This is a genomic window from Lysinibacillus sp. FSL R7-0073 (genome assembly GCF_038009065.1).
GTDB lineage: Bacteria > Bacillota > Bacilli > Bacillales_A > Planococcaceae > Lysinibacillus > Lysinibacillus fusiformis.
Window position 1 is genome coordinate 2077147 of sequence record NZ_JBBPAS010000001.1, and the last position, 57671, is coordinate 2134817.

General features: G+C 35.7%; 50 protein-coding genes, 5 pseudogenes and 1 other annotated feature (2 of these 56 only partly in view). Of the genes and pseudogenes, 43 read left to right on the top strand and 12 right to left on the bottom strand.

Translation table 11 applies throughout. From position 1 onward, the window contains the following. Positions 1-93, top strand: the 3' end of a protein-coding gene (locus MKY88_RS10145; RefSeq protein WP_340813543.1) for a hypothetical protein. Its footprint begins 192 nt before the window's first position; only the last 93 of its 285 coding nucleotides appear in the window; its start codon lies beyond the left edge, outside the window; the stop codon is at positions 91-93. Between the two features lie 213 nt (positions 94-306). Here MKY88_RS10145 and MKY88_RS10150 read toward each other — a convergent pair whose 3' ends face one another. After that, positions 307-999 (bottom strand): hypothetical protein, encoded by a 693-nt coding sequence (locus tag MKY88_RS10150; protein WP_340813544.1) that lies wholly within the window; start codon positions 997-999, stop codon positions 307-309. A 94-nt stretch (positions 1000-1093) separates the two neighbouring features. Here MKY88_RS10150 and MKY88_RS10155 point away from each other — a divergent pair, with 94 nt between their 5' ends. The 16 genes from MKY88_RS10155 to MKY88_RS10230 all read left to right on the top strand — a co-directional run bounded on the left by MKY88_RS10155 (position 1094) and on the right by MKY88_RS10230 (position 18637). Then, positions 1094-1321 carry a hypothetical protein gene (locus MKY88_RS10155; RefSeq protein ID WP_340813545.1) on the top strand — a complete coding sequence of 76 codons (228 nt, stop codon included), beginning with the start codon at positions 1094-1096 and terminating at the stop codon, positions 1319-1321. A 155-nt stretch (positions 1322-1476) separates the two neighbouring features. Then, positions 1477-1725, top strand: a complete 249-nt coding sequence (locus MKY88_RS10160; RefSeq protein ID WP_340813546.1) for a hypothetical protein — start codon at positions 1477-1479, stop codon at positions 1723-1725. Between the two features lie 377 nt (positions 1726-2102). Next, positions 2103-2534 (top strand): BrxA/BrxB family bacilliredoxin, encoded by a 432-nt coding sequence (locus MKY88_RS10165; RefSeq protein ID WP_193831750.1) that lies wholly within the window; start codon positions 2103-2105, stop codon positions 2532-2534. After that, a complete protein-coding gene (locus tag MKY88_RS10170; protein WP_328203330.1) occupies positions 2522-3310 on the top strand; it encodes a class I SAM-dependent methyltransferase in 789 nt (262 codons plus the stop codon). Before MKY88_RS10165 ends, MKY88_RS10170 begins: the two co-directional genes overlap by 13 nt. A 63-nt stretch (positions 3311-3373) precedes the next feature. Then, positions 3374-3934, top strand: a complete 561-nt coding sequence (locus MKY88_RS10175; protein ID WP_340813547.1) for a hypothetical protein — start codon at positions 3374-3376, stop codon at positions 3932-3934. A gap of 542 nt (positions 3935-4476) precedes the next feature. Next, entirely contained in the window at positions 4477-5268 is a 792-nt protein-coding gene (locus MKY88_RS10180; protein WP_340813548.1) for a nucleotidyl transferase AbiEii/AbiGii toxin family protein, read from the top strand. Between the two features lie 727 nt (positions 5269-5995). Further along, complete coding sequence (locus MKY88_RS10185; RefSeq protein WP_340813549.1) at positions 5996-9493, top strand: immunoglobulin-like domain-containing protein; 3498 nt, start codon at positions 5996-5998, stop codon at positions 9491-9493. 403 nt (positions 9494-9896) lie between these two features. Continuing rightward, positions 9897-10439: a histidine phosphatase family protein gene (locus MKY88_RS10190; protein ID WP_328203566.1), complete on the top strand. Its 543-nt coding sequence runs from the start codon at positions 9897-9899 to the stop codon at positions 10437-10439. 165 nt (positions 10440-10604) lie between these two features. Beyond that, positions 10605-11000: a PfkB family carbohydrate kinase gene (locus MKY88_RS10195; protein ID WP_258268537.1), complete on the top strand. Its 396-nt coding sequence runs from the start codon at positions 10605-10607 to the stop codon at positions 10998-11000. 272 nt (positions 11001-11272) lie between these two features. Next, complete coding sequence (locus MKY88_RS10200; RefSeq protein WP_328203344.1) at positions 11273-11821, top strand: helix-turn-helix domain-containing protein; 549 nt, start codon at positions 11273-11275, stop codon at positions 11819-11821. Between the two features lie 137 nt (positions 11822-11958). Further along, the gene (locus MKY88_RS10205; RefSeq protein ID WP_340813550.1) at positions 11959-13215 is read left to right on the top strand and encodes a hydroxymethylglutaryl-CoA reductase, degradative; all 1257 of its coding nucleotides are present in this window, start codon (positions 11959-11961) and stop codon (positions 13213-13215) included. Beyond that, on the top strand, positions 13208-13657 hold the full coding sequence (locus MKY88_RS10210) for a hypothetical protein (RefSeq protein WP_328203349.1): 450 nt from the start codon (positions 13208-13210) through the stop codon (positions 13655-13657). The genes MKY88_RS10205 and MKY88_RS10210 overlap by 8 nt, the downstream gene beginning before the upstream one ends. Continuing rightward, a complete protein-coding gene (locus MKY88_RS10215) occupies positions 13654-15009 on the top strand; it encodes a tripartite tricarboxylate transporter permease (RefSeq protein WP_069481137.1) in 1356 nt (451 codons plus the stop codon). Before MKY88_RS10210 ends, MKY88_RS10215 begins: the two co-directional genes overlap by 4 nt. 19 nt (positions 15010-15028) lie before the next feature. After that, complete coding sequence (locus MKY88_RS10220; protein ID WP_328203353.1) at positions 15029-15925, top strand: hydroxymethylglutaryl-CoA lyase; 897 nt, start codon at positions 15029-15031, stop codon at positions 15923-15925. Between the two features lie 1040 nt (positions 15926-16965). Then, positions 16966-17928: a helix-turn-helix transcriptional regulator gene (locus MKY88_RS10225; RefSeq protein ID WP_340813551.1), complete on the top strand. Its 963-nt coding sequence runs from the start codon at positions 16966-16968 to the stop codon at positions 17926-17928. A 76-nt stretch (positions 17929-18004) separates the two neighbouring features. Continuing rightward, a complete protein-coding gene (locus MKY88_RS10230) occupies positions 18005-18637 on the top strand; it encodes a type 1 glutamine amidotransferase family protein (protein WP_328203357.1) in 633 nt (210 codons plus the stop codon). Positions 18638-19046: 409 nt separating this feature from the next. Here the strand turns inward: MKY88_RS10230 and MKY88_RS10235 are convergent. Continuing rightward, positions 19047-19246 (bottom strand): annotated as a pseudogene (locus MKY88_RS10235) (hypothetical protein); the annotation flags it as partial. Between the two features lie 79 nt (positions 19247-19325). Further along, on the bottom strand, positions 19326-20348 hold the full coding sequence (locus MKY88_RS10240; RefSeq protein ID WP_340813552.1) for an MBL fold metallo-hydrolase: 1023 nt from the start codon (positions 20346-20348) through the stop codon (positions 19326-19328). Between the two features lie 167 nt (positions 20349-20515). Between MKY88_RS10240 and MKY88_RS10245 the strand changes: the two genes are divergently transcribed. Next, a complete protein-coding gene (locus tag MKY88_RS10245) occupies positions 20516-21574 on the top strand; it encodes a fumarylacetoacetate hydrolase family protein (protein WP_328203360.1) in 1059 nt (352 codons plus the stop codon). Positions 21575-21617: 43 nt separating this feature from the next. Beyond that, positions 21618-22193, top strand: coding sequence for a TetR/AcrR family transcriptional regulator (locus tag MKY88_RS10250; protein WP_328203361.1), 576 nt, complete (start codon positions 21618-21620; stop codon positions 22191-22193). 422 nt (positions 22194-22615) lie between these two features. On the opposite strand, the gene MKY88_RS24555 is transcribed toward MKY88_RS10250, so the two are convergent. From MKY88_RS24555 to aspS, 3 genes are all read right to left on the bottom strand, one after another. Then, positions 22616-22708 (bottom strand): DUF2196 domain-containing protein, encoded by a 93-nt coding sequence (locus MKY88_RS24555; protein ID WP_372427985.1) that lies wholly within the window; start codon positions 22706-22708, stop codon positions 22616-22618. 96 nt (positions 22709-22804) lie between these two features. Beyond that, positions 22805-22999 carry a hypothetical protein gene (locus MKY88_RS10255; RefSeq protein ID WP_291758896.1) on the bottom strand — a complete coding sequence of 65 codons (195 nt, stop codon included), beginning with the start codon at positions 22997-22999 and terminating at the stop codon, positions 22805-22807. A gap of 430 nt (positions 23000-23429) precedes the next feature. Further along, the gene (gene aspS / locus MKY88_RS10260; RefSeq protein WP_340814817.1) at positions 23430-24722 is read right to left on the bottom strand and encodes an aspartate--tRNA(Asn) ligase; all 1293 of its coding nucleotides are present in this window, start codon (positions 24720-24722) and stop codon (positions 23430-23432) included. Positions 24723-24827: 105 nt separating this feature from the next. Then, positions 24828-25041: a binding site (T-box leader), on the bottom strand. Positions 25042-25423: 382 nt separating this feature from the next. Here aspS and MKY88_RS10265 point away from each other — a divergent pair. The 5 genes from MKY88_RS10265 to lpdA all read left to right on the top strand — a co-directional run bounded on the left by MKY88_RS10265 (position 25424) and on the right by lpdA (position 29895). Beyond that, positions 25424-26059, top strand: coding sequence for a histidine phosphatase family protein (locus MKY88_RS10265; protein WP_340813554.1), 636 nt, complete (start codon positions 25424-25426; stop codon positions 26057-26059). Positions 26060-26260: 201 nt separating this feature from the next. Continuing rightward, a complete protein-coding gene (locus tag MKY88_RS10270; protein WP_328203368.1) occupies positions 26261-26416 on the top strand; it encodes a hypothetical protein in 156 nt (51 codons plus the stop codon). A 564-nt stretch (positions 26417-26980) separates the two neighbouring features. Continuing rightward, complete coding sequence (locus MKY88_RS10275; RefSeq protein WP_328203370.1) at positions 26981-27574, top strand: TetR/AcrR family transcriptional regulator; 594 nt, start codon at positions 26981-26983, stop codon at positions 27572-27574. 67 nt (positions 27575-27641) lie between these two features. Continuing rightward, positions 27642-28514: an alpha/beta hydrolase gene (locus tag MKY88_RS10280; RefSeq protein ID WP_328203372.1), complete on the top strand. Its 873-nt coding sequence runs from the start codon at positions 27642-27644 to the stop codon at positions 28512-28514. Next, positions 28501-29895, top strand: a complete 1395-nt coding sequence (gene lpdA / locus MKY88_RS10285; RefSeq protein WP_340813555.1) for a dihydrolipoyl dehydrogenase — start codon at positions 28501-28503, stop codon at positions 29893-29895. Before MKY88_RS10280 ends, lpdA begins: the two co-directional genes overlap by 14 nt. A 292-nt stretch (positions 29896-30187) precedes the next feature. Here lpdA and MKY88_RS10290 read toward each other — a convergent pair whose 3' ends face one another. Beyond that, positions 30188-31177: a ketoacyl-ACP synthase III gene (locus MKY88_RS10290; protein WP_328203375.1), complete on the bottom strand. Its 990-nt coding sequence runs from the start codon at positions 31175-31177 to the stop codon at positions 30188-30190. Positions 31178-31557: 380 nt separating this feature from the next. Here MKY88_RS10290 and MKY88_RS10295 point away from each other — a divergent pair. From MKY88_RS10295 to MKY88_RS10305, 3 genes and pseudogenes are all read left to right on the top strand, one after another. After that, positions 31558-31938: pseudogene (locus tag MKY88_RS10295) on the top strand (AAA family ATPase); the annotation flags it as partial. A 342-nt stretch (positions 31939-32280) separates the two neighbouring features. Continuing rightward, positions 32281-33021, top strand: a complete 741-nt coding sequence (map, locus tag MKY88_RS10300) for a type I methionyl aminopeptidase (RefSeq protein WP_328203377.1) — start codon at positions 32281-32283, stop codon at positions 33019-33021. Positions 33022-33435: 414 nt separating this feature from the next. Next, positions 33436-33885 (top strand): GNAT family N-acetyltransferase, encoded by a 450-nt coding sequence (locus MKY88_RS10305; protein WP_328203380.1) that lies wholly within the window; start codon positions 33436-33438, stop codon positions 33883-33885. 158 nt (positions 33886-34043) lie between these two features. Here MKY88_RS10305 and MKY88_RS10310 read toward each other — a convergent pair. Beyond that, a pseudogene (locus tag MKY88_RS10310) lies at positions 34044-35279 on the bottom strand (IS110 family transposase). Between the two features lie 410 nt (positions 35280-35689). Here MKY88_RS10310 and MKY88_RS10315 point away from each other — a divergent pair. From MKY88_RS10315 to MKY88_RS10355, 10 genes are all read left to right on the top strand, one after another. Then, positions 35690-36127, top strand: coding sequence for a GNAT family N-acetyltransferase (locus MKY88_RS10315; protein WP_340813556.1), 438 nt, complete (start codon positions 35690-35692; stop codon positions 36125-36127). A gap of 845 nt (positions 36128-36972) precedes the next feature. Beyond that, entirely contained in the window at positions 36973-37134 is a 162-nt protein-coding gene (locus MKY88_RS10320; RefSeq protein ID WP_328203384.1) for a hypothetical protein, read from the top strand. A gap of 274 nt (positions 37135-37408) precedes the next feature. Next, positions 37409-40465: a hybrid sensor histidine kinase/response regulator gene (locus MKY88_RS10325; protein WP_340813557.1), complete on the top strand. Its 3057-nt coding sequence runs from the start codon at positions 37409-37411 to the stop codon at positions 40463-40465. Then, positions 40465-41577, top strand: coding sequence for a response regulator (locus tag MKY88_RS10330; protein ID WP_340813558.1), 1113 nt, complete (start codon positions 40465-40467; stop codon positions 41575-41577). The genes MKY88_RS10325 and MKY88_RS10330 overlap by 1 nt, the downstream gene beginning before the upstream one ends. Positions 41578-42506: 929 nt before the next feature. Next, positions 42507-43115: a YpjP family protein gene (locus tag MKY88_RS10335; RefSeq protein WP_328203403.1), complete on the top strand. Its 609-nt coding sequence runs from the start codon at positions 42507-42509 to the stop codon at positions 43113-43115. 279 nt (positions 43116-43394) lie between these two features. Further along, the gene (locus MKY88_RS24560; protein WP_419182584.1) at positions 43395-43517 is read left to right on the top strand and encodes a polymorphic toxin type 50 domain-containing protein; all 123 of its coding nucleotides are present in this window, start codon (positions 43395-43397) and stop codon (positions 43515-43517) included. Between the two features lie 1030 nt (positions 43518-44547). Continuing rightward, positions 44548-45222 (top strand): serine/threonine protein kinase, encoded by a 675-nt coding sequence (locus MKY88_RS10340; RefSeq protein ID WP_340813559.1) that lies wholly within the window; start codon positions 44548-44550, stop codon positions 45220-45222. Positions 45223-45787: 565 nt separating this feature from the next. Beyond that, complete coding sequence (locus MKY88_RS10345; protein WP_328203411.1) at positions 45788-46072, top strand: hypothetical protein; 285 nt, start codon at positions 45788-45790, stop codon at positions 46070-46072. Between the two features lie 344 nt (positions 46073-46416). Next, the gene (locus MKY88_RS10350) at positions 46417-47214 is read left to right on the top strand and encodes a MerR family transcriptional regulator (protein ID WP_340813560.1); all 798 of its coding nucleotides are present in this window, start codon (positions 46417-46419) and stop codon (positions 47212-47214) included. A gap of 22 nt (positions 47215-47236) precedes the next feature. Next, entirely contained in the window at positions 47237-47881 is a 645-nt protein-coding gene (locus tag MKY88_RS10355; protein ID WP_328203417.1) for a DUF1295 domain-containing protein, read from the top strand. 498 nt (positions 47882-48379) lie between these two features. Here the strand turns inward: MKY88_RS10355 and MKY88_RS10360 are convergent, their stop codons facing one another. Further along, positions 48380-48646: a gamma-type small acid-soluble spore protein gene (locus MKY88_RS10360; protein ID WP_069481153.1), complete on the bottom strand. Its 267-nt coding sequence runs from the start codon at positions 48644-48646 to the stop codon at positions 48380-48382. Between the two features lie 373 nt (positions 48647-49019). Between MKY88_RS10360 and MKY88_RS10365 the strand changes: the two genes are divergently transcribed. The 4 genes and pseudogenes from MKY88_RS10365 (at position 49020) to MKY88_RS10380 (ending at position 52886) form a co-directional block, all read left to right on the top strand. After that, positions 49020-51101, top strand: coding sequence for a serine hydrolase domain-containing protein (locus tag MKY88_RS10365; RefSeq protein WP_340813562.1), 2082 nt, complete (start codon positions 49020-49022; stop codon positions 51099-51101). Between the two features lie 320 nt (positions 51102-51421). Beyond that, positions 51422-52417, top strand: a pseudogene (locus MKY88_RS10370) (aldo/keto reductase). A 17-nt stretch (positions 52418-52434) separates the two neighbouring features. Next, positions 52435-52515, top strand: a pseudogene (locus MKY88_RS10375) (SRPBCC family protein); the annotation flags it as partial. A gap of 29 nt (positions 52516-52544) precedes the next feature. Beyond that, positions 52545-52886 carry an S-layer homology domain-containing protein gene (locus MKY88_RS10380; protein WP_328203423.1) on the top strand — a complete coding sequence of 114 codons (342 nt, stop codon included), beginning with the start codon at positions 52545-52547 and terminating at the stop codon, positions 52884-52886. Between the two features lie 290 nt (positions 52887-53176). Here MKY88_RS10380 and pdxR read toward each other — a convergent pair whose 3' ends face one another. Continuing rightward, positions 53177-54586, bottom strand: a complete 1410-nt coding sequence (gene pdxR / locus MKY88_RS10385) for a MocR-like pyridoxine biosynthesis transcription factor PdxR (RefSeq protein WP_328203425.1) — start codon at positions 54584-54586, stop codon at positions 53177-53179. 156 nt (positions 54587-54742) lie between these two features. Here pdxR and MKY88_RS10390 point away from each other — a divergent pair, with 156 nt between their 5' ends. Further along, complete coding sequence (locus tag MKY88_RS10390; RefSeq protein ID WP_340813566.1) at positions 54743-55360, top strand: FMN-binding negative transcriptional regulator; 618 nt, start codon at positions 54743-54745, stop codon at positions 55358-55360. Positions 55361-55719: 359 nt separating this feature from the next. On the opposite strand, the gene MKY88_RS10395 is transcribed toward MKY88_RS10390, so the two are convergent. After that, positions 55720-55800, bottom strand: a complete 81-nt coding sequence (locus MKY88_RS10395; protein ID WP_340814818.1) for a YjcZ family sporulation protein — start codon at positions 55798-55800, stop codon at positions 55720-55722. A 571-nt stretch (positions 55801-56371) separates the two neighbouring features. Between MKY88_RS10395 and MKY88_RS10400 the strand changes: the two genes are divergently transcribed. Beyond that, complete coding sequence (locus MKY88_RS10400) at positions 56372-57385, top strand: S66 family peptidase (protein WP_340813567.1); 1014 nt, start codon at positions 56372-56374, stop codon at positions 57383-57385. Between the two features lie 65 nt (positions 57386-57450). Here MKY88_RS10400 and MKY88_RS10405 read toward each other — a convergent pair whose 3' ends face one another. Continuing rightward, a protein-coding gene (locus MKY88_RS10405) for a hypothetical protein (protein WP_328203430.1) crosses the window boundary here: on the bottom strand, positions 57451-57671 show its 3' portion. It continues 124 nt past the right edge of the window; 221 of the gene's 345 nt are visible here — the last part of the coding sequence; the start codon falls outside the window, past its right edge; it ends in the stop codon at positions 57451-57453.

A 57671-nucleotide genomic window follows, 5' to 3' on the forward strand; every position in this document is an offset into this window, starting at 1 on the left:
AATAAATCTTGGTTGGAGAAATTCGATAATGGCAATCTGACAAGTGGTGATTTTGAAGGAATGAAGATTATCATTGCACAGCGTAGTGAATAAGTAAGTATAAGAAGGCTTAAATACAAAGGAGATTCAAAAGACTAGCATTTCTAATTCAAACTTTATACCATTTGAACAATGTCAAATGACCAGTGTTGTAAATTACAAAAGGCCGTAGTAAATGAAAATGAAGACTGCAAAGCTCTTTCATATTCTTCTTGTAAAAAATTTAAAAGAGCTTTGCAAATAATTTTTTTAATTAGTTAACATTAATTAGTCTTTATATTTAATAACACCAAAACAAACACCAATAGGTTTTAATGCTGTGCCATCACCTGTTCTTTTACCATCTCTATAAACATCATATTGCTTAGATAAATACGTTGGGTTAGCAACAACGTTCCATGTTTGTCCAGCTGGAACTTTATCAGACCAAGTTTCTGTTACCATATATTCCTTGCTTACATCAAAGCCGAGTGCTGCGGATATTACACTTAAATCGACTTTAACATTTGCACTGAGCTGTGCTCTAACTTTTTGATTAATTTCCATTTTAGCATTTCCGGCAGGAAAGTAAGATGATCGTATCAGTTCTACTCCACATACTTGGCCAGTATTTGTAACCTTAATAGATGGAGGTCCTGCGAAAGTTGTAAAATTCGGTAGTGAGTCGGCATCTTCTATTACATCATTGCTTTCTGGCAAATAAATAGATATACCCATTATTTCCTTGCCATCTAATTCTAATGGGATGTTGTTATCAACTGCTGCTTTTTCAAAATCAATAACATCATATATTTTACTTCCGTTATTTGACTCAAGGTCAGATTCTTTTAAAGTGTAGCTAGATAAGTCATATGTACATGAATTAACTAACGTATTTGCTGATGCTTCATTAAAATTACTTAGCGCAAAAATAAAAGTAAATGCAGCCGCAAAAAAAAGTTTTAATGTATTTTTCTTCATTTTATGCTCCTTTTTGGTATAATCAACAATAATGTACCGGTACGAATAAATTGTAATATATTTACAAAATAAAGCAAAATTGGAAGTGTGCATCGTGAAAGTAGTTGGAGTTGTGCTTTTAGTTATGTCTGGATTGATTTATACTTTAGAAAGAGGATTTACAATGCTATCAACTAGCATTGCTCAAGCTGGTTTTTTTGCAGGTAAAATGTCCGGAGAAGTTCCGGATATTAAAATGAGTTCGTTTATCGACAATTTATTTGTTCCACTTTTTTTTGTTTTAGGAATAATTACACTAGTTTATAGCTTTCTTAAGAAATAAAAAAACAAAGTATGTTCCTTATAAAGTTAAGAAGCCCTAGTACTCATCAATTTGGTCCTAGGCTTTTTTTATTTCCACAATTAATGCTTGTCAAAACGGAAACGTTCGTTCTAAAATGATACAAACGATTGTTCTTATCGAGGGGATGGAGTTGTATGTTGAATCCTGAGCAACGGCGATTATTTCATAAATTTTTAATTCTAGAAATGGCAGTTCAATCATTGCAACGTGATTTTTCAGTAACTGAAAATTTAAAAATGAATAAAGTTTACTTACCAATCCTTGATAAGTTACTAAAAGACATAGCCCAGGATTATTACGATTCAAAAAGGTTGTTGGCAAAAGACAAAATAAGATTAGTAAAGGTAGAAAAGATAGAAGAGAATTTTAGTGATGTGATGTGATGTGCATTTAGCGACAGCAGGAAATGATGTAGTACTCAGATATGCTAATATGGCTCTTAAAACTCAGGTAGAAAAATTATTAATCAGTCACCAAAATAAAGACCAGGTGCTCAATTGAAAGTGAGTACCTTATAAAATCCTCTCTAAATTAAAGTGATAGAAGCAATAATTAAAATCCCACCAATAAATTTCATTTTTTAGGTTGTAACAAGCGATTAACAAATCAACCCTCGTTACACAAAAAAGTCACCAAAATCACGAAAAAGTCACATTCCCCCCGAAAACCCCCGAAATCAAACAAAAAGCATGTCTTTGTACATTCACACAAAACCTTGCTATAATAAGGTTTGCGAATACATATGAAAGAGGGTAAAAGCATGAACGCTTATGATGAATATATGAAGCAGGTTGTGAAACCGATGCGTGAGGAGCTAGTGGGAGCTGGGTTTACGGAGCTGACGACGGCTGATGCGGTTAATGAATTTATGGCAGAGACGAAGGGGACTTCGTTAGTAGTCATTAACTCGGTGTGTGGTTGTGCAGCAGGGCTTGCTCGTCCAGCAGCGCGTGAGGCGATCGCGGCAGTGAAGCCTGATCATCTTGTGACAGTGTTTGCGGGGCAGGACCCAGAGGCGACTGCAGCAATGCGCGGTTATTTTGAAGATGTACCTCCAAGCTCACCTTCTATGGCGATTTTAAAGGATGGAGAATTGGCTTACTTTATTCCACGTGAACAAATTGAAGGCTTCCCTGTGGAGCAAATTGTTTCCCATTTAACGGGCGTGTTAGAACAAACATGCGAGCAATAAATACGATTGTAACAACAGCGGGCAGACCAGACGATGAATCGATGGCGCTCGCTGCTTTTGCGTGTCAAACATTAGGGGCTACATTTGAGCCGAGGAAAAAGCGCTCTGTTCGTAAGATGTCACAGGCGTTTCAGGCAAATATTATAGTGGCGGGGAAAAACCGTTATGATTATTATGCTTATGGGGCAGAGGAGCCGTTTTTCTTCCATCCCAATTCTGCGGCATTTCGCTTAAAACGGATTGCTCGAGGTGAGGCGGAGCCATTTTTAGAAGCCGCACAGCTACAGCTAGGAGATACAGTGCTGGATTGTACGCTTGGACTAGCGGCGGATGCTATGTTAGCCGCTTATACCGTTGGGGAAAAAGGGCGCATAGTAGGCTTGGAAGCTAATCCAAATGTCGCCTTTATTGTCGGGCAGGGAATGCAAACTTATGATACAACAGAGCTACCATTAACGGCCTGTATGCGACAAATCGAGGTCGTTCAGTCCGAGGCAGTTCGTTATTTGAAAACATTGCCAGCCAATGCGTTTGATGTCGTTTATATGGATCCAATGTTCGAGGAAGCTATTGAAGAGTCCAATAATTTCGAGGCATTGCGCTTAGCGGGTGAGCATGTTACTTTAACCGATGAATGGGTGCAAGAAGCGAAGCGGGTCGCAAGAAAGCGTGTGGTGCTGAAGGCTCATTTTCGATCAGAATGGTTTATGAAGTATGATTTTCAACAATATGAGCGAGTGACGGCTAAGTTCCATTATGGTGTTCTCAAAGTGTAGGGGCTTGTTTTTATGACAGGCCTCTATTTAATTAGATTGTAATAATAAGGAGGCTCCAAATACATGACGAATAGCGAAATTAGAACCCCTTTTGAACTAGACTTACTAGTTAAAGCACAATCATTGAAAACTACAAAACCTCCGAGTCCGTGGGAACATGAAACGATAATTTCTGCCAATGGTGTACTAGCCTGTGGATGGGATCAAGGTGAAAATATCATCCTCATAAGTGGGTCGGGCTATAGTGTCACTGAGCCGATAACGGGTCTTTGTCTTCATCGAGAACGAGAAAAGGAATTAACTGAGGACTGTATCAGTGAAGACCGCTTAACCTTTCACTCTCCAATATCAAAAAAGCCTACTTCCATTTTTGGCTTGGAGGCGGGGGATGGGATACATGTGACTTCGGATGGCTGGCAGGTTGAAGTCATTTACCCGTGGTGGCCACGTGCAACAGTAGTCCTTGATTATCTATTTACACCCCATTATAGCTATTTAAGCAATGCTATTGCTATTGATATACAGCGTTTAGATGGTGCTATAAAATGTGGATTTTCTCCTTCTGGTAAACATTTAATGATTATGGGATCAGGTGGTGCCTTAATCTATTCGAGAAAAGAATGAACTTCCATTTGGTATGGTGTTTGAGAGATTTTATAATTAGTGCTTTACATTTTTAATGTAGAGTGCTATAATTGGAAACGTGCTATTTTAGGTGGCATATTTCAGTAATCTGGCATTCTGCTTTTTGTTTTTGTAGATACTTATTCACACTGGCGCATGCTTTGGGGCTGCAAGGACGCAAAAGATGGTAGGGTTTGCGTTGCTTAAGTTAGAGAGCACACAGTGGAATTTTACCGCGGTGATGAAACAACTATTGTTTCAAGATAATATTCCCCAGATGATTGGGTTGAGACTTTTACAATTTACGAAAATGTTACCTATAAATACTAAAGGGGTAGTTTCGCATGAGCGAGGCTACCCCTTGTCTAATTGTTGAACGCTGTCGCATGAGTTGCTGGCAGTTTTTTTGTTGCCAAAATTATGCTGGTATACATTACCGTTTACTATGCTAGTAAAATAAGTAATAATGAAAGCAAGAATTTTAGTAAAAGTCTAAATTCTATAGTTAAAAATCTGAAAAATCAAAAAGGTGAGGGAAGTTTATGGAGAAAATCAATTCAATAACAGCAAATGTAATCACACAATTAACAAAAATGGCAGAAATGAAGAAAGAAAGCATTGAGCAATTAGTAGCATTTTATTGTCAGGAAAGACTTCTCTACCGTTTATCAACATCATCCTATGATGATCAATTTTACATAGAAGGGGATCTTTTATTCTTTACATTAGCTGAAGGAGTAGGGATGCCACCAAGTGAACTAACACTCACAGCACAAAAAAGCGCTTATCAAAACGACATAGTCCAACAGGCATTTACAGAAATTTGTTCGATCGAGATACAAGAAGACGGTATTCAATTTTTAGAAAATGACATAGAAAGTATTATAACGGATACGAGTATTCACTTGAAAATCCCAGCTACATTGGACCCCATCACTACATACATAGAAATTAACATAACCTTTATAGAAAATCGAATAGTACCAACTGTCATTACTTTCCCGTCGATGCTAGACATGAAGCCAGCGGAGCTCTATACATTTCCAATCGAATTTGTAGTTGCCCAAGCCTTTCTTGACATTTTCCAATATCCCTCTATGACCTCAAAAGTAGTAGTGGATATAGAGAGGCTGCTACAAACACAAAACATAGAAGGTCGTAAATTACAGGCTTATCTTGAAGAATTGTCTGACCACCGTCACCTGACATGGGAGCCAACACCTATACTAGAAAAAGGAATCGTTAAACAATTTTTCAACCCAATTTATGAAGTCCTATTGGCAGATGGAGAGTTTTTTAAACAGTGGAATGGTAAGGAGCAAGCTTGGCAATAACGGTAAAAACCCCGCGAATAATAAGAATTCGCGGGGTTTTTCATAAAATGATTTCGTGTACTGGAATAGGGAGATGATCAAAATGTATTGTGCTGGAGATCAGTTACACTATCTTATCGCTAGTTCTACACAGATGGCATTAGGATGCTCCAAAGCAATTTCAATAAATTGTGTGAAAATCATGCAAAAAGAGCTATTGGTGAGAAGGGAATATATGCAAGTCCCGCTTAAAAAAAATGTAGAAATATGATAATTTGTCGGTAGCATCAGAGGATTTTTTAGGTGCTACTTTTTTGATTGGTTTTTAATATAATTCAAGCTGTAGACTAGTTGAATTTTGAAAATGATATATATTGAATATTATAGACTGTTTTTTCTATTATACTTTTCTCATCATTCTTTATCTTATGAAAAATTTTACTTAAACATCGATGCAGGCTAGTTGAAGAAGAAGGTTACTTTATATAGTTATATAAAAGTTGATTGTTATATTCCTTCACTATATAGAATGAATTTATGATAAAGGATTCTAAGTAACGGATTATAACTTACAGTCCACTTTACATGAGGGCTATACAAAAATCTATTAATTTTGAATGTTAATTTGCTAATCATTAACATTATTCAGTATTACTCTTTTTTTTTCTATAGTATAGTGAAAACGTATGTATTTATGTAGGGATGCATAGAGAAATGCGGAAAATCACGTAAAGGAGGGCGTTTATTCTTGAAAAAAATAAGTAACATCTTCATCATTCTATTACTATTTGGGTTACCTTGGGGGGATATGTCTGCCAATGCAAATGGAACAATCGATGACGATGTTGTTGTGACACCTATCGATTCAGATGTCATGTTAACTGACTATACAGGACAAGAGGAAAATGTGGTCATTCCAGAAACACTTAATGGTCTACTATCTGCATCGGCTGCTGATACGCTTGACCAAACATCCGGAGCAGGGGACCCGGGAGGAATCTTTCGAGCGCACGGAAAGGGTCAAAGCTTTACGGCCGGCTTGTCCGGTTATTTGAATAAAATTGATCTGTATATGGTAGATTACGGAAGCTCAGGTATTGTTTTTACACTTAGTATTTATGATGGTGAAAGTGTTTCCGGAGCTGCTTTGGCAACTGCGACATTTAGGAGCATTGATATCCCTTACAATCCAGGGGGCTGGGTGAGCGTATTATTCGATCAGCCTACGCAGGTACAAGCGGGACAGCAATATACGATGCTGTTAACTTCCTCAATCGGCGATACGCCGCAAACGGCTTGGAAGGTTTATACTTCCGACGTATATGGAGGGGGCCAAGCCTATACGGAAAACAATTGGACAAATTATGACTTCGGCTTTAACACCTATGTCGGACAATCACCCAGGGATTATACAACTACGCTCGCAGTGTCTCCTGTGAATGGTACATACGGCGAAACGGTAGTTATTTCGGCAATGCTGACAACACCTGATGGGCCTATCGCAGGAAAGAGAGTTAATGTCTCCCTTAATGGAAGTTCTATAGGTTTTATTACAACAAATTCAGAAGGTATTGGTTCGGGCTCCTATTCGCTTAGACAAGCTGCGGGAAGCTATGAATTGAAAGTATCGACAGAAGCTTCGTATCCTTACCCTGCGGCAGAACAGACAACAACACTTACGGTCAACAAAGCCCCGCTTACTGTAACGCCTAACAATGTGACTAGACAATATGGAACATCTAATAACAATTTCACACTGAACTATAACGGCCTGATGGCATGGGACACAGCTGCCACGATCGGGCAACCAGTATATTCGACATCAGCTGACACTTCAAGCCCGATCGGCAATTATGATATAACAGCCAGTGGTTTGGCATCAACGAAGTACACAATCACTTATTCGCTAGGTACTTTAACTGTAACACCAGCGCCTTTAACCGTCATGGTTGCGAATCAATCTCGGGCATATGGACAAAGCAATCCGTCTTTGAGTGGTTCAATCACTGGTATTGTGAATGGAGATGAAATTCGAGCGACCTATTCGACAGCAGCAATCGAATCAAGCCCAGTAGGATTGTATCCAATCGTTCCATCTTTATCTGATCGCGAAAACAAGCTTAATAATTATCATGTTGTTATTGAGAAAGGAGAGCTAACGGTTACAAAAGCCGAGCTTCACGTTGCAACGGATTCAGTATCACGCTGGGTTGGTAAAGCAAATCCTCCATTCACCGGTAATCTTACAGGCGCTGTTGCCAATGACTCCATTACGGCAAAGTATGATTCAGTAGCGAGGGAAGATAGCGCTGAAGGTGTTTATAATATTACTGCACGGCTTCTTGATCCATTGAACCGTTTGTCCAATTACGAGGTCATAAACGACATAGGCAAGTTAACCGTTTATGCTGCTCCAAAGCCAGTGTTCGCCACGGGAGAGACGTCCGATACGGTGATGTCGAATGTTGGGCTACCAAGTGTAGATGCTGCAGGTCGTCCGATTCGTTGGACATCTTCAGACAACAGCTTACTTGATGCAACAACAGGAGCAGTACATCGGCCAGCTTATACAGCTGGTGACTCAGCCATAACGTTGGAAGCAGAGGTTGATGCGAATCAGACAACCTATAATATCCAATATAACCTAACGATTTCAGCTACCGATATGATGGATAAAGAGGCAGTGGCTCGAGACATAAAGCTACTTGCGATTGGTTACACAGCTGGTGATGACGAAAAGCACGTACGAAATCGGTTGAATCTTCCAACTAAAGGGAAGAATGGTTCTTCCATTACATGGGCTTCTAGTCGGGCAGAACTGATTAATCCTGCTGACGGTTCCGTTTCCCAGCCATCATCTGGAGACCAATCAGTTACCCTCACAGCTACGGTAACAAAAGGACTGGAATCAGACAGTCGACAGTTTCATTTGATTGTTTTAAGGAATAATACAACTGTTGAGGAGCCAAAAGAACCTATTAAAGAACCTATTAAAGAACCTATTAAAGAACCTATTAAAGAACCTATTAAAGAACCTATTAAAGAACCTAATAAGGAGCCTAATAAGGAATCTGAGCAGCTACAATCGGATTTTTACATTGATTTCATTGCCCAAAATAATCAAAAGGAAAGAATTAAACTTACTCAGTCTCAAGTGAAATCTGGCTTTATTGAGATTGATAAGAAGACAGCAAAGGGATATTTCGAGGTGAGCGGAGAAACAGCACACAAATTAATCAGGTTGAATCCTTCGTTTGCATTTCAAATAACAACGGCTGGTGGAATAATGAAACTGCCTATCTCTGAATTGATTGCTTCTGCAAATAACCAATTTGTAGGGAAAAACAGCGATAAAGTCATTTTTTCAATATACGTAGGAGAGACTGAAGCTCCTGTTCCTTTATTAACTGATCTAAAATCTCGAAGTGCAAAATTATTGTCTGGCCCTATTCAATTTAAAATTATTATGAGCATTGGAGAAGAAGCTGGAATTGCTATCACACAATTAGGCAGCAAGGTTGAAAGACGCATTGAAGTTCCAAATAACCCTACAGATACGATTGTAACGGTATGGAATGAGCAGCTTAAGCAACTGAAATATGTTCCGGTCCGTTATGAAAATATCGGAGGCTCAGTCTATGCGTTGCTTCCAGTCAGCAGTGCTGGCTTGTACTTGAATATTGTTAACCAAAAAACTTTTACCGATATGAAAAGACATTGGGCTAAAAAAGAAGCGGAAAAGCTGGCTTCAATGCTTATCTTTGAGGGAAAAGGACAGGGAGTCTTTGACCCGAATGCACACTTAACGCGCGCGGAGACAGCAGCGCTATTGGTCAGGGCATTAGGCATCCCGGTGCCGGCTCATACCGCAGCACTATCCGATATGGCTGGTCAATGGTATGAAGTGGAGATCTCCTCTGCAACAGAAGCTGGATTGGTGAACGGGTATGAGGACGGCAGTTTCCGACCGAATGAATTTGTTTCAAGAGAAGAACTTGCGGTCATCCTTTCGAGAGTACTTGAATATGGCAGCAGCACTTCTTCAAAAGCTCCTGAAAACTATTCGATACATCTCAATGATTTAAAAGATGTATCTAATTGGGCTACTGAGGCAGTGCAAAAAATCATTTCCAACGGTATCATGGTAGGCGATCATGAAGGTGATTTTAAACCACATCAAACCGCAACTCGTGCAGAAATGGTGATAATAATGAACCGTCTTCTTAACAAGCTAGGGTATATGTAAACAAGCCGTTTGAGCATAATTTAACAGATGTCAGTTATACTTAGTAAGACCCTGAACATAAGTAATTTTGGTTTTATAAGAGCATCATTCCAGAAAAAGAATGATGCTCTTTAATTTTGATTTAGAATATGAACAGGAGCGCTAATTAAAAAAAATTGAGTCTTAAAGGCAGCTCTTTTTTCTTTATCGAATTATCAGTGCAATTTACTTGATTTGGTGTTAAATGACATTACTTGAAACTCATTTCATCAAGATTCGTTCTATAATATGGATCTAAAAAAGGATAAAGAATATATTTTTGGAATTTCATTGAAATACCTAGTCTAATATATTGTTCCTGCTAAATAATACACGAGGTGAGTGATTAGTGGCATTTGTTAATAGGAAAAAGACGTTCATTTATATGGTGAGGCACGGTGAATCTCCGTATGAAGGAAATGAACGGACAAGAGGGTTAACTGTGAAAGGACAATTAGGTGCTCGAAGTATAGCTAATGTGTTAAAGGGGGAAGGAATTGATCAAGTAATATCCAGTCCATATACTCGTTCAATTTTAACAGTTGAGCCATTAGCTAAACAACTGAGTCAAGAAGTTATCGTACGTGAAGAATTAAAAGAGAGAATTTTTTCTACAGAAGAAAAGCGATTACCTGATAGTCAATTGTTTCCGTTATTAGAAAAATCCTTCTTGGACCCCAATTTTGCTTTAGAGAGTGGAGAATCGAATACCGATTGTCAAAAAAGAGCTGTAAAAGTTTTAGAAGAGCTATTAATTACTTATGAGGGCCAAAAAGTGGTAATAGGAACTCACGCATTAGTCATGACCTTGATGATGGGATACTATCATAAAAAGTACAATTTGGATTTTTTGCTACAAACAACCAAGCCGGATATATACAAAATGGAATTTAACGGACAGGAATTGGTGGGAGTGAAGAGGCTCTAAGAATGTAGTGACAAGTTAAAATATGTGCTGAATTGGAGGAGGAATATTCCGTTATAGAAATCCTATGGTAATGGACAGATTAGATGGAGCAAAAAAGTCGACTTCCTGAATGCACAGGAAGCCGACTTTTTTTGGCTTAGTTTTATCTGCTAGGAAAGACTACCGTTGCTAATTGAAAACAAAAATAATCGAACATGTTATTTTTATAAAAAAAATGAGATTGAAGGCCAAGCCATTAGTGGAGAAACATCACCAAATAAAATACTCGATCACTTACTATCAAACTATAGTAATTTAAAGATTGTGTTGACCTTAGGTACAAATGGTGTCGTATATAGAGACAATATACAAGAACAAAAGCAAGAAATCTATAAAGTCAAAGTGATAGACACGACCGCAGCAGGTGATACTTTCTTAGGCTATTTCCTTAGTATGATTTCTCAGAAAGCAGACATTAAATCCGCACTAAATATAGCCTCAAAAGCTGCTTCAATTGCAGTATCTAGAAAAGGCTCCTCTTCCTCTATCCCGATTTCAGAGGTACTCGGTAAAGAGGTCTAATAGATCGGAAAATTTCTGAAATTTCCCATATGGTTATGACTCTACTCTTTTTGGCTTATGATTTACAAATCATAGCGCTATTTACGGACAGACTACGAATGAATCGATCTCATTAAAACATAGTAAAGGGTGTGTAGTGAAGAGCATTACACATCCTTTAGTTGTTCATAATTTCAAGACCTCAAATAGCTACTTTCCGTATTTTCTATCCTACATTCAAAAATATAGTATAGTTATGTAAAAAGCCTAACTGATCGAGGGGACTGGAATAAATGAACTTACTAGAAGTTGGAGTAAAAATAAAGCAGATGCGAAAGAAAAATAAAATGTCTCAGGATGATCTAGCTTCGCAGATCAACTTAACGAAAAGCCATATTTCAAAAATAGAAAATGGTAAAGCTACACCGAGCCTGGTGACATTGTCTAAGATTGCGGAATTATTTGATGTGCCTATGGCTTGGTTTGTTATTCAAGATCAATTTGATGGTATTTCTATTGTCTCGAAAAAAGAGCGCAATGAGACGGTTGAAACGAATCAACTCGGTTATCAATATGAGCTGTTAGCGAATAAGAGCTATATGAGCAATATCAATCCTTCAATTGTCACTGTACATAATGGCGCAGAAAATTTAGCCCTTTATACACACGATAATGATGAATTCATTTACATCATTTCCGGTAGTATCATCTTGAAATACGATAATAAGTTTTACCATTTAGAAGAAGGTGATTCTGCGTATTTTTCAGGAAAAAAAGAACATATCTTTATTAACAACTCTGCGGAAAACTCAAAAGTATTAACGATTTATGTGGAGGATTAATTCTATCTTTTAAACGTAAATATTATCGAAAATACAATTTTCTTGTTTACAATACTATTCAGACAATTTACAATTGGTGTAATGCTATTCAACTTAGTTGAATTGTATTACACTTTTTTATTTTTGGGGGTATGGGGATGACTTCACGAATTAAGGGATTTTATTTACTTTCAGTGGAAGAGAGAATTAAGTTAATCGCTGAAAAATCAAAGTTAACAAACGAGGAAGTTGAAGCTTTAAACAGTGGAATTTCATTAGAGCTTGCAGATGCAATGGTTGAAAATGTTATTGGCCACATTTCAGTTCCTTTAGGGGTAGCTGCCAATTTTAAAGTAAATGGTAAAGAGGTATTTATTCCAATGGCTACGGAAGAGCCGTCTGTGATTGCTGCAGCTAGTAATGCTGCGCGTTCAGCATATGACTTAGGCGGAATTTTTACTTCCAGCTCAGGAACAGTTATGCGTGGACAAATTCAAGTATTAAATATTGATGACCCTCATGCAGCAAGGGCGAAAATTTTTGAACATAAAGATGAAATCATCGAACACTGTAATGCAAAAGATCCGACGTTAGTAAAGCTAGGCGGCGGAGTAAAGGATGTAGAAGTGCACTTAATTGACACAGCAAAAGAAACAATGGTTGTTGTGCATTTAATTGTAGATACGAAGGATGCGATGGGGGCAAATGCTGTCAATACGATGGCAGAATCTGTGTCGCCTTTAATTGAACGGATTACAAATGGACGAGTTGTGCTCCGAATAATTTCAAATTTGGCAGATAAGCGTATTGTTCGTGCCCGTGGTGAATTTTCGACAGAAATGCTCGGGGGGATAGAGATTGCGAAAAATATTGTAAGTGCTTACGAATTTGCAGATGCTGATCCGTACCGTGCTGCTACCCATAATAAAGGAGTTATGAATGGAATTACTGCTGCAGTATTAGCTTCGGGTAATGATACTCGTGCTGTTGAGGCTGGTGCTCATGCCTATGCAGCCCGTTCTGGCAGATATCGTTCTTTAACAACATGGGAGCTTAATAAAGCAGGCAATCTTGTTGGTACGCTGGAATTACCGTTAGCTGTTGGTATTGTGGGAGGGGCTACAAAGACTCATCCTGTTGCAAAAGCTGCTCTAAAAATTATGGATGTGCAATCTGCAGAGGAACTAGCCAGCTACATTGCCGCGGTAGGATTAGTAGAAAACCTAGCCAGCTTACGAGCGCTTTCCGCAGAAGGTATTCAATCTGGTCATATGCGTCTGCATGCCAAAAACTTGGCTGTAATGGCAGGGGCAACAGGTGATATTATTGATCGTGTTGTGCAGCAGGCAGTAGAAGAAAAAGATTTCCGTTATGATCGTGTTTTAGAGATTACAAATTCTCTGCGAGGTGAGTAACTTGGCGAATACTCCATATAATGAGCAAAAAAATGTAGATGAAAAAAAGTTTATCGAAATTTTAGGTGACACGGTTTCCGGTAATCAGTTAATTATTTCAATTATTTTAAGCGTTGTAGCCAGCTTTTTAGGCTATCAATTAGGCCAGTGGGTTTTTCCGAAGTTTGCAGACCCTCAAATGATTAACTCCTATTCACTATTAACCGGGATTGCAGGTATTCTGATTGTTGTCGTTATCAATACAATTCTTTTTAAACCAAAGCGTATTTTAGTAGAGGATGAGACATCTAGTCATTCTTTAAAGGAGGCGTTTGAAGATTTACAAATTGATATCGATGAGGAAATACGCTTAATTGAGGAAGATCCGGTGACAAAAAAAGAGCTCGAGGAATTTGGTATTCTTTCTAGCTTACAAGGCTTGAAGGGAGCGGATAAAAAATGAGTATATATTTAATTGCTCTTCTATTTGCTCTTCTAGGTGCAGCTATCTTTACTATCATTGGACTTATCTCAGGTACAGATGAAACTGCGATTATGGTACCGATTACATTGCTAGTTATTTTACTGGGAGCGCCTCCTGAAGGTGTATTCGCATTTTTCATGGCGGGGGTGTTAGCTAAGCATTTAACACATGCTGTACCAACTGCGTTATTAGGTATTCCTGGTGACACAACGGCTGTACCGTTAATCGATCATGCAAATACATTACGCCGTTTAGGCATGCCGCACGTTGCACTACGTAAAATGATTTCAGGCGGTGTCATCGGTGCATTTATCGCTTTACCAACTGCCGTACTATTAGGTCAGTTTTTAGGTCAATTTGCCGATTTCTTTAAATCTTCGTCAGGCATTATTTTTACACTTGCCGCTATTTTAATCGCGTTCTTTTCAAAAGGGAAATGGGCAAGTCTTTTAATCATTATTCCATTTGCATTTTTCATTAAGGCTTTAGATAGCGTTAGCTTTGCAATGCTTGATAAACATTTAAGTATTACATTCTTTTTAGGAATTGCCATTGGGCCAATGTTTTGTAATATTTTAATGGCAGCATCTCCTGTTGCTAAAAATGATTTAACGCGCAGTAAGCAAAATCAATATAATCTTGCACCTGAAACGAAATCATGGAAAGGATATTTTCCAAATCCATTTAAAATTTTATCGAAAAGGCAGACGATTTTCACGAGCATTACGACGTTTCTTTCATCCTTAACATTTGTATTTAGTCCTGTAGGGATGACTTCTTTAATGGGAGAAATTGTAGGCTCTCGCACAAAAGGTGCCTATAAAAAATCAACAACGAGTCTTACTGTCATGAATGGTGTAACGGAATCGACATATATTGCTGAAGCTATTATTCCATTAATTGCATTCGGTATTCCGTTAAGCCCAGTAGCACTTGGACCAGCCTCTCCTTTATTTAATGCACCACCGATTTTTACTGTGGATCCGGTAAACAACCTACACACGTTAATGTCTTCATGGGATTTTTTCATTTTTGGATTAATCGGTATTAGTGTGGCCGCTTTAATTGCTTATCCGTTTGCGATGAATTATGCACGTAAAGCGTCCGTATTAGTATTAAAATATATTAGTCAGGAAGCAATCGTAGCCATGTTCATCGGATTAGCGTTTTTGCTTGCCTATAACGAGGCACAATTGTTAGGGGTAGTTCTAACATTTACAGTCGCAACGGTAGGTGGTTTATTAAATCGTATTTTAGGTGTAGGGGCTGGTGTACAATTCATGGTATTCTACGCATCAAGCTGGATCATGCTACAGCTGTTCGGCATTTAATTAAAGGAAGTGTATCTTTATGACTTTACCAAAACAAGTGGAAATAAGAGAAGTTGGTCCGCGTGACGGCTTACAAAATGAGAAATTATTTATTCCAACTGATTTGAAAGTGCAATGGATTAACTTAATAAGTGAAACAGGCGTCCGCCATATTGAAGTATCCTCTTTCGTTAGCCCAAAATGGATACCAGCTTTGGCCGATCATCATGAAGTGTTCGAGCAAATCACACGTAATGATAAAATAACGTATGCAGCGCTTGTCCCTAACTTAAAAGGGATAGAAGGGGCCATTCAACAAAAAGTTGATGAAATAGCTTTATTTATTTCTGCCTCTGAAAAGCATAATCAAAGTAATTTGAATGCTTCCATTGACCAATCTTTGCATCACCTAAAGGCTGTAGCCGAAGCAGCTAATCGTGAAGGTATATCGTTAAGAGGCTATATTTCAACCGTATTTGGCAGCCCGTTTGGTGACGAGGTGAAAATTCAAACAGTCAAGAAAATAATTGATGCCTATATAGAAATGGGCGTTTCAGAAATTTCACTGGGCGATACAATCGGTGTAGCAGACCCTGTACAGGTGAAGGCTATTTTATCAGAGCTGCTCGCTCAATACGACAGTAATCTGTTTGCCCTTCATTTTCATGATACGTATGGCCGTGCTTTAGCCAATATATTTACAGCTCTTGAACTCGGGATCACAAAATACGACAGTGCTATTGGTGGCTTGGGTGGCTGCCCTTATGCCCCTGGTGCAAGCGGCAATGTATCAACAAATGATTTAGTGAATTTCCTGCATCGTTTAGGCGTTCAAACAAATATTGATGAAGAAAAATTGTTTACCGCAACGCGATTTTTACAGCAGACAATGAACAGGCAGCCTGATAGTAAAGTTTATAAAGTGCAAAGTAAATAGGATGTGGGATTCGACCTGAGCCCCCAATTGTTAGAAACACTCTAATAGTTGGGGGTGCAGTTTTTTTAGGAAGAATCTATTGCTAGGTAAAATTAGAACCTGTTCTAGTTAAAGAGAAATCGGTAAATGGAATGAAAAATACGACATAACGACATAGAAGCTATTTTGAAATCATATATACAGACAACCATTTTAAACTAAACGTGCTAAATTTTGATATTGCACATGGTACGTCCTTAATTGGAATTTCAGCGATTTTTTATCGTTTTATTTACATCACCACATTACTTTGTTGACGTTGACTTGTTTGCTTATTCTTGTGAGTTTTAAGCGTTTTGGTAGCATCCGTAAATCAAACTTACAATCGAAGCTATTTTCTTTTTCATCATACATACTTCCTTTCTTTTTAACTAAAATCACTACGGAAACGGTTCAACTTATATTGCCTTTTGGTTAACCAAATTTTTCGCTTGTTAAATGATTTTTTACCAAATACTATTCAAAATATTGTGAACTGACCCCCCGCGGGTTAGACAAAACAAAAAAGCATCTTCAATTTAGGATAATGTATCCTAATCTATTGAAGATGCTTATTTTTATGGGAGTGGGTTATCCGTAAGTGTCACTTTATTCGATAAATTGCATCTGATTGAAGGCGTTATTTTGCAATCCAAGTACGCCTTTTCTATAATACAAGGAATTAGGTTCTAATAGTTATGTACGTGATATAAACTATGACGTTCACTCTGGAATTTTAACAATGGTAAGTTTTTCAATTAATAATTAATTGTATTTTTATAAAATTTCTTTATTGTTAAATTGATAGTTTAAGATACTAAAATCGAATTTTTATAGTTTAAAAAATTGTAATTTTTAATGAATATAGATGAAGAATTATACTTAAATTAACTACACGGAATAGTCTAATTCATGGAAATGAGTTAAATTCTAATGATAAATACTGTAAAATTTATTTATTACTAATTTAGTAAAATAAACTTATATGATAGATAGTAAATTCCAAATAGAGGTGGGTTTATATGCCTAAAATTGACAATATGTTAGCAATTCTATGGATGCTTAGTTCAGGTGAAAAAATTACTGCAAAACAAATTGCAGAAAAGTTAGAGATGAATATAAGGACTGTTTATCGTTATATTGATACACTTTCAACAAGTGGTGTACCTATAATTTCAGATACAGGGCATAACGGTGGATATACTTTATTAAATAATTTTATTGAAGCTCCTCTTTTTTTTGATTTTGAGGAGCAAACTTCACTATTTCACGCTGCTGTTTTTGCAGAAGAAGCCGGATATTATGGAGGTGAAGCACTAAGTAGGGCCATTTCAAAACTAAGTAAATACTCAAATCATGAGCAGCAAACAAAGATAAATCAACATTTAACAAGTCTTGAAGTAATAAGTCGATTAAGTTCACTCTCTATGGAACCTTTTTTGAAGGAGTTGGAGCAGGCCGTAGCTGACGGGTACTCAGTAAAAATTCTTTACCATAAAAGTGGCGAAAATCAATTAAATTATAGATTGGTCGATCCGTACAGAATTATTTATTGGAATAATAAGTGGTATGTGATTGGATTTTGTCATCTTAGGAATGATATCCGTAGTTTTAAAGTAGATCGAATAGAAAGTCTAATGCTAACCGAAAATAAGTTTAACCGACCAGAAAATTTTTCAGCACGTGACTTTTTTATGAAAAACCTCCTTCCAACTATAGAAGATAAGGAAGGGATTACTTCTTTAGTTATTAATGGGAATACAGGGACGTTGGGAGATATTTGCCAACATTGGTTTTTAGGACATTATTTACAAAAACGTACTTCAAATCAAGCAGTATTCCTTCTTGAAAAGGATATAATACATACATATGTACCATATTTACTTTTACCGTATGGTAAATCTATTCAAGTTATTGAGCCAATAAGTCTTAAGAAAAGACTTATTGAAGTTCTGTCGGAATTAATAAAATTTCATCAAGTATAATACAACTTCCCTGACGTTAGTTGTCAGGGAAGTTGTATTATACTAGGTATATCAATTGGGATTGGAGTGTTATTGAATGCAAACAAAAAAAGTGTATCTTTATGTATTTAATACAATGTCAGACTGGGAATATGGATATTTAATTGCTGAACTAAACTCGGGAAGATATTTCAAAAAAGATTTAGCCCCATTAAGAGTAGTTACAGTAGGCGCTAATAAAGAAATGATTACTACAATGGGAGGACTGAGCATACAACCCGATATTTCTCTTGATGAATGTACGCTTGAGAGTAAAGATCTTTTAGTCTTACCTGGTGGGACTACTTGGAGAGAAGATATTCATCAACCTATCTTAAAAAAAATTGGCGTAGCTTTAAAGCTTGGTACTATTGTTGCTGCAATTTGTGGTGCAACTGAGGCCCTTGCGAATAGTGGATACTTAGATTCTAGAAAACACACAAGCAATGACTTAGAGTATATTAAAATGGTCTGTCCTAATTATAAAGGAGAAAAATTTTATGAGATGGGACCTGCGGTATCAGGTGAGAATTTGATTACTGCATCAGGGGTAGCACCTCTGGAATTTACGATGGAAGTACTGAAAAAGTTAGATGTATTTACACCCGACACATTACATTCATGGTATAAGCTAAATAAGACTCATAAACCCGAATACTTCTTCCAGTTAATGAATTCAATAAATAGCTGAGCTAAAAAATCAACTTAGCAGTTTTATATTCGTTCAAATAAAAATAATGAAGTAACTGAAAAGCTCACTTTCTCTATTTTGTTTTGCAGAGAAGTTGGGCTTCTTAATTTGGAATTTCCTTATCGTTGTAAATCCGCATTTTCCTGAAGCTACCCCTTTAGGAGAGTGTGATTTATTTTAACCTCAGGCCCATAAGATATTTCATAGGTCATTCGATCCTGCCCTACTAACGTGGGGTACAACCAGTCTCTGCAAGTGCAATTGCTGCGGAACGCCTGAATGCAGAAATTCCAAGAGAGTTAACAGAAGTGAAATCTATCTTTTGAATGAAGATTAATTTTATTTTAGGCAAGTTTATACTTAAAAAAGTGTCACTTTAGGTGTTGTTTGCATTTTAAATATAAAAAAGCTATCCAAAGGGGATAGCTTTTTTATATTTAATTCCGATAACTCTAAACTATCTTGTGCTGCTTCAACAACTAGTATTAAGATGATTAATTTCAAGTATTCTTTTAATCTGAGAAGTCTAAAGCTTCCTCCTGTAATCTTAATAATACTGGTAATTGCCTCGTAATCAGAAATATTTTCAAGCTTTATAGAATTTCCTAACAGTGAGACAGGTAGTTATTTCCTTGTATTATTTGTGGTAAGAGATGTACGAATCCAATAGCCTATGCAGATGCATACTCTATTCTTGCCACACGCTCATAGGGTCCCATGGCTTGATTCGATCGCCATATTTCTCGGATAAAAAAGCTTTCATGTCTTCCAGTTTTGTAGGAACCTCGTTCCAATTTGGAAGAGATGGCAACCCGCGTTTGCTTTTTAAGAGAATATCCACCGTAACATACAAACGTTCTGGCTGAATCCAATGAAGGAAGCGAGAAATGTCGATTTCCTTAGTCAGGGACAAGGAATCAATATCGTCATTGTAATGCTTATTGAACTCGCTTATCAAGTTCAAGAGGTAGTCTCTCTGTTCCTTCACGAAGTCCAGGCCGCATATGGCGCCATGTCCTGGAATAACGATTTCAGGTTTAATGTCATCAATAATGCGATCAAGTACTTTAATCCAGTTGAGGGTTCCTTCTTCACTGTATGCCGTACAACCGTTAAACACGACATCGCCGGCGAACAGCACTTTTTCTTTTGGCATCCACAACAGCAAGTCACTGTCAGAGTGGGCCGGAGCTACATTGTAAATCATAACTTCTGTATCGCCAAGCCGTATGTTGATATCATCCTTTATCTCAATATTCGGGTGCACCCATTCTACGCCCTCCAGGTCGAATCCTTCAAATTCCGCCGCAAAAAACTGCTCTCCCTGAGTCGATTCCGGAGAATTCTTCCCTCTTTTGATGACGCTATCCATCCAGGCGATATTTTCAGTAAGACGCTCTCTGGCCGCTTCCTTGTGCATAATAATGCAGGCTTCTTCAAACACTTTGTTCCCCCAGGTATGGTCGCTGTTATAGTGCGAGTTTACTACATAGGCGGGAGAGCCGCCATTGCTTACTTCCTTAAAAGCATCTCGCATTTCTTGCGCATGGAACAGATCAAAGAACGTGTCATACACCAGACCTTCACCTTTGTTGATAAACCCAGCATTGGCCCAACTGATGCCACGATACGGCGAAATACCAGCAAAGACGCCATCTGCGACTTCAAAAAATTTAACCCGAGGTTTTTGAATAATACTTCTATACTGCATAACAATTCTCCTTTGCATATATGTTTTTTGGGGTTAGTCACACGGACTATATCTTTATTATAGAGAATGGAAAATAAAAAAGCAAGCGAGCACTTGCGTGCATTCGCGCTATGTAATATGATAATAACTGAACAACATCACACTACATGGATGGAGGCGCTACAAACATGAAACTGGTAACCTTTCACACCGAAACTTCGAAGGAATATTTTTTTGGACTTGTCATTAACGAGAATTTTGTCGTGTCTTTTGCCGCAATCATGAAAAAGCAGGGGACATTCGTTGACAGTCTACAAAGTATGGACAGCTATCTACAACATTTGCCGGCAAGCTATACTGCCGCTAATGAGCTGATGCAATACGCTGTTAGACATCCGCATCAATTCAATGAAAGTGAAATCTGTCCAATTGCAGCTGTAAAACTGCTGCCGCCAATTCTGAACCCGGCTGCGCTTATTGATTTCGGGTTGACGCCAAGACATCTGAGAAATGCTGGCGTAAATCTGCTGCAAAGAGAATACACAGGAGCGGAAAGAGAAGAGTTTAAACAAAAAATTGCGGAAAAATTCCAGCAAGAACCGAATAAAGTAACTTTCAGTTATTACAAGTGTAACCATAATGCATTGATTGGCGATGGGGCTACAATTCATTGGCCTTCGTATTCTTCTTACCTGGATATCGAACCGGAGCTGGCCTTTGTTACAGGGAAGGGGAACTGCATTGCTGGTTATGTTATTTTTAACGACAGTACTGCTCGCGATGTGCAGTGGCCAGATTTTCAGGCGTTGACCGGACCAACGCGGTGCAAAGATTTTGATTACAGCAAAGGAATAGGACCATTTCTGGTTACACCGGATGAAATCGATAACCCGCTGGCACTGGATGTGGATGTACGAATCGGAGAGAGACTGCACTGGAAGGGAAGCACATCCGAGTATTCCGCGCACCCTGCAAAGGTGATGGAGGAGGTTCTCAAAGTTTTCACGCCGCTCCCGGGCACGATTATAGGAATGGGGACGATACCGGATTGCTGCGCAATCGAGACCGAACAATGGCTGTTGCCCTCTGACCGAATCCAGATTACGTTCGATAAATTAGGCACGCTCACGCAATTGGTGCCTGATAATGTCAAGATTACAGAAGCAAGTCGCTGGGAAAAAAGAAGTGATTTACCTTTAAACGTTTACGAAGATGATGAACCCCCGAACCCTATTGTATATATATAATTTGATGTATAATAGGTTTAACATATGCAAAAGGAGTAATACAATGCGTACTTCAGACAGAATCATCGAAGCCGCGACACGGCTCATAAAAAAGAATGGCTATCGGGGAGTAAGCACTAAAGCCATTGCAGCGGAAGCTACAGTCAATGAATCTACAATTTTCCGGCATTTTGGAAGCAAGCAAGGCATACTGGAAGCCATCATTGAAAAGCATTCGGATATCCCGCAATTTGAGAAGCTGTTAATGGAGGAAGCGACCGATAATCCGGAAGTTGATCTGCTGAATGTAAGCCAGCAGTACCGTTTGTTTTTCCATAAAAATACGGATATTATTTTGATTGGCATCCGCGAAAAAGGAATATTTCCTGAATTAGATAGAGTGCTGGCCGAACCGCCGGTGAAGCTGCACTCTTTGCTGGTTGAATATTTTGAACGACTACAGAAGAAAAAAATCATAGCCAGTCAGGATGCGCGTCTCGCCGCCATGTCTTTTCTCTCGACGTGCTATGGCTTTCAGATGAGCGAGCTGATTCACCAGCAATATCAGTCCCAATTCGTCACAGAGGAAGAGTTCTACAAGTACATTGTCTCATCGTTCGTTAAAGCAATATTGTCTTAGTCATAAAAAGCCTGTAGCAGTTTATAAGAATTCTTATGGGTATGCTTCACTAGATGAAAATAAAAGAAGTGTATTTCAATTAAGTGAAATTATTAAAATTCAATAGATATAATATTTTAATTATCTAGTATAATAAAGAATTTTCTGAAGTCGAAATAAAATTACATTATAAAAACATGAGACAAATAATAACATCATTGGTTGTTGAAAAACAGGGTAATGCACCTTATCAATTCAACGAAGATAGTTAGTTGCATTGTAGAAATGGGTTGAATGTGTTAAGTAACAATAAAGTCATAAAAATTTTTAAAGTTATTTATTCAACAAACGGAGCATTTAGCTAAATCAAATATAATGAAAAGAATAAAAGAAGTGAAAAAGCATACAGGGAACAGTTTACCCTTGAATGTTTTTCACTTCTTTTATGTAGAGTAGATTTCCTGTATGCGTCCAACCTGTACATCTGTTAGTCTAACTTTAATACCGTGGGGAAGGGTGCCTGATTTGTTAAAAATATCTTAAATGATAGCTCTGGTAATTGTCCCTTTTTAGAACCTTTAACCATATTAACAGCTTTTCCTGTTATATGTCTTTCTGATATTGTCCGTATATTAGACACCCATTTTTCTACGGGTATTGCTTGTTTTTTTCGTTTGCTGGCTTTTCATTTTTTTTGTTGAAAGGTCGTGATTCATTTTTCCTTGATTAGCAGAGGAACGGTTCTTTTTGTTTTCAAGCTGCTGTTTCACTGCCTCTTGCAGGCTGATTTTTTTTGGGGGTACTTCAGATTGATTATTCTCGGTCATTGGAAATGCTCCTTTTTGAATATAGTAGTTAGTCCAGTATAATCTATTTTTTATTATTTGTGAAACTTTCCACTTTAACTTACAACAAGTAAAGATGCTTTTTTACTAACAGTGCAGTTTAGTGGAATAATTTATATGGAGTATTGTGGTAATGTAAGGTTGTAAAGGGGGAAATCTAAAGGTTGAAAATGCTCAATCAAACAGTAATTCGGTAATTTTTTAACTATTGGTATTCTATCAATCCTAATACCCAAGGCCATATTCATGAATAACTGATTAGACTGTATACCAAAGATATTGTGAACAAATGTACTTAAGCTACAAGGCAGGATAGTAGTAGTTTTCATTATAAAAACAAGAAAACCCACTATATTTGAAGTGGGCTGAATTATTATTGAAAAGATCCAACAATCCAAGCTTAATAGACCATTCAAGGTGTTAATCGATTGATGTCTCGTGGAAAAGCACTTGCCTCCCGAACGTTCGTTAATCCAAGGAGTTTTGCAGTTAAACGTTCTAGTCCAATAGCAAAACCTCCATGCGGTGGAACACCATATTTAAATGTGTTTAAATAATTTTGGGAGTTTTCCTCGTTAAGTCCTTTTTCTCTGAATGATGCTACAAGCATTTCATATTCATGAATTCGTTGGCCTCCAGATGTGATTTCCAGACCTTTAAATAAGAGATCAAATGACTTGGTTAATCCGTTTTCCGCAGGCATTGTATACATGGGTCTATTTTCTTTCGGGTACTCTGTAATAAAGACAAACTCACTTCCCGTCGTTTCTTTTATATATGTTGCAATCAGTTTTTCTCCTTCGGTATTTAGGTCACCTTCTGGCATTTCTTTTTTAAAACGATTCTTTAAAATTTCTCTTGCTTCATGTAATTTTAGTTTTGGAATTTCAGTAATAGTTGGCATCTCAATATTCAAAAGCTTTAACTCGTTTTCATTTTTTTCTTTTACTTTCTCAAACATAAATTTTATAACTTGAGTTTCTAGCTCCATTAATTCCTCATACTCTTCAATAAAAGCCATTTCAAGATCCAGAGAGATATATTCATTTAAATGTCTTGATGAGTTGTGCTCTTCTGCACGGAAAACAGGTCCAATTTCAAATACATACTCAAGACCTGAAGCCACCATCATTTGTTTATAAAATTGAGGAGATTGTGCAAGGAATGCGTCTTTCCCAAAATAATTTAAATTAAAAACATTGGCGCCACCCTCCGCACCTTGAGAAACAATTTTTGGTGTAAAAATTCTGATAAAATCCATATTTATTAAATATTCACGAAATGCCTCTTCAAGAGTTGCTTTTATTTTAAAAATTGAAGCGATTTTTTCATGACGGAGTGATAATACTCGATGATTTAAAAGGTTCTCAAGTCCTGTGTTTACTTCTTTTTTATTTACCTCAAAAGGTAGTAAATCATTTTTGTTTATCACTTTCACTGATTTTATTAGCAGTTCAACGCCAAGTACTGTGTTATTTGTTGGAACGATTGTTCCGATAACTTCTATAACACTTTCTGTTTCTATAATGACGCCAGCAAGTTTTCCTTCTAAAACACATTGCAGTTCACCAGTTCGCTCTCTTAGTACTATAAAACTGATATTTCCAAGATGTCTTATTTTTTTTTCCCAACCTTGGACTTTTACCATTTCTCCCACTTTATTAATACACTCTTTGGTAAGTGTACGTTTTTGATTTGTATGCATGATTTTTCCTCCTAAATTTTTTAACTTTTTTCTTTTATCATCATCGTCATCATCCACGGACACTCACCTCCTTTAAATATAAAAAGCTCCCGCCCCTGACAATTTGTCAGGGACGAGAGCCTATCTCGCGGTACCACCCTAATTGCTGCATACACAGCCAACTCAAAGCTTTTTAACGGTTGCAAACCGTCTATCCTTACTTTTTTCAGGATAACACTCACAGGTGTCTTTCAATCATTATTTAACACAATCTTTTCAGCTACCGATTGCTCTCTTTCGTTAAAGGGAATGACATACTTAGCCTGTTCTTCGTTTTTTAAATATTTAAAAAACATTATACCCATACTTTTTTTCATTTTCAATAAAATTGTTAAATTCCACTACTAATTTTAGGTGGTTTTTGGGGAACCATTTGAATATTGTACTGTTACAATGGGGTCAAGGTCAGGCAGAGTGAATAAGCTAGTACTGCCACATCAGAATGTGCTAATAGCGATAATCGAATAGAGGAGTATCTTTTTTGAAACTTTGCTTCTTCAACAATCGGGTGCAATTCTTGAATTGGAATTGTCCCTTTTTCAGTAATAGGCTATTTAATGAAATAAATATTCTAACTGAATTAGATATTTTTGTGATTGGAAGGGAAATTTGTAAACTTTGAAGAAATAAAAAGTATGATTTATTCGGGGAGGAATTAAAAGATGCAAAAAACTACATTGTACATAGTAAGGCATGGACAAACAGAATGGAATGTCCAGAAGAAGATGCAAGGACATAGGGACTCAGCATTAACGGAATTAGGAGAGTCACAAGCTCAATGGCTATATGAATCCTTAAATAATGTTGAATTTGATGGAATATACACAAGTTCAAGTTTAAGAGCTGTAAGAACTGCAGAAATAATAAGTGGAAAACAAAAAGTAGCAATCATTAGATCCGACCAGTTAAGAGAAATAAATTTAGGAGAATGGGAAGGTCGAATACAAGAGGACATTGAGAAAAAAGATCCCGAACGATTCAAATCTTTTTGGAAGACTCCTCATCTATTTAAATTAAATTCTGGTGAATCTTTTGTCGAAGTTCAGAACAGAGTACTACCAGAGCTTAAAGATATTATTAGTAATCATATTGGAAGAAACATATTAATTGTAACGCATACTGTCGTTGTAAAAATATTAATGGCTTATTTTGAAGAACGTTCTTTATCAGATATATGGAATCCTCCTTACATTCACCCAACATGTTTGTGTAAGGTAGTGATCGAGGAAGATAAACCATTCATTTGTCTTCATGGAGATATCTCACATTATAAACAACAAATTACTGAATCATATTGATGATGGAACATTTACCGTAGACACTTTTGTTGATTTTCCACAATCGGGCACTTTACTTGAAGATCATTGTGTTTTCAGAATTAGGAATTGCAATTGGAGATAGTGCATTGTGGGGTTAAGGAATTGGATATAAATGTATATTTGAAACTAAATGGTTACAGTAGTCGTATAAGGTATTATCGATTAGAGGAGGTCGGAAAAATGGATTATACTAAAATCTATAATGAGGAACTGATTGCCTTAGTAAAAGAGAAAATAAAGTCCGGCGGTGAAATTAAAGCGGTGAAGTTTGTGAGAGAACAAACAGATATGTCTTTAATACAGGCAAAAAAATTTGTGGATTTTTGTAAAGAATAGACATAAAAACTAGAGTCACTAAACTGTGGCTCTAATTTTTATTAAAAGTATCTTCCATAGTTATTGAACTACTAAATAAAAAACTTCGACAGACGTAAACTACGATATGTTTCTGTCATTTTTTTAGAAAAAGAGATTTTATTAAAACCTAAAATAGATATAAAATATATGAGAAAACGCTAGATATAAAATTTTTGAATAATTTACGCTCCTTACATACTCTGCTCAATTTGTTAATGAAGCATTATCAAAAGTACTTGGTAATTTTTTATTTGCTAAATGCAGTTAATATGTATTTATAAATGGGGAATATCATTTGCTGTTAGCTAGAGCATTCTGTGAACATAAAATATCTTTAAAGAAAGAAATTCTTTTCATCCATAAAGTTTGATTCAAAATCCAGTGTTGATATGCAGGATGTTTTTGTTAAACAAACGGGCCAGATTATGGAGTGACTCAAAAGAAAATAGAACTTTGTATAAAATTTTGTTAATTAGTTGTTGAAATAATATTCAAGTTCTTTTATATTAAAAGAGACTGAAGGGTATCTTTTTGGAGGTTTAAATGAAAAAAGGTGAATTAACTAGGCGCAATATTATTCGAAAATCTTCTACGATTTTTAACAAAAAAGGTTACATGACAACTACGATGAGTGACATTATTCAGGAAACAAATATTCAGAAAGGGGGGATATATCGACACTTTAAGGATAAAGAGCAGTTGATGGTTGAGTCTTTTCATTTTTCTACTGAAATCATGCAGGAGCATTTAAAGATGAGTGTTTCAACACACGAAAATGCAACAGATAAATTAATCGCATTTGTGGAGGCCTTTTTACAATTAAGTTCAGGTAAACCCATAGTAGGTGGGTGTCCTATTTTTAACGCAGCTATAGAAATGGATGATTTAGAAGGGAGTATATTACTGCCATCGATCAATGAGGCAATGGATGCGTTGATAATGTGGATAATGAATATTATAGAGGATGGAATTAAGCATCAGGAGTTGAAGCAGTCAGTGGAGCCATACGACACTGCGATTTATATTGTGGCAACACTTGAAGGTGGACTCGTATTAGATCGATTAAAGAATGAAGGTCAATTAACAGAAGTCATAATAAATAATTTGAGGCAATATATTGCATTGATTGCTAACTAGCGGCAATAAAGCCGTCTTTTTTATAATCAAAAAGAGACCAAACGGTATCTTTTGTGGAGGTGTTTTTATGAATTATTTCTTATTCGTTGCTTTCATAGCAATTATTTTCTTTCTAAGGAGATATATCATTCTTTTTATTTTTACACCCAAAATGAAAGAGTGTAAAAAATACCCGAATTCCACTTATGAAAACATTGAAATAGAACTCGGCATTGGGACAATTCGAGGATGGCTTATTAAAAGTGAGCAGGCAAGAGGTTGTTTTCTATTGATTCACGGGTGGAGCTCTAATAAATCAGACATGTTGCGGTATGTCGATCCCTTATTAGCTAACGGTTATGACGTAATAATTGTGGATGTTATTGGTCATGGGCAAAGTGAGTCAAAACAAAAACAAGTAAGTATTGGATCGTTTGTTCAAAGTATCACATCGACGATAGATTATGTATCCACGAGACCTGATATTAATAGTAATGCGATTTATGTTTTAGGACATTCAATGGGGGGGATTGCTGCAAGTATTGTGAATTCTATAGATTTGAGGTTACAAGCCCTTATTACCGATTCAATGCCTACATCATTAAAAAGTATTAGCAAATCAATGGCAGAAAAAGTGAAAATACCGTATATTCCATTTGGCTGGCTATTTGTCAGTTGGTTTTTATTACGGGGAGGTGTTTTTTTAAAGGCAAGAAGAGAATGGTGTCTAGAAAATATATTAAAAAAACAACAGTCCCCAGCCCTTGCCATACACTCAATTAAGGACAAAAAAGTTCCGATTTCAAATGTGGATGTCTTAATAAAAGATAGCAATTTTAAACAAGTAATTAAAGTTGTAACAAAAGGTCACCATAATTGTGTGAAAGATGAATTTTTTTGGGATAATGTTTTTCATTTTATAACAAGTAATAAGGGGGAAATAATAGATGAAGTATATTGATACACTTGTGATTGGTGCAGGTCCAGGAGGTTACGTGGCGGCTATCCGTGCTTCTCAAATGAAGCAAAACGTAACAATTGTAGAGCGAGAGTATTTAGGAGGAGTTTGCTCAAATGTCGGCTGTATCCCATCAAAAGTACTGATTTCAGTAGGCCACCGTTTTGAGCAAGCAAAGCATTCAGATGAAATGGGTGTTGTTTCACAAGAAGTAAGACTTGATTGGACAAAAGTGCAAGAATTTAAAAAAGGTGTAGTTTCTAAATTAGTAGGCGGTGTTGAAAGTCTATTAAAAGGCAACAAAATTGATATCGTGAAAGGTGAAGCATACTTCATAGATGCAAACACTGTACGTGTCATCGACGGCGACAACTCACAAACTTACACATTCAAAAATGCCATCCTTGCGACAGGTTCTCGACCAGTTGAAATTCCAACATTCAAATTCACTGAACGCGTAATCAACTCAACTGGTGCACTTTCTTTACTAGAAGTACCCGAAAAATTAGTTGTTATTGGTGGTGGTTACATCGGTACTGAGCTAGGTTCCGCTTACGCTAACTTAGGTTCTCAAGTAACAATCATTGAAGGGGGCAAAGACATCTTAGCTGGTTTCGAAAAGCAGATGACACAAGTTGTGAAAAAAGGCTTAAAGAAAAAAGGCGTAGAAGTAGTTGTTGGCGCATCAGCTAAAGGCGTGGAAGAAAATGAAAACGGTGTAATTGTAACGTATGATACTGGTGGAGAAGAAAAAACAGTTGAAGCTAACTATGTATTAGTAACTGTAGGCCGTCGTCCAAATACAGATGAAATGGGTCTTGAAGCAATAGGCATCGAATTCGCAGAACGTGGTTTACTAAAAGTAGACAAACAATGCCGTACTTCAGTACCAAACATTTATGCAATTGGTGATATCGTATCTGGTCCACAACTTGCCCATAAAGCTTCTTACGAAGGTAAAGTAGCTGCAGAAGCAATTGCTGGCGAAAAGTCAATCGTAGATTACTTAGCAATCCCGGCTGTCTGCTTTACGGATCCAGAACTTGCAACTGTTGGTTACAATGAAGAGCAAGCAAAAGCAGAAGGTATTGAGGTGAAAGTAGCTAAATTCCCATTCGCAATAAATGGTCGTGCATTAGCTTTAAATGCAGCAGAAGGTTTTGTGAAACTTTTTGTACGTAAAAATGATGGCATATTAATCGGTGCTCAAATTGTTGGTGCTGGTGCATCTGATATGATTGCTGAATTGAGTCTTGCGATCGAAGCGGGTATGACTGCAGAAGATGTAGCATTAACAATCCATGCTCACCCAACTTTAGGTGAGATTGCAATGGAAGCTGCCGAGGTAATTATAGGGAGGCCAACTCATATTATGAAAGTATAATTTTGCTATAATAGAAAGTTTGATCAAAGATTCTAATATTCCTGCTAAATGAACAAAAAAAGTTTGTTCTGAAGAAATAATCTGTTACTTTAAGAGTTATTTTGCACTATGTAAATATAAAAAGCCTAATTTCTTATTAAAATTAAGAAATTAGGCTTTTTTCGTTGCTCCATTAAAGCACCCGATTGCTAAATAACTAGTTATAATTGTTATATTTAATTCTCGAATTTTCTATTTTTAATACTTATAACTCTACTCAAATTTATCCTTGTAGTCTAGTATTCCTTCAGACTTAAGCTTGCTCATCAAAATTTATTTCTAAAAGTTGTCCTGCGTGAACTAAGCCAGATCCAAATCCGTACATAAGAACCCGATCCCCATTTTTCACTTTTCCTTCACGTATTCCAATATCAAGTGCTAAAGGTATTGTAGCAGCAGAGGTATTTCCAAAGTTCACCAAACTATAAAGAGTCTTTTCCATTGGATAATTTAATTTTTCACAAATTGGCTCTATTAATCTTAAGTTAGCACTATGAGGTATAAACCAATCAATTTGATCTAAACTAGTTTGTGTTTTATCTAAAATTTGTCTTATGCTATCTGGAACATTCCTTACAACCCAACGAAAAACTTCTCTACCATTCTGTACAAGGTATTGAGTATCAACCAACTCAATCCCATTGACCTTTTTTGATAGACCAGAACGATACACATGTTGTGCTCCTTTGCCATCACTTCCTAGATGGAATCCTATGAAAGCTTTTGATTGTTCATCTCTTTCAACTAATACTGCACCAGCCCCATCACCAAATAAGATACATGTACTTCTATCTGTATAATCGGTAACTTTAGAGATGGTATCTGCGCCAAGTACTAGTATTTTTTTGTGAAGTCCGGATGAAATTAAACTGTGAGCTGTATGTAAAGCATAAACAAATCCTGCACACGCTGCACTTAAATCCAGAGCACCTGTTTGGGAAATTTTCAAACGGTCTTGTATGATACTTGAGACAGATGGAAATGGAAAATCAGGTGTACTTGTTGCCACAATTATCATATCTACATCTTCAACTGTTTTATTATATCTTTGCATTAAATCTTTTACAGCAGAAACACACAAATCACTGGTAAATTCATCAGGACGGGTTATTCTACGTTCATGAATTCCAGTTCTTTGAATAATCCACTCATTATTTGTATCAACCATTTGCTCAAGGTCAAAATTTGTTAATCTTCTTTCGGGTACATATGTACCTATAGCTGTTATTCTTGCTCCTAACATCTACTTCACCTCTATTTATCATAAGTTGATATTAACACCTGGTACTAATCATAACCTCAATTATCCTTTTTTTCAAGTAGAGAAGGCTTTCCATAGAAATAATGCATTTCGTTTAAGTGTATGTGTTCACAATAAAGCTTTATTAATCTCTTTAATCTTTTTTCAATCTCTTAAAAAATTCAGCCCAATTCAAATAATGGGTTTTCTTGTTTTTAAACTGAGAAATTTTTGATTATTCCACTATCCTGCCCAGTTAGCTTAAGTACATTTTTTTACAACATCTTTGGTATTCAGTCTAATCCAGAATGAATATGGTAAAAACTATGTATAAAGTACTTATAAAAGGAGAAGAAGAAAATTACACCACTAGCGCTTATGAAGATATAGACTTGATTATTGTTGATGAAATAGACAGACTAAAAGTGCAAGATTTAGAACAACTTAGAGATATCTATGATCGAAATGACTTGGCAATGATATTGATTGGAATGCCTGGCATTGAGAAGCGATTAGCTCGATATCCTCAACTCTACTCTAGAATTGGGTTTGCTCATGAATTTGATAAACTAAGTAAAGATGAAACCCATCATATTCTAGAATATAAATGGGAAGAGTTAGGACTTTCTATAGAGCTTGAAGACTTTTCCGATTATGAAGCAATAACCAGCATAATAAAGATTACTGGAGGGAACTTTAGGCTCATACAGAGACTATTCACTCAATTGAAAGAATATTTACTTATAGTGCAAGATAACGATTGAAATAGGTGCAAAATAAATCACAAATTGACAGCAAAGGGAAGGACCGTATTATTTATAATGTTGTAGTCCAATTATTAAAACAAAATGAATCAGTAGTGAATATTCACAGAGAAACAGGTCTTTCTAGAAACACTATTTACTCAATTAAAAGGCAATCAGAATTGGATGTAGATTTGAAATAAAGTTATGACGTTAATAAATAGTTTTAAGTAAAATCCTGTGTTGGTATGCAGGATTTTTTATTGTTCCACAAACGGGCCAGATTGTTGAACAAAAATCCGTTCCTACTAGAAAATAAATGGTACACTAATCATAAAATACTTTAAAAAGGGAGGATATACAATGGTTGCAAAGACTAAAGCGGATTTTAATGGATTAAAAGTAATCGGTGAAATTTGTGGTGCGATTCGAGATGAATTAGTCCATAGTACGAAACCTGGAATTACCACAAAAGAACTCGATGATATTGCGAGAGAGATGTTTGAAAAAGCAGGAGCTCAATCTGCCCCAAAAAGTGAATACGATTTTCCTGGATATACGTGCATTAGCATAAATGAAGAAGTAGCGCACGGGATTCCGGGGGAACGGACAATTCAAGAGGGGGACATTGTAAATATTGATGTTTCAGGTTCAAAAAACGGGTATTTCGCAGATACTGGAATTTCCTTTGTAGTAGGGGAAGGAGAGACAACTTTACATAAAATATGTGACGTTGCTAAAGAAGCATTCGATGCTGGACTTAAGAAGGCAAAGCCAGGTTCAAAAAAAAGTGCTCTGGGAAAAGCTGCACACAATGTAGCAAAACAGCATGGCTTAACAGTCATAAAAAATCTTACTGGACACGGTATTGGGCGTTCGATTCATGAAGAACCAAAACACATTTTCAATTACTTCACTCACTGGGATGACGAAATTTTAAAAGATGGTATGGTAATTGCCTTTGAGCCTATGATCTCTACATTTGAAGAGGAAATTATCATATCCGAAGATGGATGGACCTGCCTAACCGATAAAAGCTTTGTGGCTCAATACGAACATACGATTATCCTTACCAAGGAAGGACCGATTATTACTACGTTGTAAGAGCACTAATACCGCAATAGGGCGCTTTTCTGAAATAAGGAAAGCGTCTATCTACATGAAAAGGGCCAGATTGTTGAGGAACGTTTTCAATAAAATAGGATATTATTTTGAAATATAGAGTAACATTGTGAAGTTTCTCACTTATACTAACCGAGCAGGTTAGTGAAGAAGGGGTATTCTCTGCTATAGACAATGGTATAATTTGGGTAGGAGGGTGATAAATGAGTCTTATTCTTTTTGCTTTTGTATTTTTACTATGAGTTTTCTTTACTGGGGAGTTGTTTTATTAAAGTAACGGTGCAGGTCTTTAAATAACTTAATAGAAGTTTAGTTTAAGAATCAATGGTAAAATGATAAGAATTAATTATGCTATGGAGCTGGTCATTTGTAATTTTATAAAGGAGTTGTGAGAAGTTGAAATATCGTAAAGCAAATGTCGATGATATTGATAAATTGGTCGAGTTAAGAAAAAAGCAATTAGTTGATGAGGGGATAGAACCTAATATAGATATTGATAAAGAACTATATGTTTTCTTTAAAAATAAACTAAGAGATGGTACTTTAATTCAATGGCTAGTGGAAGATAATGAAGAAATTATAGCTTGTGGTGCAGTAATTTTTTATGAATTTCCACCTTGTTACACCAATAAGACGGGAAAAAAGGCTTATATCACAAATATGTATACTAATGAAAATTATCGTGGGCAAGGAATCGCAACAAAGCTGTTAACTAAATTAGTTGATGAAGTTAAGACTTCAGGTATTTCACAAATCTGGCTTGGGGCTTCAAAAATGGGTAGACCAGTGTATAAGAAGTTTGGTTTTATGGAAACTGATGACTTTCTAGAATTAAATAATTTTTAATAATTTGTGAAATATCACACTTAAACTAAAACAGCTAATAGATTGTCAATAAAAATCTTTTAATTTAAAAAACACTTCATGCTATACTAAAAAGCGCAACTCAAATAACCCTCCGAATTCAATTTGGAAGGATTTTGTTGTATTTGAAAATTCTCTTTTTATATAGTTTCTTGGAATGATGTTTTCGTTTTTAACATGGCATAAATCCAGTGTAAAAGCTTATTAGCACAAGCAATTATAGTTACTTTATATGGTTTACCTTCTTCTCGTTTTAAATCATAGAAAGTTCGTAATCGCTTATTTCTTGCTATAGTTTCAGGTGTTGTTTTCTTTTTCCGACTATCTCAAATAGAACAACGAACAGCTGTATAAAGCATGTGGCGAAGCCTAGCTGAACCACGTTTAGTAATATGATTTTTTGTGCTTTTAAAGCGTCCTGATTCAAATATTCTTGGATCTAGTCCCGCAAAAGCCACCAATTTTTTCGGATGATTAAACCGATCAATTTCTCCGATTTCTGAAATAATCGTGGCAGCGATTTTTTCACCTATACCGGGGATTGATTGGAGTAATTCATATTCTTCAAGTTGTGCCGCTAGCTCATCAATCTCACGCTCCAACGTAGAAAGTTGTTGGTGGTACACTTGAAGTAAATCATTATACATATTCAAACTGACTAGAAGACTTTGATAAAGAGTTGATTGAAATGGATTGCGTTCTGCAGCTCCGATTAATTTTTCCGATCTTTCGAGTGCCCAATTAAACGAACGTGCTTTGCAATGTGTATCAATGAATTGTGCGATTTCTTCAACACCTGCCTCTAGTACTGATTCAGATGTAGGGAAGGACTGTAAAGTCCTTAATGAAATCTCAGCGTACAAATCACCAAAAACTCCTTTATACTCAGGGAAAACTTGATCTAATACAGCTTGAAACTGTAGCTTTGTTTGAACCATAATTCCTGTCATATTTTCATGTTGTCTTGTGAGATGTCGAAGATTTAACAGCTGAATACCGCGCTTTTTCTGAGGTTCTAAATCCTCTTTATAATATAGTTCACCTAAATGATAAGCATCTATGGCATCTGTTTTGGTTTTTCGTAAACGAGAGCTTTTGGCTCGGTATGAAACAAGGGGATTTACGATAATGACGACGTATTCTCTCGCTTCTAAAAATTGTACAACAGGGGTATGATAGTGACCCGTTGATTCCAAAACAACAGGTGGTTTTAACCCTGTTTGACGCTCTAAATCTAGTATATAAGAGTGTAACTCTTTAAGTCCTTCCACCGTATGTTCGATTTTCACACTGTTTTTATAGGGTATTTTTTTATCCAAGAACATTTGAACCTGACTTTCACCTTTTGCGATATCCAGACCTACAACTGGATTCATAAATTATCTCCTCCTTATGAAGTGGATTGACCAGTAACCTCTATCTACCTTGTCATTCATATCTTCGCTTGTTATACGGGATCGCAATGTCCCAACCAGCCTAATCATGTGTTAACAAGTAGAGGGCGAACAGTTTAGTTATCGGGATCAAGTCCCACGGGTGCTTCCGTTCTACTCCGGCTACTATCAATCTATAAATTGAATAAAAAATAGTCAACCAGATTTCTCCGGTTGACCTTATAATACGACGGGTGCTGTAGTCTGATAAGGATTTTCTACAATCACGCGCATTTCTTTAATAAGGAATGTGTCTTTTTCCATTTAAGAGCCATTTAGTTGAATAAGGTTGGAATATATTGTCTGGTGTTGTGCTAAACTGGTAAAGAAAATTGAAAGGACTGATATAATTAATGGATATTCGAAAACCTACCGATTCGGAACTTAAAAAGGTTTTGACACTTTCTCCAGAAGCAGTTTTTGATGGCACTTTAGGTGAAGTAAAACCTACTAATGAAAAAGTCGAACAACTAGTTAAAACACTTCTGAATAAGGGAAGCTATTACTTAATAGCAGCAGAAGGCGATAAATTAATGGGCTGGATTCTTTTAGGAGAAAGTAAAGATCAGTTTACAGATAAATTAAATGGATTTATTTATGAACTATTTGTTATAGAGGAATTTAGAGGACATGGAATTTCTAAACATTTAATGAAAACAGCGATTGACCATTTAAAGCAAGGTGGATACTCTGAAGTGCGTCTAAGTGCTTTTGCAGGGAACAAAGCTATTAAGTTGTACGAAAAAATGGGCTTTAATGTAAGAACAGTTACTTTGAGTTTGCCCTTGTGATGATAACTATTAATTCAATAATCTCCCATAAACGGGTGCGCAATTCTTGAAAAAGAACTGTGCCTTCTTCTTTTCTACTATTTTTCCCTTTCCATAAAGTTCATCGTAATCTTCTTTCTTAACTATCATTGATTTATAAGGTTCTATATTACCATGAAAATGGTACTATCGCTGCTTTATTTATTGGACCCAGTCTAAAACTTATTTTTAAGAAGCTGATGGTTTTTTAATTCAAAAACGTTGTGTTAACTCAACGACTCTAGTCTAAGACTTTTAGTTTCACAGAACAGGTTGGGTCTAAGTAAAAGTTAAAATTGATATGATCATGAGTATTGAACGATTTTTTTATAAAAACTAAATGCAGATTCTAATAAAAGACTCCATATTGATTAAACTTTTTTCAAAATGGAGTCTTCACATTTCCATATAATATGGGTTTGTGGAGCTTTTTTAATAAAACTAATTTCAAATCAACACCACGTTAGAAGAAGATGATCAAACTTTTTAATAAAAAATGCATAGTATTTCACAAAGAAAGAATCCGTTTTGATCAATCATTTTTCAAAAAGGATTCTTTTCATTTAACGGAAGATGAAGACTACTTATTGGCTATGGAATATGGAGTGCCTTCAATTTCTGGTTGAGGATTCGGGATTGAACGTCTATTAATGCTTTTAACAGACAGTGAGCCTATTAAAAATTGTGTTTTATTTCTATTAACTAAAAAACTTTAGTCAGCCCCTATAATACTGTTCAATATTTAGTCAAAGGAAGAAAATATAACTTTTTATTGGTGTCTAGGCATTCGCGCCAGACCAACATTTAACCGTGCAAAGGCAGTAGTAATGATGAACCGTATGTTCGAACGTGGTCCATTAAACGGTGTTGCAACGCCAAGTTTCCCAGATGTGAAAGCAACGCACTGGGCATTTAAAGAGATTGAAGAAGCAGCGAAAAATCATTCGTATTATATAAATGAAGACAGTGCAGAGCAGTTATCTAAATAAACAACAAGCAGGCTACAGATTTCCTTTGCCTGCTTGCATATTTAAAAAGAGTGGAGTGATAATAATAATTTAAAATCAGTGATAGTAATCCATACTAGACGATGCATTTACAATATGGTATGTTCAGAATTTGTTTAATAGACCTATGATAGGATGCGTAAGGGGACCGATATTAGAAATACAGGTGAAAGTCATATTGCATAATGGATTTAATTCTAACAAACTGATAGTTTGATGTTATACATAATTGTGTTCAAGTAGGGGAGGCGTGATAGTGAAAAAAAATATTAGCATTACTGTGACCATTATCATGCTATTTATTATCGTATTTTTTGTAGGCAATGAAGATTATTTTGTTGGTAGTAGTAAGCGGATTGCGCAGAATGGGATAGTTATGATAGAAGAAAAAGAACTACAAGAAAATACTATTTTAAAATTAGATGGAGAATGGGCGTTCTATCCAAATATCTTAATATCGTCAAGTGATTCACTTGACGCGTATGCGAGCAAGAGAATACCAATTGAGGTGCCGGCTACATGGAATAGTTTTGTAGAACCAAATGAGGAAGGGCTTACTATAGGAACATATCATATTAAGATAAATGTACCAATTGAAGGGGAATATGGATTATACATTCGTTCAATTCGCCAATCTAACCGTGTTTTCATAAATGGAGAAGATGTGGGTAGTATGGGAAATCCGAGTGAAACCTTAAAGGACTTTAAGTTCGAAAATGATGATAAATATACAGTGTTTGCAAATAGTGAGAGTCAAATACTTGATATTGTAATGCATGTCGGAAATTATAATTATCCAAAATCTGGTATTACTTTTCCTGTTGAGTTTGGAACAAAGGAAGCTATTCAAAGAGATTTTATCATGAAAATTTTAGCAGAATCTTTTGTATGTATTGGTTATATTGTATTCGGTGCGATTTATATTATATCGTATAGTCAAAATCGGAAGCGTAAAGAAGAATTGTTTTTGGGGTTATTCACTATATTATTCGGACTGTACATGTCATTTACTAATGAAAAAATATTTTTCCTTATTTTTACATCTTTAACTATAAATGAACAAGTGCGTTTACAATTAGGGATTTTACCACTTGTCGATGCATGTTTAGCATTTTTTCTCTATTATTTGTATCCGGAGTTTATGAGGAAAAAAGCAATTTATATTATTAGTATTTTGTTAAGTTTACTTTTTTTTATATATGGGATTTACAACCCGATTACAAAAAATAGTATGATTATCCCAATAGAAAATCTAGTTCTTTCACAAATAATCTTTGCAGTAATTTTTATTCCGGTTGGGCTCTATAATGTGTTTGTGCTATTACGTGTGCTTATGAAAGGTGTAGAAGGTTCACAGTATATTCTAATTCTTTTAGTATCTCTTACTTGTTATACTTTTTTAATGGTAATGTATTACATTTTTGATATACCTATAGTTTATAGTGAGCAATTATTGTTTATTTTTACACTATATAGTTTTGCATCTCTGCTTAGTTTCCGAGCAAATACATCTTTTAAGAAAGTTCAAGCGTTATCGGAAGAGCTATTGATGCATAATCAAATGAAAGATGAGTTTTTATTGAAAACATCTCATGAATTACGTACGCCTTTGAATGGTATTTTAAATATATCCAAATCGTTAATGGAAGGTGTACAAGGACCTTTAAAGCGTGAGCAACAAGAAAATGTCATTTTAATACATAATGTCGCGCAACGTTTAGGTTATTTAGTAGAGGATTTATTGATTTCTTCGAAACATATGACCGAAGAAGTTCGTGTCATCCCTCGTGTTGTTCCGATAAGCGTAATTGATGAAGTAATTGAGGAAATTCGTAGTATAATGTCGAGTGATACATCCATAAGATTAATGAGTGCAGTAGATTCTAATTTACCCCATATGTATACAGATGAATTACGATTGAAACAAGTGCTTTATAATTTACTCTATAATGCTCTGCAACATACAAAACATGGACAAATTACAGTCTTAGCTAGTGTACGTAATAATTATATGGAAATACAAGTAAGCGATACTGGAATTGGTATATCATCACAAGACTTAGATCGAATTTTTAATTCCTTTTATCAAGTAAAGAAAGGTAAAAATAGTGGGGGACTTGGCTTAGGTTTAAGTATATCAAAAAATATAGTAGAACAGTTAAATGGAGAAATTCATGTAACAAGTACATTAGGTGTTGGAACAATTTTTACTTTTACGGTGCCACTTGCTACACTCGAAAAACAAGATCTTGAAACACAACAACAGATGGGCAATCGAGCAGAAAATACTTTCCTACAGCTAGATTTACCATTATTGCATAAAGGAAATGACAAAACCATACTCATTGTTGATGATGATCATGTGAATATAAAAGTACTAGTGGACGCATTAATTCAAAAAGGCTATACCGTTATTGGGGTAGATAATGGTTTTGATGCGATGGATTATATAAAGAAAAATAAAGTAGATTGCATGTTAGTCGACTTAATGATGAATGGTATGTCAGGTTATGAATTATGCAAACAAGTACGAAAGCAATACGATATGTTGGAATTACCGATTATTGTTTTAACAGCAATTATGCAGCATTCAGATTTAGTGTTATCTTTACAAGTTGGGGCAAATGATTATATGCCAAAACCGATTGCGATGGATGAATTACTAGTGCGTATTCAGTCATTACTAGCAGTTCGACAATCTTCCATTGATGCGATTGAGGATGAAATGAATTATTTATATGCGCAAGTAACTCCTCATTTTGTCTACAATACACTTAATACTATTATCGGCTTAAGCTATACAGATATAGAAAATACACGAGAGGCGTTATACAGTTTAGCAACCTATTTCCGTGCAAAGCTGAATGTCCATTATCGTAACAGCATGGTTTCTATAGAAGATGAAATAGACCTAGTAAAAGCATATCTCTATATTGAAAAAATGCGCTTTGGTGATCGTCTTACAGTTGCGTATGATATTGATGAGTCCATTCATTCTTGGGTTCCAGCATTATCAATTCAGCCTATAGTTGAAAATGCAGTTTTTCACGGGATTTCGAAGAAAAAAGAAGGTGGTATTATTGAGGTGAGTGTGCAACGAGAAGGTCAATTTATACGTATTAAAATTTATGATAATGGGATCGGTATCTCAGAAGAAAAATTGCAACGATTAGTAAATGAAGAAAACTCACGTATTGGATTTACGAATCCGTTGAAAAAATTTAAGCTTATTAGAAATGCCAGTTTGCGTATATATAGTGAAGAAGGTAAAGGAACTACTGTTATTATTCTATTACCAGAAGGTGATGCATAGTGAATATAGTCATAATTGATGATGAAAAAATGGCAATAGATGTGTTAAGAATTATGCTAGAAAAGCTTACACAATTTACGATTTGCATTAAAGGTACGTATACAAATGTAAGAGATGCATTTGCTCTTTTTGAAAAAGAACGAGTAGATGTCGTTTTTTTAGATATGGAGATGATTGACGTTCATGGGTTGCAAGTTGCTAAAAAGTTACTAGTTAAATATCCAAGTATTCAAATTATTTTTGTGACAGCCCATGCAAAGTTTGCTGTAGATGCTTTTGACATAGAAGCAACAGATTATTTATTAAAACCAGTTCGAGAGAACCGTTTATTGAAGGCGGTGACAAAAGCACAACAGGTACTTAGTCTACGGCAAGAAATGCAATCTAAAAAAAAAGAATTACATATGTACGCACATACTTTTGGTAGCTTTCGTCTATTAGATGTCCAACAGCAACTTGTGAAATGGCGTACAAGAAAAGTAAAGGAATTGTTTTTATATTTATGGTTCAATCGGAATAAGCCGCTATTAAATACTGTAATTATGGAAGAATTATGGCCAGAAGCGGAGCTAGAGAAAGCTGGGCCTAATTTACATACATCCATTTATCTATTACGCAAAATTTTGAAGCAAAATGGTAGTGAAAATCCGATTCTATTAGTAAATAATCACTATCAATTAAATATCGAAATTGATAGTGATTATGAGGAACTAGTACAGTTGTTAGAAAGAGAGCATTATGATGAACAAGCAATTCAACAATTATTAAATTGCTATGAAGATAATTTTTTAGCGGAGGAAGAATATCATTGGGCGATTCAAATACAAATTCGCTTAAAACAAAGCGTATTACAGTTATTAGAAATGTTTATCGCCGATACGAATGAAATTAATCCATTACTCAAACTAGATTGCCTACAAAAAATGCTAGAGCTCGATGAATATAATGAGCAATACATGTTTTTGCTCTTGCAATTTTTAATCGAGAAAAATAAAAAACAAGATTGTACACAATGTTTTGATATGATCCAGCAAAAGTTACAGGAAGAGTTAGGCGTGCCAGTGCCAGATAATATCAAGAGTATTTATGCAGAATACATGATACGCGTATAGTAAGTTACGCAAATCTTTGCTTTCATCCTCAATTTATCGACCTAATTGTCGCTTTTTTTTCAAAAACACCCGAGAATTGTTGAATTGTTCAACGAAGCCTTTTAATATAGGTTAATGATTAATTAAAGGGTTGGGGAAGGAGCAAATGTTGAAAAAATTGCTAGAAAATCGTATCCTTAATTTTCATTGTATGAAAACCTCATTTCAGCAAAATTTTTACGAAATGCATAATTGTGTAAAAGTCTTAGGAATTGTAGCGAAATCCATGCGAATTGAAAATAATCAAATTATTGCTGGGTACATAGTCTACAGTAGAATATTTTTTAAAGTTTGTAATATGGGCATAGGGGAAAACTATTCCCTATACCCAACTCCTTAAAGATATGAATATTTAAAATCTATATCTAAGCTGTAACGTGCGACGACGTTGCAGCTTTTTTTTATGTATAAATACTAATATTCTACATACATATAGCAGGTTTTTTTAAAATTGAGTTAATACTTATTACTAAATTTGAAATTTTGCTTACACGCCGCCAAGAATTATTAATATTATATTAGCCCCAATAAGCCCCAACATAGTCCCAAAACGAGCCCCAACTGTGTGCATTATTTTGCGTTAATATGCATTGTAAAGAAAAATGAAAAGCCCCAAAAGCTGCATATAACAGGCTTTTGAGGGCTTAATAAAGTGTTTGTTACAAAATAAAAAAATTAGTCCGTGAAGCATAAAGATGATAAGTAACCTAACATTAATAAAAGACCAATACCCATTGCGATGCTCATGCTTTGTACCTCCTTTAAAAAACCGACACATTATTCATAAATATTGTACAATGAATTATAGAAATATGAAACCTTTTAATGGCGAGAACGTATATAATAATAGGAGAATTACCAATTTGTACATAAAGAGTAGGTGATACTGAATGAAAACGTGGGTTAAAAAAAGTATTGTCATAATGGTTGCGTTTTTAACATTTGGTTTAATTACGCCAACGCATGAAATATGGGAAGCATTTGATCAAAATCCTTCGAACCGTGCATCTATCGGTCCTGCATCGGGGACAAACACAGCTCTAGCTGCTGAGCCTGATAATAGTAGTGACGAGCAGATTCATATTCAAGAGGAAGAAATTGATTATAATGCCTTGCTTATGGATGCAGCGAGAGAGCAATCATACATAAAGTTTGGTACAAAAATTGGTCCAAAAATTAGCCATGAATTTGACAACATCATCTTCCCAAAAATGGAGGAGGCGATTGCCATGACTGTCGCTAGTTTGGACGAGCACTCCTTAGCATCTTTAACCATCTCTGAAAAGCCAAGTGGTAATTATGGTGAGAAAATTTTCAATGTAATCAATAACGACACAGGATCAGATGTCATCCGCTTTCATGTACGTACTGAAAAAAGACCGCAGGAAGGCTATTATTACAACTTCCATTATCACAGCGTCGAGGACGACTTCATGGCACACTATAACCTAGGCGATATTTATTGGGAAAAAAACACACCACCGAAGTGGTTGTCATAAAAGAATCGAAACACTCGTTTACAAAACGGGTGTTTTTTTGTTGTAAAACGTTGATATATCAATGTTTGTTGTAGTTCATTAAGTGATTAGTTTTTTTACATAATAGAGAGAGAGGGGGAAGGAGGAAAAAGCATGTAACCCAAAATGTACCCCAAAATTATCATTTTTTGATTTCCTTAGTGTGAAAAAAGGCGGTAGTATAAAAACAGTTATAACTATACTTACTTTACTGACATAAATGAAGTAAACTTTGAAGATACATCATTAAAAAGAATAGATATTATCTTACAAAACTATGTCGGTGATTACTTCGATTCTAAAACGAATCATTATTTAACTACTCAAAATGGTGTAATACATTCTAGTAAAACAGGCGCTCATATTGTTCCATCTGCACCTTAAGAGAGGGGAAATGGGAATTGGTTTATGACAATGCTGTTTTAAAGTTGCTTGAGTAAAGGGTATCAAAGCCAAAATTAGAAATTACGTGGGAAAATGGAAAGACTAGTATTTGTGAAATCGACACATTCTACGACTCCAATAACGGGTTAGAACTTGACGATGATAAATATCAAGAATACCATGTAGCACTAGTTAGAGATGTGTTGAATAATAATCAATATGTTGAAATTGGAACAGGGGAAAATAAACCTATACTTATTAAGATAGAGAAAACAGGAGAAGTAATTTTTAATAGTGACTGATTTGCTTGTAACTATTGAAAGACAAAGCCCAGGTACTCAATTAATTTTGAGCCTGGGCTTTTGTGTTGAATCATTTTGTAATTCCTTTTCTTTTGCATCGATTAGTTGCTTTAATACCTCCTAGTCCTTCTAGACAAGAGACACGTATTTTGGCAACTGGAGCTAGGTGCAAACTATATAATAAATCATTATGAGAAATTTGTTCCACAGCTTACTAGAATGGGTTTTGAAGCAGTTGTTTATGCTCTGTGTTTGAATTCGACAAAAGATTATTGGGCTAATTTGGCGGAGGTTATCGCTCCGCAAGAACAATTTGTTCTATTGTGAATACTGATGAACCACTTGATTTGACAATAGAGCCACATCAAATCACTTTGAAAGTTTTTAATGAAGGTGGTTAAGGGTAAATATTACTGATGGAAGGGTAAGAGGGTTGAACGGGTTCTTCTGCAGCTAACGAAGCAGTATACTTCCATAAGGAGAAATGTATATGGGAACTTATATTAGTTCCCAACGTTTTAAAATTAAGAGAAAGTGTAGGAAACTTGAGATTTAAGTGTGATATTTAGAATGTGGTGAAAAAAGTACAAAGATAGTACCACCTAATATTTAACGGATGTAGTTAAAGATCAATGTATAAACTGAATATTGTTAAGAGCGATATTGAATCCCTACTAAAGTAATTAGATAGTGTAGTTTTCTTCAATGCAAATGATGGGAGAGATGATATGGAAAACGACTGGGACAAAGCTATAGGTTCTCTTTCTAAAATAAAAGTTTTTTCAAATCCAAATAACGAGCCGGTAACCATATGTGGTGAGGCTGATGATTTGAAGTGTATAGGTGTTGGTACAGATGCAGCTGTTTTTCAGTCTCTTTCCGCCCCGGCTTATGCATTTAAAATATATGCCAAAGACAAAGTACACAAAGTAAAAATTGAAGCAACTGTTTATCAAGTATTAGAAGAATCACCTTACTTTTCAACATGTTTTGCTTCATACAACGAATACCTGGTTTTAAGTTACGAAGAAGGAAAAACGCTCTTTGACTGCATTCTTCAAGGTATTCACATTCCAAAACAGGTTGTAAATGAAGTCGAGGAAGCAAGAGAATATGTTCGGATGAAGGGACTTAACCCTCGTGATATTCATTTAAAAAATATTTTACTACAAAATGGAAGGGCAAAAATAATTGATGTTTCTGAATACACATTACAAGGTAATGATCATCGATGGGAGCATTTAAAAAAAGGATATGAGCAATACTATCATTTAATAGATGGAAATTCAGTGCCGTTTTGGTTAGTAGAAACGATTCGAAAGTGGTATAACCAGCGTGGAAAAAATTCTTCATTTGAAGAGTTTACAAAATATATTTTAAAACTTCTGTTAAAAAATAATTGAACTTACAGCTAGTTTAATAACAAGTAGGAGCCTAACCTCTTACGAGATTATTTCATATTGGTCAGTAACGCTACTCACACACCGAGTAGCGTATTTTTTAATAGTAAGAGGGTGAGAGTATGTCAATTTACTACAGCTATCATGATCATTATTATGATCCATTTTAAGTATGATAGATTAATTAATAACTATAAATAAAATCATTTTTAAAAGCCTCCAATTGTATGGAGGTTTTTTTATATGCATTTTACATTTTAGTCTATATCTTGTTACTAAACGTCTTTAATATTGCTATCTACGTCTTTGTCTTTTTTTTATAAGTAGGTTCCTTTTCACTTCTATTGAAATTGTCAAAACCCAATTTATCACGCTCCTTGTTTTTACATTATTCAGCAAAGAGATACATTTAGACCAAATCGTTATGTTTTATTTGCTCTAAATTATTACTTTATGGCGAAAATTTAATTAAAATCGTGCTTTATTTCCACAAATTAATACTTGTCAAAACGCAAATATTTGTTCTGAAATAATAAAAACAAATGTTCTGTCGAAAGGGAGGTTAATTATGGAAAAAACTAAAGCGCCTCCTAAAAAGAAAGAGCCACAACATCCAGAGCGAGATGAGTTTGATTTAGAGGAACCGCAAAAGGTCATGATGTCTGTTTGGTTCATGTATGTTTTATTGTTTTTCGTTTATACGGAAGTGTCGAGTTTGTATAAAGCCGGTCGTAGTGAATGTGTATTGATTATGTCATCCAATTTGGGATACTATCTATTCAGGCTAAACGATAATGATTATCATTATAAACAATCGAATTGTTTTGCTACTATACATAAATTATGGGAGTGAATTTAATCATGGCAAGATTGATGCTTATGAAAACAGGATGGGTATCGCTTATAACCGCAGAGGTTGGTTAAAAAATGAATTAAGCAAGGCCAATATAAAAGAGATAGAAGAAGTGTTTTATGCTGAGATTCAATCTGATGGAAGCCTATTTATACAAAAATTCTAAACAAAAGTAACCAGGCACTCAAAGGAGTACCTGGTCATTTTTTTGAAGCTCAGGCAGCAGCTAGTAAAAAATTTATCGAACACTAGCTACGCAAGTAATAAATTATAGCTATATTTGTTGACCTTCCCCTTACAGGAAACATTATATTTAAAGTAATTTATTAAAGGAGGTGATTATTATGCTTTCAATTGGTGAATTCTCGAAAATATCACATCTTACGTTGAAGACACTTCGATACTATGATGAAATTGAGCTTTTAAAGCCTGCTTCCATAGACAGTCAAAATAACTATCGCTACTATCATCTTTCCCAATTAAAAACGGCTCTTTTGATTACGCGATTAAAAAACTATTTATTTTCGCTTGAAGAAATTAAGGTTATTTTAGCAAATTTGGAAGATACGGACTTTTTAAACGCTAAAATGCAAACCAAGCAAGAAAAATTAACAAAACATATAACTGATTATTGTTCGCTATTAAAAAAATTAGAGCTTGATATTCAACGCTTAAATAAAGCGGAACATATCATGGGTTACTTAGATAAAATAGAGATTAAACTTATGAATCACTTGACCTTTCATATATTATCTCAACGAAAACAAATTAATACCGCTGATTTTCTATTACACTTTAATGAATTATTGAGTAGAGCTTTGTTTGCAAATTTAGCACCTATTGCGAAACCACTTGCCATTTTTCATAGCTCAGAATATGTACCAGAACAATATGATGTAGAAATAGCAATTCCCTTGGAAGAGGCCACAAATGAAACAAAAGTGTTTAACCCCGGTCTTTGCGCAATGGCAACGCTTACCGGTTCTTATGATGAGTTACCGTCTGTTCATACAAAGCTACATATATGGATTAAAGATAATAACTATAATCTGAATGGAGCGCCGTTTGAAGTTTATCAAACGAATCCATATAGTACATCGGAGGGAAATAATATTGTAGAAGTATATTTTCCTATCCAATAAATAGTTGAAGGAGTGTAATACAATGTATGGCATTAACCAGCAAACGATAAAAGAAAAAATCTTGATTGTAGTTGCTGAAATTATCTATCTAGTCATTGCATATTATTTACTTTTCATTACTTATGACAAATCAGGCATTGCACTAGGGCTTTTTATTGCTTTGATTATTACAGCTTTACGATTAACGGCTATGATGTTTATATGGTTGACTAGAGGCATAGCATGGCAAGAAGCTATCATGAACAGTATTGCTTTTGGGATCTATTATTTAGGCTTCCCAATCTTAATGATTACTAGTAATCAAGATCCAAATGTAATAGTACTTATTTTAGGTTGGGTATTATTTGTAGGAGGAAGTATGCTAAACACCGTTTCAGAGCTGTTAAGAAAGCCTTTTAAAGACAATCCAGCTAATCAAGGAAAGCTATATACAGGAGGATTATTTAAATATGCGATTCATATTAATTATCTAGGGGATTGCCTCTGGGTATTAGGTTTAGCGCTCATCTCTAACAATATTTATAGTTTACTTATACCACTTGGTCTAATTTTAGTATTTGTATTTGGATATATTCCAAAATCAGACGATTATCTACAGAGCAAGTATGGTGAACAATTTACAGTGTATAAAATGAAAACAAAAAAGTTAATTCCGTTTATCTGGTAAATCCGAAACAAGCTTTTCAAACAGAGCAAAATCACCCTTTAACTTAGGACAATTGCCTATTTTTATTCAATAAAAAATAATTGTACCATTAACGGGTTTTGCTTGTTGCTTCGCATGTTTGGACTATCTAGTTCTTCGTCTTACAAAAATAAAAAAGCTGCGGCTTTCAATAAACGCCACAGCCTATAAAAAGTGCGTGCGAGGCACCAATATTAATGTATGTAATGTAATGTTACTTATTACTTTTTAATTATTTCAACTAGGACGTGATGTTCTAAAATAAAGGATCTAAGAAGAAATGTATTTGTTATAATAAAAAACAAAAATCACTTTGAAATCTCTTCAGCTTCTTTAGTAGAGAAAAACAATGTGGAGTTCATTTTATACTTCAAAAAGCTTACTGAGTGATGAGATTCCACAATAGCTTTGCGGGAGGATTCTTAAGAAAGAATGTAAATACAACCGGCAAAGGCTGCCGGTTGTTGATGATGAGTAAATTTACTTTGTATTGTTTTCGTTTGAAAATTGACCAGAAGCAAATTTTTTGTTAGCTTCAGCTTGTTGAATTTGCTGTCTGATTTCATTAACATCAGTCTCGTTTCCAAATTCTTGGCTCATCGAATTCGTTGAACCAGAAGCTTGCATTTTCTTAGCTTCAGCTTGTTGGATTTGTTGTTTAATTTGATTTACATCAGTTTCATTTCCAAATTCTTGGCTCATGGCATTTGGAGTTTTTGAGTTAAAGTTTTGATTGTTGTTCGCCATTAAAATCACCTCCTGAAATTAGTGTGTACAGAAGGTGTATTTGTATCCGTTTTTTTTCCAAAGCTCGTACGTTTAAAGGTTTCGACCTAAACAGAAGCTTGGCTTGAAGAGGCAGAAACAAAGTAATAATTTAAATAGCGCAAATCTTAAATATTGTAGATAGCCTAATAGAAACGACCAGCAAAGCCAATTTAGCGAAGCTGGTCATTTTAATTTACGTAGTTAATTATAGGTCTTAAGCCTGAAAGGGGATAAGTCTATCATTGTATTTACGAACATAGTATACTACGATATTCTATTTATAGTAAATATTTCTTTTTCCTAAGAAATGTATGCTTAAAATTAATTACTTCACTAAGGAGGAAATTTTTTTATGAAAATTAAATTATCTGGAGTATTAGCTGCTACATTAGCGTTAACGATGAGCCTACCAACAGGGGTTATGGCAGTTTCAGACAATCAGACTACGGTTGTAGTTAGCCAAGAAGTTGCTAGCCGTGAATTGAAAAAAATTGCAGCAGAGAAGGCAAATTTACTCACTCAGTCCTATGAGACGACTAGTGTGCAGTATGCGATAATTGATAATGGCAAAGTCATTTTGTCGGATCAAACAGGCAAGAACGACATGGAAGGGAAACAGCCGCTGACTAAAAATACCCTATACGGGATTGGCTCAGTTAGTAAAATCTATACAACGGCGGCTGTGATGAAATTGGTCGACGAAGGAAAAGTTGATTTAGATGTTCCAGTCGTTCATTATGTTCCTGATTTTCAGATGAAAGACGAGCGTTACAAACGCATTACGCCACGTATGCTGTTGAACCACTCATCTGGCTTACAAGGTACTGGGTATGGCAATAGTTTTTTATTTGAAGATAATGATACCTATGCCCATGATAACTTGTTGCAACAATTGTCCAACCAGAGCTTAAAAGCGGACCCTGGTGAATTCTCGGTATACTGTAACGACGGCTTTACGTTGGCTGAGATTATGGTAGAAAAAGTAAGTGGAATGAGCTTTACCGAATTTATACATCAGCAGTTTACGGAACCCTTAAAGCTCAATCATACGAAAACACCACAGGACATAGGGGAAAACGACAAGTTTGCTGGGCTTTATTTTCCAACGTACGAAGGGCAGCTTCCTGCTGAATCGGTGAATGTGATTGGAACGGGAGGAATATCATCCACAGCAGAAGATATGGTGCGATTCTCACAAATATTTATGGGACAGGGAAAAGGAATTCTCTCTGATAAGGCAGTCAAGGCAATGGAGCAAGAGGAATATAAAAAAGGAATGTGGCCAGGGGATGGAGATAGTATAGTCAACTATGGTCTTGGCTGGGATAGTGTGAAACTATATCCATTCAGTGAGTATGGGATAAAGGGCCTGGCTAAAGGTGGCGACACGGGACTTCAACATGCTTCACTGGTCGTACTTCCTGAACAGAAGATGGCAGTAGCTGTGTTGTCATCTGGCGGTAGTAGCTCTACAAATCAAATGATGGCGACAGAAATACTGCTCGCTGCGCTTAAAGAAAAGGGCGTAATAAAGGATATCAAGCCGAACAAATCCTTTGGCAAGCCAGTCAAGGCCAAGATGCCTCAAGACATAGCAAAGAAAGCGGGTTTATACGGCAATAGTTTTAGTCACTTCAACATAGAAATTACGAAGAATGGAGAACTAATTTTACCCGGTAATTCAGAAGAAAAATATGTATATACTGCGGATGGAAGCTTCATTCATGAAACAGGCACTTCCAAGCTCTACTTCATCAAAGAAAAGAATAACCGAACATATTTAGTGGAGAGCTCATTTATATCGTTACCAGGTTTAGGGCAAGTTGCGGTTACTCAATATTTAGCCGAGAAACTAGAAGACAATATGCTATCGAAGGAAACGACTGTCGCATGGGCACAAAGGGAAGGGGTTAAGTATTATCTCGTAAACGAAAAATATAGTTCTGCTCTATATCTCCTACCAATGATGCTGACAACACAAATTAATCGTAATGAAGGTCTAGATGGCTATTGGAATGGCAGAAAAATTACAGGTCCAAACACGGCTGCGCATGAGCTTCAGATTCCTGTAATGGCAGGTCGTGATACGACGGAAGCTCGTTTTTATAAGGAAGACGGTAATGATTATATGGAGATGGGCGGATTGTTATATGTCAGTGAATCCAACCTAAAATCACTTGATGCAGATCAATCATCCAAAGTGAAGCTACAAGCAAATGGGCATGCGGAATGGTTTACGATCCCGCAAGCGGCAGCAGGGAAAACGATCACTGTGTCGATGCCAGCCAAGAGTTCTTTCGCAGTGTATGATGAGGAAGGACTATGCGTCAATTTTACTGTTGTGAGCGGCAATAACAAAGTAAAGCTGCCGAAGAACGGAACGGTTGTATTTGCGGGTGCGCCGAACTCAGAATTTGCAATCACATTGAACTAGCTACTCTGATGATAAATTTAAACCACATAACGCATTAACTTGTGTCATGAAATATGTAGAAGATCGTAAATAATACACAAAAGTCACTCATTTGAAAGGTAATGAGTGACTTTCATTTTATTCTTATAATAATAGTGAAAAGATATACCTACCAAACTTCATTTTCTAATATTCCATATCATGTCATATCATGCAATTTGTTTTTTGGTGATGCATAATCAATTTGTCAGATTGATAAAATGACATTTTTTAATGGATCAGTTAAAGATCAAATGACTAATAACTATTCAATACAGATACAAATCTTAGGAGGTTTTTATATGAGAAATTTACTGCAAGGAAAAGTAGGTTTTGGTATAGCGCCGCTAGGTAATATGTAATATGTACCGTAACATCCCAGAAGAGGAAGCGATTGCAACTGTAGATGCTGCTTGGGAGAATGGTATACGTTACTTTGACACAGCTCCACTTTATGGCTCTGGTTTAGCTGAGATTCGTCTTGGTGAAGCTTTATCGAAAAGAAATCGTGATGAGTACGTTTTAAGTACAAAGGTAGGTCGAATTATTTCGGATGAGTTGGAAGATCCATCTGCACGTGATTTAGGTGAAAAAGGGGGACTTTTTGAATTCGGCCGATTATAGCGCTGATGCAACCCTTCACTCTATCGAGGATAGCTTGAAACGCTTACAAACAGATCGTATAGATTTCGTTTATATTCATGATGTAGTGCAAGATTTTTATGGAGATGAATGGTTGTTACAATTTGAAATAGCTCGTACAGGTGCTTTCCGTGTGCTCACTCAATTACGTGAAGAAGGAGTAATTAAGGGGGGGACTTGGAGTAAATCGAGTAGAACCAATTGAATTACTACTGGATTTGGAAGAAGTAAAGCCAGATGTTTCCTTACTAGCAGGTCGTTATACACTATTAGACCACGAACGTGCGCTACAACGAGTAATGCCGACAGCCCAAAAAAATAACATGGACATAGTCGTTGGGGGCCCATACAGTTCAGGTGTACTGGCTGGCGGTACTCACTTCGAATATCAAAAAGCTTCTCCTGAAATTATTGAGAAAGTGGAAAGAATCAAAAGTATTGCAGATCGTCATCAAATCAGCATTAAGTCAGCTGCTTTACAATTTTCATTGGCGAACCCTGCTGTTGCTGCTGTCATTCCTGGTGCAAGTAAGCCAGAGCGAATTACAGAAGACCAAGCTGCATTGAAAACAATAATCCCAGCAGCATTCTTGGAAGAAATGCGCGAACAAAAATTGATTGCACCTAATGCTCCACTACCAATCGATTTTAAATAAAATGGAGAGTAAAGAAAATGGCAAATACTATTACTTCTATTAAAATTTCAGCTGCACCTGAACAAGTATGGCAATTAATTGGTGGCTTTGACTCACTTCAATTACACGCGCAGAAATGGCTAGTGTAGTGGTGCATTGGACCAAAACTCTATGTGCACAAGATCCATCAAAAGCAATTTGCCATGCCTCTGCAAATCACCCAACATTTACAGACGTTTTGTCCCATTTTTGGGCTGCAAATGCAATCGATCAAGCAAGTAGATGGAGGATTATGACGGGGAATAGTGAAACGACATTTAATCCAGACGGTTCCTTAACAAGGACGCAAGCCTTAAAAGTACTCAACCAATTATTTGAACGACCAGCTCAAAAAGGAATCACAACGTCTACATTTAGTGATGTCCCTTCTACACATTGGGCGATTGGAGAAATTGAAGCGACTGCAACAGAAAGAATAGTCAAACAATAAAAAGAAACTACACATGTTATGGTATGAGCCAATGCTGAGGTAACATGTGTAGTTTTTTATTGGTTTCATTCTTATTAACCAAGCTCTAATCAATCCCTTGCCCTTTCCCCGAAATCGTCTACCTTTTTAGAGCAGTTTTAATCAAGCATCCATATAAATCCGCATAGAAAAATGTATTTCTACAATGCAGTAAAGGGGAGGGAGGGGAATGGAGGTACGACATATAATCTCCTACAATATATGAAAAGTCCATGTAACCAAAAACCTTTAGAAAAAACACTCAATTTTCCCTAACATAAATACCAAGCTTTATTCAATAGCTCAATACCTTTATAAATCTCTTCTTCATCTAAGTTTGCAAACCCAATCATTACTTTTGCAGACAATTCTTCTGAAGGATTAGCGTAAAAAATGGAAGTTGGATATACTTTTACTCCTTCGATTTTTGCCTTTTCAATAAGTTCTTCCTCAGTCATATTATTATGGGGCTCTAGTAGTAAATGCAGACCACCACTGTCCCCATAGATTTTCACTTTATCGCCCAATAGATGGTGGATGGCTTTTATGAGGGCTTCATATTTTTTCTTATAACTATTTCTCGATTTATTGAGATGTCTCTCCCAATGGCCACTTTTCATAAATAGCTGTAATGTATATTGATGTAATCTCGATACAGTTTGAACATAATAACTGTTTTTACAATATACATTTATTAAATTCTTAGGTAGTACCATATAGCTTATTTTGATGGATGGAATTAAGGATTTAGAAAAGGTCCCCATATAAATTACATGATCAAATGAATCCAATCCTTGAAGTGCGGGTATTGGTTTACCAGCATATCTAAATTCACCATCATAGTCATCCTCTATAATATAGGCATTCTCTTCTTTGGCCCACTCTAACAATTCTAGTCTTCTTGAAATAGGCATAACATGACCTATTGGGAATTGATGGGAAGGAGTGACGTAAATAGCTTTTATTTGACTGTTTCTTAAATGGGTAATACTTATTCCTTTTTCATCTAATGGTATGGGTTTCATCTTTATATGATGATCTTTAAATAGATAGCGAACTCGATGATATCCTGGATCTTCCATTCCATAAAGCTCGTTTCTCCCAATTATGTTACACAACACGCCTAAAAGATACTGTAAACCAGCACCTATGACAATTTGATCTGCTGAACATTTAACGCCTCTAGCTTCATAAAGATAGGTTGCAATACATTGTCTTAATTCAAGCTCACCTTGTGCATCTCCATACATAAAAAGGTGACTCTGTTCTTCATGAAGGCTGTGCATACTCAATTTACGCCAAATTTTATAGGGAAAATCTTTTACATTAATATCTCCATATTTAAAATCAAGCTTAATGGCAGAGCTATCTTTTACTTGGTTAAATTTTTGGGGCATCATCTCAGCTGATTCTAAAAAAGAATTCTGAAAATAATGCTTCTCGAGTTCTACAACATAAAGCCCTTGTCGTTCCTTACTTACCACGTAACCCTCTGCAAGGAGTTGTTGATAGGCCGTATCTACAGTATTACGACTAATGTTTAAGTGATTTGCTAGACTTCGTTGAGAGGGCAGCTTGGTTTTAGCTACAATGTTTCCATTTTGAATTTCAACTTTTAAATATGTGTATAACTGAAAATAAAGTGGTTCTTCATTGTTTAATATGGGGGTTATTTCAATCATATGTTTCACTGGCTCCTTCCAAAATTATATATTTGGCTCTGTTAACAGGTGCAATCAACCTCTTATAATCAAATTACATTGTGGAAGAGAAACTGTAAACAAATTAAGAGGATCATTATTTTTTGTTTCACAATGATTGTAAATAGGAGGGGTTAAATGTTTATTCCAAAGTATTATAAAATAACAGATATGAAAGAAATTAAAGAATTTATTAAAATGAATTCATTTGCGACAATTGTGGCGATAAGTAAGGGGAGACCGGTAGCATCCCATGTTCCATTACTGCTTAATCAAGATCAGGATGACCATTACCTCACAGGTCACTTAGCTTACGGCAATCCTTTATGGAAAACTTTCGAGGAGACGGATCAACTATTAACTATATTTAATGGTCCACATGCTTATATTTCTTCGTCTTGGTATGAACAAGAAAATGTACCAACTTGGAATTATCAATCCGTTCATATTTATGGGAAAGCAAGTATTATGGAAGGTACGGAATTAGAACAGGATTTATCGAAATTACTTGAAAAATATGAGAAATTCCGTGAAAATCCTGTCTTGTGGGAAAAGCTACCTCCTGAAATGTTACAAAAAGAAATAAAAGGAATAAAAGGATTTAAAATTAAAGTAGAAGAGGTTCAGGCTGCCTATAAATTAAGTCAAAATCGAAATAGTACGGATTACGCAAATATTATTAAAGAGCTTTATAAAGAAGACGATCCACATGCTTCTGCAGTGGCTGAAGCAATGAAGAAAAACAGAAATGACTAAAACAAAAGGCAGAAACGAAGTATTAAGCACGTTTCTGCCTTTTGATGAAATTGAGTGAGTGGAATCGAAGAAAGAGAAGAATGAAAATCAAAAAAAGAGCTGTTCAATAAAAGAACAGCTAATAACTAGTAAAATTATTTAGCACATTTAAAAAGAGCTTTCCCCTTGTTGTATACAAATCTTTCCCACTTAGCTAACAGCCCATTTCCGTTCTCGCCATTTTCTAAAGATAACACGTGATTTTTAGGGGCGACCCTTTTATGGTAAACATAGAAAAGGATGTTATGATTATTTTACCTCGAAGAAGGGAGGGTATATGAAGACTATTAATTATTGCCCGACATTTATTTTGAGCAAAGCTAGCGCCTAGTGCCGACAATAATTAATAGTATGAATAGGACAACAATTAGTGCGAATGATAAATTATAGGTTGTACCCATTATAAATCCCTCCTTTCGATCATCTAGAATATGTAAAGTTATAGATAGGAGAGATGCTATTCATCTAATCAATGCTTTCTTTTGAAAAAATTAATAGTAATATTTCGTCGATAAAATTCCTATTCATTTCATGTAAATAGAAGATTGCTGAAATCAGTCGCTTAGTGCTGTAATATGAATCGATAATGTCAGTTCCTGCGCTTACCCGGGAAATTTTTTCTTATTTCCTAGGTGAGTAACCCAGTTGATTAGGGAAATATAGATTATGGCAGTGTATGAAATAATAGCGTATGAACGGATAACCGAGGAAATAAGGTTGTACAGGGAAAGTCATTTTGCAGTGAAATGATTGCTAGCATATAGAGAACAACTCTTCATTTTAAAAAAGAGGAAATAAACTTGTTATATTAATGCCTTTACAGATACAAAATTTGGTGGGAATCCAATTATCACTTTAAAAAGGTGAACTTTAATAAGCATATGGCTCTATAGAAATGAATTACGTTCTAAAAATGTTAAAAAACAGGATACACTTTGTGTTAAAATGATACAAAATTAAGGGGTGATTCATTTGATCAAATATCCATTTTTAAAAGAGGACATGACCATTGGCGTTACAGCACCTTCTTCTGGTGTACCCATTGAACTTCATGATTTATTGAAAACAGCCTGCATTCGTATGGAAAATAAGGGGTTTAGAGTCATTTGTGGAGAAACTGCTTGGACTCAAGATAAGGCAAAGTCTGCCCCGGCTATTAAGCGTGCCGAAGAGCTTCATCACATGATGGCTAATGATGATATCGATATTATTATTCCTCCATGGGGTGGGGAGCTTCTTATTGAAATACTTGAATATATTGATTTCTCCAATATTCAGCCAAAATGGATATTAGGGTACTCAGATATTAGTCTATTATTGTTGGCAATTACATTAACAGCGGGTATCGCTACTGCACATGGAACGAACTTAATAGATTTAAGAGGAGAGTATTCTGATGATACAACGGCCATGTGGCAATCAGTTTTATCCTTAAAAAAAGGAGAATCTATCGTACAGCATTCGTCAGACCAATATCAAAAGGAATGGCAGTTCGATAACCCTACGCCTTATGTTTTTAATTTTACGGAAAAAACGAAATGGCAATCTACATCAGTGGAGAGGGTGAAAATTCAAGGGCGTTTACTTGGTGGATGTATAGATACTATCCGACATTTGATTGGAACGAAATTCGGTGATGTTCAAAGCTTTCAAGAAACGCATATTCAAGGTGAATCTATTATATGGTACTTTGAAAACTGCGAATTATCCACGACTGATCTACGCAGAACCCTTGTACAAATGAAATTAGCTGGATGGTTTAATGATTGTTCAGGTATTCTGTTTGGTAGAAGTGCTGCTAATACATCCGTTGGAAATTATACAATTGAAGATGTGTATCAAGAACTTTCCGAGGAGCTACAAATTCCTATTATCTATGACATTGATTGTGGTCATGTGCCACCGCAAATCACTTTCATTAACGGAGCTTATGCAGAAATAGAATCATATAACGGTAAAGGGACTATTGTGCAACACTTTATTTAAGTATTTCCCAATGTTAAAACACCCTCTAAAAGATTTAGAGGGTGGGTGTTTGTATGGTTATGCGATTAGATGGAATTTCGATAAGCTTTTTGTGTGGAGATGTACGTAGATTTTGATAAAATATTTTGGAGATTATGTTTGGCTAATGGACCTAATTTATTAATATTAGAGCCCAACAAACCATCCTTAGCCGCATTTTTAAGCGTGTCAATTTGTTTAGTTGTGAGTTTAGAGGATTTGCTGCTTTCAATAATTTTATTCACATTATCGATTCTCTCTTGTTTCT

Coding starts and splice junctions, on each gene's coding strand:
- MKY88_RS10150 (WP_340813544.1), bottom strand. CDS start 999: ATGAAGAAAAATACATTAAAACTTTTTTTTGCGGCTGCATTTACTTTT.
- MKY88_RS10160 (WP_340813546.1), top strand. CDS start 1,477: ATGTTGAATCCTGAGCAACGGCGATTATTTCATAAATTTTTAATTCTA.
- MKY88_RS10165 (WP_193831750.1), top strand. CDS start 2,103: ATGAACGCTTATGATGAATATATGAAGCAGGTTGTGAAACCGATGCGT.
- MKY88_RS10170 (WP_328203330.1), top strand. CDS start 2,522: ATGCGAGCAATAAATACGATTGTAACAACAGCGGGCAGACCAGACGAT.
- MKY88_RS10175 (WP_340813547.1), top strand. CDS start 3,374: ATGACGAATAGCGAAATTAGAACCCCTTTTGAACTAGACTTACTAGTT.
- MKY88_RS10180 (WP_340813548.1), top strand. CDS start 4,477: ATGGAGAAAATCAATTCAATAACAGCAAATGTAATCACACAATTAACA.
- MKY88_RS10190 (WP_328203566.1), top strand. CDS start 9,897: ATGGTGAGGCACGGTGAATCTCCGTATGAAGGAAATGAACGGACAAGA.
- MKY88_RS10200 (WP_328203344.1), top strand. CDS start 11,273: ATGAACTTACTAGAAGTTGGAGTAAAAATAAAGCAGATGCGAAAGAAA.
- MKY88_RS10205 (WP_340813550.1), top strand. CDS start 11,959: ATGACTTCACGAATTAAGGGATTTTATTTACTTTCAGTGGAAGAGAGA.
- MKY88_RS10215 (WP_069481137.1), top strand. CDS start 13,654: ATGAGTATATATTTAATTGCTCTTCTATTTGCTCTTCTAGGTGCAGCT.
- MKY88_RS10220 (WP_328203353.1), top strand. CDS start 15,029: ATGACTTTACCAAAACAAGTGGAAATAAGAGAAGTTGGTCCGCGTGAC.
- MKY88_RS10225 (WP_340813551.1), top strand. CDS start 16,966: ATGCCTAAAATTGACAATATGTTAGCAATTCTATGGATGCTTAGTTCA.
- MKY88_RS10230 (WP_328203357.1), top strand. CDS start 18,005: ATGCAAACAAAAAAAGTGTATCTTTATGTATTTAATACAATGTCAGAC.
- MKY88_RS10240 (WP_340813552.1), bottom strand. CDS start 20,348: ATGCAGTATAGAAGTATTATTCAAAAACCTCGGGTTAAATTTTTTGAA.
- MKY88_RS10245 (WP_328203360.1), top strand. CDS start 20,516: ATGAAACTGGTAACCTTTCACACCGAAACTTCGAAGGAATATTTTTTT.
- MKY88_RS10250 (WP_328203361.1), top strand. CDS start 21,618: ATGCGTACTTCAGACAGAATCATCGAAGCCGCGACACGGCTCATAAAA.
- MKY88_RS10255 (WP_291758896.1), bottom strand. CDS start 22,999: ATGACCGAGAATAATCAATCTGAAGTACCCCCAAAAAAAATCAGCCTG.
- aspS (WP_340814817.1), bottom strand. CDS start 24,722: ATGCATACAAATCAAAAACGTACACTTACCAAAGAGTGTATTAATAAA.
- MKY88_RS10265 (WP_340813554.1), top strand. CDS start 25,424: ATGCAAAAAACTACATTGTACATAGTAAGGCATGGACAAACAGAATGG.
- MKY88_RS10270 (WP_328203368.1), top strand. CDS start 26,261: ATGGATTATACTAAAATCTATAATGAGGAACTGATTGCCTTAGTAAAA.
- MKY88_RS10275 (WP_328203370.1), top strand. CDS start 26,981: ATGAAAAAAGGTGAATTAACTAGGCGCAATATTATTCGAAAATCTTCT.
- MKY88_RS10280 (WP_328203372.1), top strand. CDS start 27,642: ATGAATTATTTCTTATTCGTTGCTTTCATAGCAATTATTTTCTTTCTA.
- lpdA (WP_340813555.1), top strand. CDS start 28,501: ATGAAGTATATTGATACACTTGTGATTGGTGCAGGTCCAGGAGGTTAC.
- MKY88_RS10290 (WP_328203375.1), bottom strand. CDS start 31,177: ATGTTAGGAGCAAGAATAACAGCTATAGGTACATATGTACCCGAAAGA.
- map (WP_328203377.1), top strand. CDS start 32,281: ATGGTTGCAAAGACTAAAGCGGATTTTAATGGATTAAAAGTAATCGGT.
- MKY88_RS10315 (WP_340813556.1), top strand. CDS start 35,690: ATGGATATTCGAAAACCTACCGATTCGGAACTTAAAAAGGTTTTGACA.
- MKY88_RS10320 (WP_328203384.1), top strand. CDS start 36,973: ATGATGAACCGTATGTTCGAACGTGGTCCATTAAACGGTGTTGCAACG.
- MKY88_RS10335 (WP_328203403.1), top strand. CDS start 42,507: ATGAAAACGTGGGTTAAAAAAAGTATTGTCATAATGGTTGCGTTTTTA.
- MKY88_RS10340 (WP_340813559.1), top strand. CDS start 44,548: ATGGAAAACGACTGGGACAAAGCTATAGGTTCTCTTTCTAAAATAAAA.
- MKY88_RS10345 (WP_328203411.1), top strand. CDS start 45,788: ATGGAAAAAACTAAAGCGCCTCCTAAAAAGAAAGAGCCACAACATCCA.
- MKY88_RS10350 (WP_340813560.1), top strand. CDS start 46,417: ATGCTTTCAATTGGTGAATTCTCGAAAATATCACATCTTACGTTGAAG.
- MKY88_RS10355 (WP_328203417.1), top strand. CDS start 47,237: ATGTATGGCATTAACCAGCAAACGATAAAAGAAAAAATCTTGATTGTA.
- MKY88_RS10360 (WP_069481153.1), bottom strand. CDS start 48,646: ATGGCGAACAACAATCAAAACTTTAACTCAAAAACTCCAAATGCCATG.
- MKY88_RS10365 (WP_340813562.1), top strand. CDS start 49,020: ATGAAAATTAAATTATCTGGAGTATTAGCTGCTACATTAGCGTTAACG.
- pdxR (WP_328203425.1), bottom strand. CDS start 54,586: ATGATTGAAATAACCCCCATATTAAACAATGAAGAACCACTTTATTTT.
- MKY88_RS10390 (WP_340813566.1), top strand. CDS start 54,743: ATGTTTATTCCAAAGTATTATAAAATAACAGATATGAAAGAAATTAAA.
- MKY88_RS10395 (WP_340814818.1), bottom strand. CDS start 55,800: ATGGGTACAACCTATAATTTATCATTCGCACTAATTGTTGTCCTATTC.